This is a genomic window from Nonomuraea sp. NPDC005650 (assembly GCF_040605375.1).
GTDB lineage: Bacteria > Actinomycetota > Actinomycetes > Streptosporangiales > Streptosporangiaceae > Nonomuraea.
In genome coordinates this window covers 114,845-172,515 of record NZ_JBEXCR010000028.1, presented here as the reverse complement: position 1 = coordinate 172,515, position 57,671 = coordinate 114,845, and the positions used below count along the sequence as shown (strand labels likewise).

50 protein-coding genes and 1 pseudogene (2 of these 51 running past the window's edge) are annotated in these 57,671 nt (G+C 70.8%); 32 read left to right on the top strand and 19 right to left on the bottom strand.

Annotation, left to right across the window (positions count from 1 at the left end; translation table 11 throughout):
* Positions 1-3, bottom strand: partial view of an alpha-galactosidase gene (locus tag ABZS69_RS40915; RefSeq protein ID WP_355381801.1) — the 5' end (the start) only. The gene continues 2,145 nt to the left of window position 1, outside the view; 3 of the gene's 2,148 nt are visible here — the first part of the coding sequence; its start codon is at positions 1-3; the stop codon falls past the left edge of the window.
* 211 nt (positions 4-214) lie between these two features.
* Between ABZS69_RS40915 and ABZS69_RS40910 the strand changes: the two genes are divergently transcribed.
* From ABZS69_RS40910 to ABZS69_RS40845, 14 genes are all read left to right on the top strand, one after another.
* On the top strand, positions 215-949 hold the full coding sequence (locus ABZS69_RS40910) for a ThuA domain-containing protein (RefSeq protein WP_355381799.1): 735 nt from the start codon (positions 215-217) through the stop codon (positions 947-949).
* Positions 946-1,938, top strand: coding sequence for a Gfo/Idh/MocA family oxidoreductase (locus ABZS69_RS40905; RefSeq protein ID WP_355381797.1), 993 nt, complete (start codon positions 946-948; stop codon positions 1,936-1,938). The genes ABZS69_RS40910 and ABZS69_RS40905 overlap by 4 nt, the downstream gene beginning before the upstream one ends.
* Complete coding sequence (locus tag ABZS69_RS40900; RefSeq protein ID WP_355381795.1) at positions 1,932-2,870, top strand: sugar ABC transporter permease; 939 nt, start codon at positions 1,932-1,934, stop codon at positions 2,868-2,870. Before ABZS69_RS40905 ends, ABZS69_RS40900 begins: the two co-directional genes overlap by 7 nt.
* 64 nt (positions 2,871-2,934) lie before the next feature.
* On the top strand, positions 2,935-3,756 hold the full coding sequence (locus tag ABZS69_RS40895; RefSeq protein WP_355381793.1) for a carbohydrate ABC transporter permease: 822 nt from the start codon (positions 2,935-2,937) through the stop codon (positions 3,754-3,756).
* Positions 3,753-4,973: an extracellular solute-binding protein gene (locus tag ABZS69_RS40890; RefSeq protein ID WP_355381791.1), complete on the top strand. Its 1,221-nt coding sequence runs from the start codon at positions 3,753-3,755 to the stop codon at positions 4,971-4,973. The genes ABZS69_RS40895 and ABZS69_RS40890 overlap by 4 nt, the downstream gene beginning before the upstream one ends.
* Positions 4,974-5,002: 29 nt before the next feature.
* Entirely contained in the window at positions 5,003-7,909 is a 2,907-nt protein-coding gene (locus tag ABZS69_RS40885) for a CBM35 domain-containing protein (protein ID WP_355381789.1), read from the top strand.
* A 284-nt stretch (positions 7,910-8,193) separates the two neighbouring features.
* Positions 8,194-10,137 (top strand): S9 family peptidase, encoded by a 1,944-nt coding sequence (locus tag ABZS69_RS40880; protein ID WP_355381787.1) that lies wholly within the window; start codon positions 8,194-8,196, stop codon positions 10,135-10,137.
* On the top strand, positions 10,101-11,417 hold the full coding sequence (locus ABZS69_RS40875) for a serine hydrolase domain-containing protein (RefSeq protein WP_355381785.1): 1,317 nt from the start codon (positions 10,101-10,103) through the stop codon (positions 11,415-11,417). The genes ABZS69_RS40880 and ABZS69_RS40875 overlap by 37 nt, the downstream gene beginning before the upstream one ends.
* A 10-nt stretch (positions 11,418-11,427) precedes the next feature.
* Complete coding sequence (locus tag ABZS69_RS40870) at positions 11,428-12,741, top strand: serine hydrolase domain-containing protein (protein ID WP_355381783.1); 1,314 nt, start codon at positions 11,428-11,430, stop codon at positions 12,739-12,741.
* A 69-nt stretch (positions 12,742-12,810) separates the two neighbouring features.
* Positions 12,811-14,400 carry a helix-turn-helix domain-containing protein gene (locus ABZS69_RS40865; RefSeq protein WP_355381781.1) on the top strand — a complete coding sequence of 530 codons (1,590 nt, stop codon included), beginning with the start codon at positions 12,811-12,813 and terminating at the stop codon, positions 14,398-14,400.
* A 96-nt stretch (positions 14,401-14,496) separates the two neighbouring features.
* Positions 14,497-16,080 (top strand): ABC transporter substrate-binding protein, encoded by a 1,584-nt coding sequence (locus ABZS69_RS40860; RefSeq protein ID WP_355381779.1) that lies wholly within the window; start codon positions 14,497-14,499, stop codon positions 16,078-16,080.
* A complete protein-coding gene (locus ABZS69_RS40855) occupies positions 16,080-17,066 on the top strand; it encodes an ABC transporter permease (RefSeq protein ID WP_355381777.1) in 987 nt (328 codons plus the stop codon). Before ABZS69_RS40860 ends, ABZS69_RS40855 begins: the two co-directional genes overlap by 1 nt.
* A complete protein-coding gene (locus ABZS69_RS40850) occupies positions 17,066-18,910 on the top strand; it encodes a dipeptide/oligopeptide/nickel ABC transporter permease/ATP-binding protein (RefSeq protein ID WP_355381775.1) in 1,845 nt (614 codons plus the stop codon). The genes ABZS69_RS40855 and ABZS69_RS40850 overlap by 1 nt, the downstream gene beginning before the upstream one ends.
* The gene (locus tag ABZS69_RS40845) at positions 18,907-19,584 is read left to right on the top strand and encodes an ATP-binding cassette domain-containing protein (RefSeq protein ID WP_355381773.1); all 678 of its coding nucleotides are present in this window, start codon (positions 18,907-18,909) and stop codon (positions 19,582-19,584) included. The genes ABZS69_RS40850 and ABZS69_RS40845 overlap by 4 nt, the downstream gene beginning before the upstream one ends.
* Here the strand turns inward: ABZS69_RS40845 and menC are convergent.
* Both menC and ABZS69_RS40835 read right to left on the bottom strand, forming a co-directional pair.
* Complete coding sequence (menC, locus tag ABZS69_RS40840; RefSeq protein WP_355381771.1) at positions 19,574-20,674, bottom strand: o-succinylbenzoate synthase; 1,101 nt, start codon at positions 20,672-20,674, stop codon at positions 19,574-19,576. The genes ABZS69_RS40845 and menC overlap by 11 nt on opposite strands.
* Positions 20,671-21,435, bottom strand: a complete 765-nt coding sequence (locus tag ABZS69_RS40835) for a GNAT family N-acetyltransferase (RefSeq protein WP_355381769.1) — start codon at positions 21,433-21,435, stop codon at positions 20,671-20,673. Before ABZS69_RS40835 ends, menC begins: the two co-directional genes overlap by 4 nt.
* 416 nt (positions 21,436-21,851) lie before the next feature.
* On the opposite strand from ABZS69_RS40835, the gene ABZS69_RS40830 reads away from it, so the two are divergent.
* Positions 21,852-25,103, top strand: a complete 3,252-nt coding sequence (locus tag ABZS69_RS40830; protein ID WP_355381767.1) for a family 16 glycoside hydrolase — start codon at positions 21,852-21,854, stop codon at positions 25,101-25,103.
* Between the two features lie 183 nt (positions 25,104-25,286).
* On the top strand, positions 25,287-25,961 hold the full coding sequence (locus tag ABZS69_RS40825) for a methyltransferase domain-containing protein (RefSeq protein WP_355381765.1): 675 nt from the start codon (positions 25,287-25,289) through the stop codon (positions 25,959-25,961).
* On the opposite strand, the gene ABZS69_RS40820 is transcribed toward ABZS69_RS40825, so the two are convergent.
* Together ABZS69_RS40820 and ABZS69_RS40815 are read right to left on the bottom strand one after the other, a co-directional pair.
* Complete coding sequence (locus ABZS69_RS40820; RefSeq protein WP_355381763.1) at positions 25,918-27,333, bottom strand: glycoside hydrolase family 28 protein; 1,416 nt, start codon at positions 27,331-27,333, stop codon at positions 25,918-25,920. The genes ABZS69_RS40825 and ABZS69_RS40820 overlap by 44 nt on opposite strands.
* A gap of 217 nt (positions 27,334-27,550) precedes the next feature.
* The gene (locus tag ABZS69_RS40815) at positions 27,551-27,997 is read right to left on the bottom strand and encodes a MarR family transcriptional regulator (RefSeq protein ID WP_355381761.1); all 447 of its coding nucleotides are present in this window, start codon (positions 27,995-27,997) and stop codon (positions 27,551-27,553) included.
* Positions 27,998-28,087: 90 nt separating this feature from the next.
* Between ABZS69_RS40815 and ABZS69_RS40810 the strand changes: the two genes are divergently transcribed.
* The gene (locus ABZS69_RS40810; protein ID WP_355381759.1) at positions 28,088-29,119 is read left to right on the top strand and encodes an NADP-dependent oxidoreductase; all 1,032 of its coding nucleotides are present in this window, start codon (positions 28,088-28,090) and stop codon (positions 29,117-29,119) included.
* On the top strand, positions 29,116-29,970 hold the full coding sequence (locus ABZS69_RS40805; protein ID WP_355381757.1) for an NAD(P)H-binding protein: 855 nt from the start codon (positions 29,116-29,118) through the stop codon (positions 29,968-29,970). Before ABZS69_RS40810 ends, ABZS69_RS40805 begins: the two co-directional genes overlap by 4 nt.
* 50 nt (positions 29,971-30,020) lie before the next feature.
* On the opposite strand, the gene ABZS69_RS40800 is transcribed toward ABZS69_RS40805, so the two are convergent.
* The 3 genes from ABZS69_RS40800 to ABZS69_RS40790 form a co-directional block, all read right to left on the bottom strand.
* A complete protein-coding gene (locus ABZS69_RS40800) occupies positions 30,021-30,701 on the bottom strand; it encodes a peptidase (RefSeq protein ID WP_355381755.1) in 681 nt (226 codons plus the stop codon).
* A 117-nt stretch (positions 30,702-30,818) separates the two neighbouring features.
* On the bottom strand, positions 30,819-31,385 hold the full coding sequence (locus ABZS69_RS40795) for a peroxiredoxin (protein ID WP_355381753.1): 567 nt from the start codon (positions 31,383-31,385) through the stop codon (positions 30,819-30,821).
* A 59-nt stretch (positions 31,386-31,444) separates the two neighbouring features.
* A complete protein-coding gene (locus tag ABZS69_RS40790) occupies positions 31,445-32,830 on the bottom strand; it encodes an MFS transporter (protein ID WP_355381751.1) in 1,386 nt (461 codons plus the stop codon).
* A 124-nt stretch (positions 32,831-32,954) separates the two neighbouring features.
* Between ABZS69_RS40790 and ABZS69_RS40785 the strand changes: the two genes are divergently transcribed.
* On the top strand, positions 32,955-33,830 hold the full coding sequence (locus ABZS69_RS40785) for a helix-turn-helix transcriptional regulator (protein ID WP_355381749.1): 876 nt from the start codon (positions 32,955-32,957) through the stop codon (positions 33,828-33,830).
* A 64-nt stretch (positions 33,831-33,894) separates the two neighbouring features.
* On the opposite strand, the gene ABZS69_RS40780 is transcribed toward ABZS69_RS40785, so the two are convergent.
* Positions 33,895-34,509 carry a dihydrofolate reductase family protein gene (locus tag ABZS69_RS40780; RefSeq protein WP_355381747.1) on the bottom strand — a complete coding sequence of 205 codons (615 nt, stop codon included), beginning with the start codon at positions 34,507-34,509 and terminating at the stop codon, positions 33,895-33,897.
* Positions 34,510-34,539: 30 nt separating this feature from the next.
* Complete coding sequence (locus ABZS69_RS40775; protein WP_355381745.1) at positions 34,540-35,484, bottom strand: LysR family transcriptional regulator; 945 nt, start codon at positions 35,482-35,484, stop codon at positions 34,540-34,542.
* 108 nt (positions 35,485-35,592) lie between these two features.
* Here ABZS69_RS40775 and ABZS69_RS40770 point away from each other — a divergent pair, with 108 nt between their 5' ends.
* The 3 genes from ABZS69_RS40770 to ABZS69_RS40760 all read left to right on the top strand — a co-directional run bounded on the left by ABZS69_RS40770 (position 35,593) and on the right by ABZS69_RS40760 (position 37,824).
* Positions 35,593-36,291, top strand: a complete 699-nt coding sequence (locus ABZS69_RS40770; RefSeq protein WP_355381743.1) for an MBL fold metallo-hydrolase — start codon at positions 35,593-35,595, stop codon at positions 36,289-36,291.
* Between the two features lie 89 nt (positions 36,292-36,380).
* Positions 36,381-36,824: an SRPBCC family protein gene (locus ABZS69_RS40765; protein ID WP_355381741.1), complete on the top strand. Its 444-nt coding sequence runs from the start codon at positions 36,381-36,383 to the stop codon at positions 36,822-36,824.
* A gap of 133 nt (positions 36,825-36,957) precedes the next feature.
* Positions 36,958-37,824 (top strand): AraC family transcriptional regulator, encoded by an 867-nt coding sequence (locus tag ABZS69_RS40760; protein ID WP_355381739.1) that lies wholly within the window; start codon positions 36,958-36,960, stop codon positions 37,822-37,824.
* Positions 37,825-38,043: 219 nt separating this feature from the next.
* Here the strand turns inward: ABZS69_RS40760 and ABZS69_RS40755 are convergent, their stop codons facing one another.
* Positions 38,044-39,366, bottom strand: a complete 1,323-nt coding sequence (locus ABZS69_RS40755; protein WP_355381737.1) for an alpha/beta hydrolase — start codon at positions 39,364-39,366, stop codon at positions 38,044-38,046.
* Between the two features lie 69 nt (positions 39,367-39,435).
* On the opposite strand from ABZS69_RS40755, the gene ABZS69_RS40750 reads away from it, so the two are divergent.
* The 3 genes from ABZS69_RS40750 to ABZS69_RS40740 all read left to right on the top strand — a co-directional run bounded on the left by ABZS69_RS40750 (position 39,436) and on the right by ABZS69_RS40740 (position 41,991).
* Complete coding sequence (locus ABZS69_RS40750; RefSeq protein ID WP_355381735.1) at positions 39,436-40,020, top strand: TetR/AcrR family transcriptional regulator; 585 nt, start codon at positions 39,436-39,438, stop codon at positions 40,018-40,020.
* Between the two features lie 219 nt (positions 40,021-40,239).
* Positions 40,240-40,761 (top strand): hypothetical protein, encoded by a 522-nt coding sequence (locus ABZS69_RS40745; RefSeq protein WP_355381734.1) that lies wholly within the window; start codon positions 40,240-40,242, stop codon positions 40,759-40,761.
* 387 nt (positions 40,762-41,148) lie between these two features.
* Positions 41,149-41,991 carry an SDR family NAD(P)-dependent oxidoreductase gene (locus ABZS69_RS40740; protein ID WP_355381732.1) on the top strand — a complete coding sequence of 281 codons (843 nt, stop codon included), beginning with the start codon at positions 41,149-41,151 and terminating at the stop codon, positions 41,989-41,991.
* Between the two features lie 134 nt (positions 41,992-42,125).
* Here ABZS69_RS40740 and ABZS69_RS40735 read toward each other — a convergent pair whose 3' ends face one another.
* Positions 42,126-42,992 (bottom strand): GNAT family N-acetyltransferase, encoded by an 867-nt coding sequence (locus tag ABZS69_RS40735; RefSeq protein WP_355381730.1) that lies wholly within the window; start codon positions 42,990-42,992, stop codon positions 42,126-42,128.
* A gap of 708 nt (positions 42,993-43,700) precedes the next feature.
* Between ABZS69_RS40735 and ABZS69_RS40730 the strand changes: the two genes are divergently transcribed.
* The 5 genes from ABZS69_RS40730 (at position 43,701) to ABZS69_RS40710 (ending at position 49,250) form a co-directional block, all read left to right on the top strand.
* Positions 43,701-44,792, top strand: a complete 1,092-nt coding sequence (locus ABZS69_RS40730) for a histidine kinase (protein ID WP_355381728.1) — start codon at positions 43,701-43,703, stop codon at positions 44,790-44,792.
* Between the two features lie 4 nt (positions 44,793-44,796).
* The gene (locus tag ABZS69_RS40725; RefSeq protein WP_355381726.1) at positions 44,797-45,456 is read left to right on the top strand and encodes a response regulator transcription factor; all 660 of its coding nucleotides are present in this window, start codon (positions 44,797-44,799) and stop codon (positions 45,454-45,456) included.
* A gap of 74 nt (positions 45,457-45,530) precedes the next feature.
* Complete coding sequence (locus ABZS69_RS40720) at positions 45,531-47,009, top strand: nitrilase-related carbon-nitrogen hydrolase (RefSeq protein WP_355381724.1); 1,479 nt, start codon at positions 45,531-45,533, stop codon at positions 47,007-47,009.
* A gap of 404 nt (positions 47,010-47,413) precedes the next feature.
* Positions 47,414-48,250: a methyltransferase domain-containing protein gene (locus ABZS69_RS40715; RefSeq protein ID WP_355381722.1), complete on the top strand. Its 837-nt coding sequence runs from the start codon at positions 47,414-47,416 to the stop codon at positions 48,248-48,250.
* 460 nt (positions 48,251-48,710) lie between these two features.
* A complete protein-coding gene (locus ABZS69_RS40710) occupies positions 48,711-49,250 on the top strand; it encodes a DUF1062 domain-containing protein (protein WP_355381720.1) in 540 nt (179 codons plus the stop codon).
* Between the two features lie 547 nt (positions 49,251-49,797).
* Here the strand turns inward: ABZS69_RS40710 and ABZS69_RS40705 are convergent.
* The 4 genes and pseudogenes from ABZS69_RS40705 to ABZS69_RS40690 form a co-directional block, all read right to left on the bottom strand.
* The gene (locus ABZS69_RS40705) at positions 49,798-50,211 is read right to left on the bottom strand and encodes a MerR family transcriptional regulator (RefSeq protein WP_355381718.1); all 414 of its coding nucleotides are present in this window, start codon (positions 50,209-50,211) and stop codon (positions 49,798-49,800) included.
* A 15-nt stretch (positions 50,212-50,226) separates the two neighbouring features.
* Positions 50,227-50,994, bottom strand: coding sequence for an SDR family oxidoreductase (locus ABZS69_RS40700; protein ID WP_355381716.1), 768 nt, complete (start codon positions 50,992-50,994; stop codon positions 50,227-50,229).
* Between the two features lie 510 nt (positions 50,995-51,504).
* Complete coding sequence (locus ABZS69_RS40695; protein ID WP_355381714.1) at positions 51,505-51,975, bottom strand: hypothetical protein; 471 nt, start codon at positions 51,973-51,975, stop codon at positions 51,505-51,507.
* A 285-nt stretch (positions 51,976-52,260) separates the two neighbouring features.
* Positions 52,261-53,660 (bottom strand): annotated as a pseudogene (locus tag ABZS69_RS40690) (CocE/NonD family hydrolase); the annotation flags it as partial.
* A 464-nt stretch (positions 53,661-54,124) separates the two neighbouring features.
* On the opposite strand from ABZS69_RS40690, the gene ABZS69_RS40685 reads away from it, so the two are divergent.
* Complete coding sequence (locus tag ABZS69_RS40685; RefSeq protein WP_355381712.1) at positions 54,125-54,565, top strand: helix-turn-helix domain-containing protein; 441 nt, start codon at positions 54,125-54,127, stop codon at positions 54,563-54,565.
* Between the two features lie 17 nt (positions 54,566-54,582).
* Here ABZS69_RS40685 and ABZS69_RS40680 read toward each other — a convergent pair whose 3' ends face one another.
* Positions 54,583-54,939, bottom strand: coding sequence for a helix-turn-helix domain-containing protein (locus tag ABZS69_RS40680; RefSeq protein WP_355381710.1), 357 nt, complete (start codon positions 54,937-54,939; stop codon positions 54,583-54,585).
* Positions 54,940-55,008: 69 nt separating this feature from the next.
* A complete protein-coding gene (locus ABZS69_RS40675) occupies positions 55,009-56,004 on the bottom strand; it encodes a zinc-dependent alcohol dehydrogenase family protein (RefSeq protein ID WP_355381709.1) in 996 nt (331 codons plus the stop codon).
* Positions 56,005-56,128: 124 nt separating this feature from the next.
* Between ABZS69_RS40675 and ABZS69_RS40670 the strand changes: the two genes are divergently transcribed.
* Positions 56,129-56,965, top strand: coding sequence for an LLM class F420-dependent oxidoreductase (locus tag ABZS69_RS40670; protein ID WP_355381707.1), 837 nt, complete (start codon positions 56,129-56,131; stop codon positions 56,963-56,965).
* Between the two features lie 200 nt (positions 56,966-57,165).
* On the opposite strand, the gene ABZS69_RS40665 is transcribed toward ABZS69_RS40670, so the two are convergent.
* A protein-coding gene (locus ABZS69_RS40665) for a class I SAM-dependent methyltransferase (RefSeq protein ID WP_355381705.1) crosses the window boundary here: on the bottom strand, positions 57,166-57,671 show its final stretch. 568 nt of this gene lie beyond the right edge of the window; the window shows 506 of its 1,074 coding nt (coding positions 569-1,074); its start codon lies off the right edge, out of view; it ends in the stop codon at positions 57,166-57,168.

The window sequence follows — 57,671 nt, the reverse complement described above, 5'->3', positions numbered from 1 at the left end:
CATCCTGACCTCTCTTCGTTATGACATCCGATGTCTCACGTAAAGATCATCTCCCAGTGAGAGGTGGCCCAACCGGCACAGATCTCAGATTGTGAGACGTTTTCCCTTGCTGGAATCCAGGCGTTGTCCCTAGAGTCACTCCATCCTATTATGCAGAAGTCTTGCGTAATAGAGGCGACTTCTTAGGGATACATCGGATGGATGCGAGTAGCGGATGAAAGTGACCGTGTGGAACGAGTTCTATGAGGAGCGGAAGTTCCCCAGCGTCTCGTCGGTGTATCCCGACGGGCTGCACGTCGTGCTCGGCCAGGCGCTGGCCGAGCACCTCGGCCCCGAGCTGGACTTACGCGTCGCGCTGCAGGAGGAGCCCGAGCACGGTCTCGGCCCGGAGGTGCTGGACGGCACCGACGTGCTGCTCTGGTGGAGTCATCTCAAGGACGACGAGGTCTCCGACGAGGTGGTCGAACGGGTCAGGCGGCGCGTCCTGGACGGCATGGGCCTGCTCATCCTGCATTCCGCCATCGGATCGAAGATCGCCAAGGCCCTGCTCGGCACGTCCTGCGAGATGACCGGCTGGCGGCACGGCGACAGCGAACTGCTCTGGACGATCCTGCCCGGCCACGAGATCGTCCGCGGCGTCCCCAACCCCGTCGTCATCCCCAGCGGAGAGATGTACGGCGAGCCGCTGGACATCCCCGCGCCGGACGAGCTCGTCTTCATCAGCTCCTACGAGGGCGGCGAAGTGCTGCGCAGCGGCTGCGCCTGGCATCGGGGCAGAGGCCGGATCTTCTTCTTCGCCCCCGGACACGAGGAGGCCCCCATCTACTTCCAGCCCGAGATCCGCCGCATCCTGGCCAACGCCGTACGGTGGGCCGCCCCGCCCCCGCAGCCCCAGCCGAAACCCGCCAGATCGGGGGAGTTTCCGAAGAACTGGTGGGCCGAGGCATGACCGACCTGATCCAGATCGGCCTCGGCCCCTGGGGGACCGACTGGGCCGCGAAGATCATCCCGCAGCTCGCCGACGCCAGAGTGACCGGCTGGGTGGACGCCTCGCCTGAGGCGCGGGCGGCGTTCGCCGCCGCGACCGGCGCCGACCCGGACACCATGTTCGCCACCGTACGGGAGGCGCTGGAGGCGACCGGGGCCGTGGCCGCGATCGCCCCGGTCGCCATCGGCGCGCACGCCGCCGTCGCCAGGCAGGTGCTGGAGGCCGGCGCGCACCTGCTGCTGGAGAAACCGTTCGCGCTGGACGCGGCCACCGCCCGGGAGCTCGCCGGCCTCGCCGAGGAGCGCGGCCTGGTCTTCGGCATCGACCAGAACTACCGGATCTTCCCCGGCGCCCCCGTCGTCCGGGACCTGCTGGAACGGCAGGCGGTCGGGACGGTTCGCCGCGTCTCGCTCGAATGGCATCGCGACCACCGGGGTGTCAGGGACTCCAACTCGCTGGTCGAGCTGGCCATCCACCACTTCGACCTGATGCGGTACCTGTTCGGGCGGGAAGGGGCGGCGATCACGTGCGTGCCGGTCTCGCCGGTGCGTTCCGCGCAGGACCGTACGCCGGGGGCGAGCCTCATCGTCGAGCTGGACGGCGGGATCACGGTCGACTACGTGCTGTCGAGCCAGGGGATCGACGCGCAGACGCCGTGGCCCGGCGTGTGGCGGATCTCCGGTGACGAGGGGCTCATCAGGTGGGGCGCCGCACCGGACGACCACCGGGCCGTGTCGATCACCGACGCGGCCGGGAACGTGAGCGCGGTCGAGGTGCCCGAGCTGCCGCTGTTCGAGCGCGCCGGGGTGCTGCGGGCATTCATCGACGCGGTCGAGGGCTCGGGCGCGCCGACCTCGCCCGCCGCCGACAACGCGCACAGCGTCGCGATGCTGGAGGCCGCGCTCACCTCGGCCCGCACAGGGGAACGGACGAGGGTCGAACGATGGTGACGGCCGAGGCCGGCACGGCCGGGCGGATCGCGACGCGCGAACGGCGGCGGAGCGGCGGCAGCACGATCTTCGGTCGTCGGACGATGCTGTTCCTGCTGCCGGGGGCCGCCTACCTCGCCGTGCTGTCGGTCTACCCGCTCATCGACCTGTTGCGCACGGCGTTCTCCGACGTGACCGCCGAGAACCTGCTGGGCGAGCGGCCGTTCAACGGGCTCGACAACATGTGGCGGGTGGTCGAGGACCCGTCGTTCGGCCGCGTGGTGCTGCAAACGCTGGCCATCGTCGCGATCGTGCTCGTGGTCGGGCTGGCCGGCGGGTTCGCCGCCGCGCTGATGCTGCGCCCGCGGACCCGGCTGAGCGGCGTGACGCTCGGCGTGATGGTGTTCGTCTGGACGCTGCCGGCCGTGGTCGCCGGGAATCTATGGAAATTTCTGCTTGAGTCGGGCGGGCCGGTCAACTCCGTGCTGCTCTGGCTGCACGTGATCCCGCAGCCGGTCCCCTGGCTGGCCGACGGCACCCTGGCGATCGTCGTGCTCGGGCTGGTCAACGCCTGGATGGTGGTGCCGTTCTGCGCACTCGTGCTGCGCGCGGCGCTGCTCGACGTCTCCAAGGAACTGCTGGAGGCCGCCGCGCTCGACGGCGCGTCCGGCTGGAAGGCGACCAGGTACGTCGTGCTGCCGCTGCTGCGCCCGGTCATCTCCATCCTCGGCGTGCTCGTCGTGATCAACGCGTTCCGCTCGTTCGACCTCATCTTCGTGATGACCAGCGGCGGGCCCGGCACCGCCACGACCACGCTGCCGTACCTGGGCTACCAGCAGGCGTTCAAGTTCTACGAGTTCGGCCGGGGCTCGTTCACCGCGACGTTGTCGCTGGTCATCGTGCTCTTCCTGAGCGCCGTCTACCTGCGGATGAACCGGGGGGAGGAGGCATGACCGAGCTTGTCGAGGTCATCAATGGGCACAGCACCTTGGTCATGAGACCGACGGAGGAGGGCTCATGACCGATGGCAGACGCAACACGGTCGTCACCGTCCTCGGCTGCGTCGTCCTCCTGGCGATCTATGCCCTGCCGCTGTACTGGCTGGTGGCCACCTCGTTCAAGAGCATGAAGGACGTGTTCGCCGGGTCGGCGGCCGTGCTCTTCACACCCACCGCGCAGGCGTACGTCGACGTCTGGAACGGCGGCTTCGCCACCTCGGCGGTCAACTCGCTGATCATCGCCGTGGCCACCACGGTCATCGTGCTCGTCATCGCCGTGCCCACCTCCTACGGCCTGGCCCGGCTCAACGGCGCCGTGGTGACCGGCGGCCTGGCCGTGCTGATCATCCTGCAGATGGTGCCGACGACCTCGACCCTCATCCCGCTGAACCGGCTGCTGGCCCAGTGGGGGCTCACCGGCAACCTGTACGGCGTGGCGATCGCGATCGCCGCGGCCAACCTGCCGTTCAGCATGCTGCTGCTGCGGCCGTTCTTCACCGGGGTGCCGATCGCCATCGAGGAGGCCGCGGCCAGCGACGGCGCGAGCAGGTGGCAGAGGTTCGTGAAGATCGTGCTGCCCATCACCCGCAACGGGATCGCCACCGTGGCGACCCTCACCTTCATCGGCGCGTGGGGCGAGTTCCTGTACGCGATCACCTTTCTCAGCGACCCGGGCCAGTACCCGGTCAGCGCGCTGCTCGCGCAGCAAATGTCCTCCTACGGGGTCAACTGGCCGGGCCTCATGGCGGTCTCCGTCCTGGTCTCGGTCCCGACCGTACTGATCTACCTGTTCGGGCAGCGCCTGCTGGTCGGCGGCATCACGATGGGAAGCGTCCGTTGATTTCTGCGAAACTCCGCGGCGTCGCCGTCGCGGCGGCTCTCTGCGCCCTCACCGCCTGCGGAACGTCCGGGTCCGGCGGCGGCAACTCCGGCCAGGTCACCTTCTGGCACTACTACGCCCAGGGCATCCCCGCCACCGCGAAGTTCACCAAGGACCTGGGCGACATCTACGCCAAGGCCAAGCTGTCCAAGCCGCTGAACAGCGTGTACGTGCCCGCCGAGCAGCTCACCCAGAAGGTCGTCGCCTCGGCTGCCACCAAACAGGGCCCCGACGTCTTCGTCCAGGGCGGCGCCGACCTGCTCCAGCTCATCAAGGCCGGCGCCATCGCCGACTTCACCGCGCAGTACGAGAAGTTCAAGGACAAGGCCCAGATCCCCGACGCGAACGTCATCAAGCACGACGGCAAGGTGTACGGGGTGCAGGGCTTCAGCAACACGACCGCCCTCTGGTACAACAAGACGATCCTCGACGAGCTGGGCATCACGCCGCCCACCACGATGGACGAGCTGAACGCCGCCCTGGAGAAGATCGGCAAGAAGTACGTCGGCATCGGCCTGGCCGGCCAGGGCGAGCAGGACGTCAACTCCTTCTCCTTCACCAGCGCGTACGGCTTCGACTACACCAAGCCCGACGCCGCCGCCCTGGAGAACGCCTTCAAGCTGGTCGGCGGCTGGGCCGAGAAGGGCTACGTGCCCAGGGACGCCGCCACCTGGACCCCCGATGTCGCCTTCCAGAAGTTCGCGGCCGGCGGCATGGCCTTCGTGGTCGGCGGCAACTGGCAGTACGGCAACGCCAAGAAGACCGCGTCGTTCACGTACGGCGTGGTTCCCGTGCCCGACGCCACCGCCCCGGCCAAGGTCTACCAGTTCGGCGACAACGTCCACATCAGCGCGTTCACCAAGGACAAGGACGCCGCCTTCAACGCCGTCGCCGCCATGTTCCTCAGCCAGGACGGCGAGCTCGCCGCCCTGGAGGCCGGCAGCATGCCGGTGCGCAAGGACCTGGCCGGCACCAAGGGCATGCAGGACCCGATCTACAGCCAGTTCAACAAGGCCCTGGAGAACGGCGTGCCGTACCTGCTGCCGGGGTTCGGCACCGAGCTGACGCAGATGCGCAAGCCGGTGGCCGAGGCGTGGAGCGCCGTGCTCGCGGGACAGTCCTCCCCGCGCGACGCCGCCGCCACCGCGGTCGCGGCCATCCAGCGCGCCGCCAAGTAGTCCCAGCCACTTTCGAGGGAGCAATCCGCATGCGCCTGCGTGCCACCCCCGTCCTCGCCCCTGTCCTCGTACTCGTCCTCGCGATGGTGGCCGGCCTGCTCACGGCCCCGCCGGCCCGGGCCGAGGTCGATCACCCACGCCAGCAGTGGTTACGCGACTCCACGGCGGGCCTGTTCCTGCACTGGGGCATGTTCACCGCCCCCCGGCACCTGGACTGCGCGGCCTGGGAGCGCGACGTCACCGAAGGCGGCTGGACCCCTGACTACTGGGTCGACCAGGCCCGCGACCTCGGCGCCTCGTACATCGTCCTGGCCACCTTCCACAGCGCGCTGGGCTACGCCCGCCCCTGGCCCTCCGCGATCCCGGGGAGCTGCGCCACCCGCCGCGACCTCCTCGGCGAGCTGGTGGCCGCCGGGAAGGCGAAGGGCGTACGGATCATGCTCTACATGACCGACGATCCCCAGTGGCACGACCAGCAGGGAGTCGAGACGCTCGACTCGGCCGCGTACTCGGCGTACAAGGGGCGGCAGGTCGACCTGACCACCCGTGCCGGGTTCGGCAGGTTCAGCTACGACCTGTTCCTCGAGGTCATGGAGAAGTACCAGGACCTCGCGGGCTTCTGGATCGACAACGAGAACGAGTACTGGCAGCAGAACGGCCTCTACGAGGAGGTCAGGAAGCGCCGTCCGTCCTGGTTGCTGAGCAACAACAACACCGACACCCCGATCATGGACACGGTCAGCAACGAGCAGAAGACCGGCATGACCCCGGCCTACGACTACCCGCAGGCCGCGTGGACCCCGATGCCGCGCCTGGTCGAGGCCGACTACAAGCTGCCCACCACCGGCGACTGGTGGTATAACGGCGGCGACCACCCGGTCGACGCGCGCCTGTCCACCGGCCGCTACATCACCAACGCGGGCTCGTCGATGAAGTCGCTCATGGCCGAGACCCCGATGGTGAACGGCCGCTTCCCGCCCCAGCAGGAGGCCTTCAACGCCTTCATGTCCACGTGGGTCCCGCCGATCCAGGAGTCCCTGCGGGGCACCGAGGGCGGCGGGTACATGTACGGCGGCATGCAACCGGGCTTCTGGAACGACGGCGCCCACGGCGTGATCACCGTCAGCCGTGACGGCGCTCGGACCCAGTATGTCCACGTGGTGACCAGGCCCAGCACCGATCTGGTGCGGCTGCGTGACAACGGTTACCGGGTGACGGGGGTGAGCGACCTGCGTACGGGCGGGCGGATGCGCTTCAGCCAGTCCGGCGGTTACCTGACGATTCTCGGCGTCACACGATGGGACGACTACGACACGGTGTTCAAGGTCGAGACGGCCGGCCGCCAGGGTTTCTACGACGGGCTCAAGGCCACCGCGACTTCGGAAAAGGCGGAGCATCCCGCCGCCGCGCTCGTGGACGGCAGCTTCGAGAACTACTGGGACTCCGACGACCGCCTGCCGGTGTCGCTGACACTGGATCTCGGCAGGCCGAAGAAGGTCGCGTACCTGGCGGTCAACCAGCGCGAATGGTCGCCCACCTACGCCAGGGCGACCTTCGGCCGGCCAGAGGACTCGGCCCGGATCAAGGACTACCGCGTCTACGTCAGCGACGACGGCCGCCGCTGGGGCACGCCCGTACGGGCCGGCGCGATGCGCAGCGCGCGCGGCACGCAGATCCTCGATCTGGGCGAGCAGCACGCCCGTTACGTGAAGCTGGAGGTGCTCGACACCTGGGCGGGGGCCCAGGCGCCGCGCTTCCACCGCAAGCTCCAGATCGACGAGATCCAGGTCGCCGGCTCCTACCCGGTCTCGCGCGACGGCCTGCCGCTCGAGGCCGAGCGGCAGCAGCGGACGGGCACGGCCCGCGTCGAACGCTGTCCCGCCTGCTCGGGCGCTGCCCAGGTGACCGGCCTGCGGAACGGCACGCTCACCTACCGCGACGTCACGGCCCCGGCGCAGGGCGAGTACCGCCTGCGGATCGACCACGCCTCCGCCACGCCCGCGACCCTGTCGCTCACCGTCAACGGCGCGCCCCCGATCCAGGTACGCGTGCCCGGCGACAACCAGGCGGTCCCCGCCTCCACCGCCCTGCCCGTCACCCTGAACGCGGGCGCCAACACGATCACACTGTCCGGCACCCTGTCCGGGGACGCCGGCGTGGACCGCCTCGCCGTCGCTCCGATGCCGCCCACCTCGTACGTCCCCAGGACCACCATGACCGTCGACCCGTCGGGCCTGCAATGGGTCGGGGCCGGGCAGCAGACGCTGCGGGTCTCGGCGACTTTGCGCCTGGACAGCGACGACGTGCTCGACCAGCTCGCCCTGGCCCCTGTTGTCCCGGAGGGCTGGACGGTCCAGGGCGAGACGGTCACGGCGGACACCGTACGGCTCGGGCAGACGCTGACCGGCTCGTGGACGCTCGACTCGCCGCCGGGAAAGGACGTGACCGCCACCGACCTCCCGATCACGGCCTCCTTCCGGTCCCTCGGGCGCCGGCACACGGTCACGAGCCCGTTGGGGGTCCGCCCGCGACGGGCCGACCGGGTGTTCACGCGGGAGGCCGAGGACTCGCGTAACAAGATCGGCGACGCGGGGATCACCAACTGCACGGCCTGCTCGGGCGGCCAGAAGGTACGCAACATCGGCGGCGGCCCGGACCAGGGCAGCACGCCGGACGCGTACGTGCTGTTCGAGGACGTCACGGTTCCGGAGACGCGGACGTACACGCTGTACATCGACTTCACCGTCAACGGCAACCGGTCGTACTCCGTGACCGTCAACGGCGGGACGCCGATCGAGGTGAAGGTGAGCGGCGTGGGCAACAACACCCCCTACACCGTCAGCGTCCCTGTCCCGCTGAAGGCCGGCGCCAACACCATCAAGTTCCACAACGACACCACCCCGGCCCCCGACCTCGACCGCATCTCCCTCGGCTGAGGGAGGTACGCCTCGATCCTCGTCGTCTGCTGTTCGTACTGGCCGGCGACCAGCGGCAGGCGGTCGAGGACGGGGCGGCGCGCCGCCCTCGCCGCAGGGCTGACGGCAAACGGGCTGGTGGAGCAGCGGATACGACGCCCCGCGCCGGCTCGACAGGCAGCTGGGCGGCAGGCCGAACAGAGCGGCCGGGAGGGGCCGGGTGTTGGACTGCCGCACAAGCCAGGCGGCGTCGGTTCGTCGGGTGCGCCGAAGATGCCCGGACGGCGGAGGCTTACGGTTCGTTCATGCCGCATCTCGCGCTCGACGATCTCTACCGCCTCGCCGTCCCTTCCGATCCCCAGGTGCGTCCCGACGGGGGAGCCGTCGCGTACACGCTGACGACCGCCGTCCGGGACTCCGACGAGAATCGCACCGAGATCTGGCTGGCCGCTCCCGGCGCCGAGCCCCGCCGGCTCGCCGCCGGCAGCGCCGCGCGGTGGTCGCCGGACGGCCGGACACTGGCGTTCCTGCGGGCGGTGGACGGCGCGCCGCAGATCCACCTGCTGCCGATGGACGGCGGCGAGCCCGCCCGGGTGACCTCCGCGAAGCTCGGCGCCGGCACGCCCGTCTGGTCTCCGGACGGCTCCGGGATCGCGTTCGCCGCACCCGTCGGAACGGGCGAGGACGGCGGGCTGCCCGACCTGAACGCCCCCGTGGTGACCCGCCGCCTCGACCACAAGGCCGACGGCGCCGGGCTGCTGCGCGGCCTGACCAGGCACCTGTTCGTCACGGACGTCGCCACCGGCGAGACGGTCCAGGTCACGCGGGGAGACTTCCACGCGAGCGAGCCGTCGTGGTCGCCCGACGGCTTGCGCCTCGCGTTCGCCGCCGCCATGGATACGGACCGCGACCTGGAGGCGGGCGGAGCCGGGTACGCCGTCGACGCGGCCAAGGGTGGCGTGCCGGAGCGGCTGACGGATCCCGACCTGATGTGCGTCGGCGTCTGGTGGCTCGGCGACCGGCTGTTCGCCGCGGGGCTGAAGGGCGTGGTCGGGCACGTACGGCTGTTCGCGCTCGGTCTCGGCGGGTGGACCGAGCTGGCGACGGGCCTCGACCGGAACGTCATGACCGGCGCTCCCGGCTACCCCGGCGGCACTCCGGCGCTGCTCGGCGAGGACCTGCTGTTCTGCGCGCGCGACGGCGGCTCGACGCACCTCTACCGCCTCGCCGACCGAGCCCCCGCCGACCGAGCTTTCGCCGAGCGGCTGGTGCCTGGCGAGGTCAGCATTTCGGGGATCAGCACCGCGGCGGGGGTGGTCGCGTACGTGGCGGCGACGCCGTACAGTGCGGGCGACGTCTACCTGATGACCTCACACCCGAAAAAAGTAACGTCAGGCGAAATGTCGGATATATCTGGCGCGTCAGCGCCGGATATATCCCGACTCACCACCTACGACCTCGACGACGTCGAGCTGTTCACCGCCCGCCGCCGCACCTTCACCGCCCCCGACGGCACCCAGGTCGAGGGTTTCGTCCTGCGCGACGAGACCGCTCCGACGCCCGGCCCGCTGCTGCTCGACGTGCACGGCGGCCCGCACAACGCCTGGTCGCCCGTCTTCGACGGCGTCCACCTCTACCACCAGATCCTCGCCGCCCGCGGCTGGACCGTCCTCACCGTCAACCCGCGCGCCAGCGACGGCTACGGCGAGGACTTCTACACCGCCTCGATCGGCGCCTGGGGCCTGGCCGATGCCCAGGACCTGCTCGCCCCCGTCGACGCCCTGATCGCCGACGGCGTCGCCGACCCCGACCGGCTGGCCGTCGCCGGCTACAGCTATGGCGGTTACATGAGCTGCTGGCTCTCGGCGACGGACGGCAGGTTCAAGGCCGCGATCCCCGGCGGCTGCGTGAGCGACCTGACGAGCCTGAGCGGCACCTCCGACCTCGGCCAGCTGATGAAGGTGCACGAGTACGCCGGTGACCTGGCCGTGCAGTCCCCCATCACCCACGTCGCGGACGTCACCGCCCCGACGCTCATCCTGCACGGCCAGGACGACGACCGCTGTCCCGTCGGCCAGGCCGAGCAGTGGTTCACCGCCCTGCGCGAACGCCGCGTGCCCGTCGAGCTGGTGCGCTATCCGGGCGCGAGCCATCTGTTCATCCTGAGCGGGCGCCCCTCGCACAGGTACGACTACAACGAAAGGATCATCGCGTGGCTGGAGCAATGGGTCAGCGCCTCGCCGAGCTGATCGCCGAGTACGAGGTTCCCGGCTCGGCGCTGGCGTACTGGCACCAGGGCGAGCTGCACGAGTTCGCGGCCGGCACGCTGAACGTCGACACCGGCGTCGAGGCGACCACGGACGCGCTCTACCAGATCGGCTCGGTCACCAAGGTGTGGACCGCGACGCTGATCATGCAGCAGGTCGAGCAGGGCCGGCTCACGCTGGACACGCCGGTCATCGAGGTGCTGCCCGAGTTCAGGGTGGCCGACCCCGAGGTCACCAAGAACGTCACGATCAGGCATCTGCTCTCCCACACCAGCGGCATCGACGGCGACCAGTTCGTCGACACGGGCCGCGGCGACGACTGCGTGGAGAAGTACGTGGCCGGCTGCGCGACCCTGCCGCAGAACCACCCGCTCGGCGTCACCCAGTCCTACTGCAACTCCGGGTTCGTCATCGCGGGCCGGGTGCTGGAGCGGCTGACCGGCAAGCGCTGGGACGACGTCCTGCGCGAGGGCATCTGCGAGCCGCTCGGCCTCACCCACACCTGGACGCTGCCGGAGGACGTGCTGCGCTTCCGCGCCGCGATGGGCCACGAGGAGGGCAGGACCACCCCGGTGTGGGGCCTCATGCGGTCGATGGGCCCGGCCGGGCTGATCTGCGCCCGCCCGGCCGACGTGGTCGCCTTCGGCCGCGCCCACCTGGAGGGCGGCCTGCTGGAGAACCCGAGCGCCATGTGGGAGCCGCAGGTCGACATCCCCAACCCGTACACGCTGGGCAGGCAGTGGGGCATCGGCTGGATCCTCGACGAGTGGAGCGGGCACCAGGTCATCTCCCACGCCGGCAACACCATCGGCCAGCACGCCGTGCTGTGGGCCGTGCCCGGCACCGGGACCGTCGTCTGCGTGACCGCCAACGGCGGCCGCAGCGGCGAGTTCACCCGGGCCGTCGCCACCGAGCTGTTCGCCGAGCTCGACGGCCTGACCGTGCCGGACCCCACGCCGTCCCTGCCGGAGCCGCCGGCCGAGGTGGACGTCGCGCCGTACGCGGGCGTCTACGAGCGGGTCGGCGTCCGGATCACGGTCAGCGTGCTCGACGACGGCAGCGCCCGGCTGCGCATTGAGGCCACCGGCGAGCTGGCCGCCCTGCAGGAGCCCGAGGAGTCCGACTTCGTCCCGGTCGATGAGAACCTGTTCCTCTTCCAGGCGCCGGGCACCCGCCAGTGGATGGCGGCCGTGTTCTTCGAGCTGGCCGACGGCACCCGATACATGCACATGGGCGCCCGCGCCACGCCGAAGGTCAGCTGAGGAGACCGACATGGACCTGCGGGATCGCATCACCGAGGCGGCGCGCGAGCACGGCGTGCCCGGCGCGGCCGTCGCGGTGTGGCACGACGGCGAGCTGCACGAGGCCGCCACCGGCGTGGTCAACACGGCCACCGGCGTCGAGACCACGACGGACAGCGTGTTCCAGGTCGGCTCCACCACGAAGGTGTGGACGGCGGCGCTGGTCATGCAGCTCGTGGAGGACGGCCTGGCCGAGCTCGACACGCCGGTGGGGGAGTACCTGCCAGGCTTCGCGTTCGGCGAGGTCACCGTCCGCCGGCTGCTCACGCACACGGCCGGCTTCGACGGCGACGTGTTCGAGGACACCGGGCGCGGTGACGATTGCCTGGAGAAGTTCCTCGACCACCTGCGCACCGCCGGGCGCGTGCACGAGCCCGGCGAGCTGTTCTCCTACTGCAACGCCGGCTACTGCGTGCTCGGCGCGCTGGTGGGCAGGCTCCGGGGCGGCACCTGGGAGCAGGTGATGCGCGAGCGGCTGCTCACCCCGCTGGGCGCCACGCACGCGGCGCTGTTCGGCGAGGAGGCCGTGCTCTTCCGCGCGTCGGCGGGCCACGTCGGGCCGGACGCCGCCGTCTACCCCGGCTGGCAGATGCCCCGCTCCAACGCCCCGGCCGGCTCCACCATGTGCCTGGCGCCGCGCGAGCTGGTCGCGTTCGGCCGCGCGCTGGCGGCCGGCGGCCTGGCGCCGAACGGCACCCGGCTGCTGTCGGAGCAGTCGGTGGCCGCGATGCTCACGCCGCAGGTCCACGTGCCCGGGGGCGGGGGCGCGCGGGCCGACCGCTGGGGGCTCGGGGTGGAGCTGTTCGGCTGGGGCGCGTTCGGCCACGACGGCGGCACACCCGGGCAGAGCACGTTCTGGCGCGTCGTCCCCGAGTCGGGCTTCGTCATCGCGATGAGCGGGAACGGCGGCTCGTTCTCCGGCCTCATCGCCGACGTGGCGCGGCCGGTCATCGAGGAGGCGACCGGCCTGACCGTGCCCGCGCCGCCCCTGCCGCCGCAGGCGCCGAACCCCGTCGACGGCACCCCGTACGCGGGCCGCTACACCGGACCGCAGCTCGGCTACGAGGTCGCCGCCGCCGCAGACGGCCTGGACGTCACGCTCATCCCCGGCCCCTTCATGGAGAGCATGGGCGCCACCCGCACGACCGCCCGCTACGTGCACCTCGACGGCGAGTCGTTCATCGCCGTCGAGGCCGAGGGCGGCCGACACGATGTGGTCACGTTCGTGCTGCGGGACGGGAGAGCCGCCTACCTGCACAACGGCCGGGCGGTGGCCCGTGCCTGATCGGCGCGAGGCGTCCGCCGCCGTCGGCCGGTCGCGCTGACGCCGGTTTCCGTGGATTATCGTGAGCCCGTGAGGAGCCGCCCCCGAGCCAGCCTGGGACGGATCCTGCAGGACCTCGGCACCACCGTCCTCGACGTGGCGGCCTCACCCGGTGACCTCGACACCGAGGTCACCGGCGTGCACATCTACGACCCGCTCGACGAGCTGATCGTCCCCCCGGGCGGGATCGTGCTCGCGGTCGGCGTGCGGGGCGTCGCGGAGATCTGCTCGGTCATCGAACGTGCACGCGCCGCCGCGGGCGTGGTCGTGAAGCTGCCGGTGGACGTCGACGAGCAGGTCCGCGCCACCGTGCTGGAGACCGGCGTCGCCGTGCTCGGCCTCACCCGGGCCGCCTCGTGGGCGCAGGTCGCCGCGCTGCTGCGGTCCCTGCTGGCCGAGGCCGACCTGGCCGAGCCCGGCCAGGGGCCGCAGGGGGACCTGTTCTCGCTGGCCAACGCCGTCTGCGCGCTCCTCGACGCGCCCGTCACCATCGAGGACAGGTCGTCGCGGGTGCTCGCCTTCTCCGGCCGGCAGGAGGAGGCCGACCCGGGCCGCGTGGAGACCGTCCTCGGCCGCCAGGTGCCCGATCGCTACCTGCGGATGCTCGACGAGCTGGGCTTCTTCAAGCAGCTCTACCAGAGCCGCGAGCCCGTCTACATGGAGCTCTCGGACGAGGGCGTGATCAACCGGGCCGCCGTGGCGGTGCGCAGCGGCGACGAGATCCTCGGCTCCATCTGGGTGGCCGTGCGCGAGCCGCTCAGCGAGCAGCGGCAGCGCGCGCTCGCCGACGCCGCCAAGATCGTCGCACTGCAGTTGCTGCGCGAGCGGGCCGGGGCCGACACCCAGCGGCGCCTGCGTGCCGACCTGCTGTCCACCGTGCTGGCCGGCGGCGGCGACGCGCCCGAGGCGGCCGGGCGGCTGGGCATCGCCACCGCCCGGCTCTGCGTGCTGGCCGCCCAGCTCGTCTCCGACGACGCCGCCGCGGACCCCGCCCGCGGCGAGAGCGACCGGCAGCGGTTCTGCGACGCGCTGGCCCTGCACGTCGCCGCCATCCATCCCAAGGCCGCCGCCGCGCTCATCGGCTCCGTCGCGTACGCCGTGCTGCCGCTGCACTCGATGGGCGACGAGGAGGCGCGGGCCGTACGGGTGGCGGAGAGCTTCCTGGCCAGGGTCGGGCCCCGCCACGCCGCCAACATCGGCGTGGGCCGGCTGGCCGCCAGCCTCTCCCAGGTGGCCAGATCGCGCGCCGACGCCGACCGGGCCCTGCGCGTGCTGCGCGCCCGCGGCACCGCCGGTCGGGTCGCCGGCTACACGGCCGTGCACTTCGAGTCGCTGCTGCTGCAGGTCGCCGACGTGGCGGCGGCGGAGGAGCAGACGCCCACCGGGCCCTACCAGCGGCTGCTCGACCACGACGCCGAGCACGGCACCGAGCTGGCCCCCACCCTGCGGGCCTATCTGGACGCGTTCGGCGACGTCAACGTGGCCAGCGCCAGGGTGCACGTGCACGCCAACACCTTCCGCTACCGGCTCAAGCGCCTGGTCGAGATCAGCGGCCTCGACCTGTCCGACCCCGACGCCCGGCTCACCGTGATGCTGCAGATGCGGATCTTCGGCCGCTAGCACGAGCCGCCCCGGCTTTTTCGTGTGCGGGCACATGGTACGAGATCTGCGCAGGCAGGAAGGTTGTGGCCATCCCCCCGGTCGTCTGGAGTCCCCATGACCAAACCCGCAGTCGCGGCCCTCGCCGGGCTCGCTCTGCTCACGGCCGCGTGCGGCGGCACGACGAGCGGCCCCGAGCAGCAGGGCAGGCCTGCCACGGGCGGCACCTTCACCTTCGCGATCCCGGCCGACCCCGGCGCCCTCGACCCCGCCATGGGGGTGCTGTCGGTCACCAACAACGTGCTCGCCCTCGCCTACGACACGCTCGTCTCCGTCGACGAATCAGGGAAGATCGTCCCCGCGCTGGCCGAGAAGTGGGACATCAAGCCCGAATCAGTCACCTTCACCCTGCGCAAGGGCGTCACCTGCTCGGACGGCTCCCCGGTGACCCCCTCGAACGTGGCCGACAACGTCAACCACATCGCCGACCCCGCCGCCAAGTCGCCCATCTACGGCGTGCTGGTGCCCGTGGGCATGAAGGCGGCGGCCGACGACGCCGCCGGCACCGTGACGCTGTCCATGCCCGAGCCGTTCAGCTTCATCCTGGAGAGCACGCGGATGATGTACATCGTCTGCGGCAAGGGGGTGAAGGACCGCGCCTCCATCGCTCGGGCCACCTCCGGCAGCGGGCCGTACCAGCTCGCCGAGGCGGTCCCCAGCGACCACTACACGTTCAAGGTCCGCCGCGACTACACGTGGGGTCCCGCCGGAGCCACCGCCGGGGACCTGCCGCAGACGGTGGTGATGAAGGTCGTGCCGAACGAGCAGACCGCCGCCAACCTGCTCATCGCCGGCTCGCTCAACGGCTCCGTCTTCCTGGGCGCCGACCGGTCCCGCGTCGAGGCGTCCCCGGGCGTGAACAAGCGGTCGGTCTCCGCCAGCAACGGCCAGTTCTTCTACCACCAGGGCGAAGACCGGCCCGCCCGGGACCCGGAGGTCCGCAAGGCCCTCACCCGGGCGCTCAACCTCCAGGAGCTGGCCGGCATCGCCTCCGGCGGCACCGGCAAACCGTCCACCGGCCTGGTGCTGGAGCCGCGTCCCTGCCCGGGCGACTCCGTCGCGGGCCACGTGCCCGGTTACGACCCCGCGGCCGCGGCGGCCGCGCTCGACGCGGCCGGTTGGAAGCTCGGCGCCGACGGGTTCAGGGCCAAGGAGGGCAAGCGGCTGAGCCTGCGCCACATGTACGCCACCACCCGAGGTCCCGGCTACCAGGCCGCCGCCGAGTACATGGCCGCGGCGTGGAAGAAGCTCGGCGTCGAGGTGAAGCTGAACGGAGTGATCGACACCAAGCTGTCGGAGTCGCTCAACGCCACCCAGGACTGGGACGTCGTATGGCTGCCGATCGGCGTCACCCTGCCCAGCCAGCTCGTCGGCTTCCTGTCGGGACCCGCCGCACCCAAGGGCGCCAACTTCGCCCACCTGGCCAACAAGCGCTACGAGGAGCTCGTCGCCAAGGCGAGCAAGCTCCCCGCCGCCGAGGCCTGCCCGACGTGGCTGGAGTCGGAGTCGGCCCTGTTCGAAAGCGCCGACCTGGTGCCCGTGGTGGACAACACGGCGCTGCTGGCCGGGAAGGGGGCCACGTTCCGCGCGATCGCCGGAAGCCTGGTGCCCACCTCCATCCGCCTCACGCAAGGAGACTAGTGAGCGATCCCCGGACCCCGGGCAGCCCGCCGGGGAGCAGGGCGCTGCGGGTGGCCGTACGCCGGATCGTGCGGTTCGCCGTGTCGCTGGCGGTGCTGCTGGTGGCGTCGTTCGCGATGATCCACCTCATCCCTGGCGACCCGGTGCGTGCCTCGCTCGGACCGGCCGCCCCGGTCGAGCTGGTCCAGGCGCGTACGGCCGCGCTCGGCCTTGACCGGCCCCTGCCCGAGCAGTTCGTCACGTACGCCGGTGACGTTCTGACCGGCGACTTCGGCACCTCCTTCCTGACGGGGGAGGCGGTGGGCGACGTCATCGCGGCCCGCCTGCCGAACACCCTGGCCCTGGCCCTGCTGGCCACCGCCGTGGCGCTGCTCGTGGCGGTGCCGCTCGGCATGTGGGCGGCCGTACGCACCGAGAACGGCCGCAACCGCGGCACCGAGCTGGCCTTCGGCACGGTCACCGGCACCGCCGTGGCCGTGCCCGAGTTCCTGTACTCGATCGCGCTGGTGGCCGTGCTGGCCGTCGGCCTCGGCTGGTTCCCGCCCGCCGGCAAGGCCGGGCCGCTCACGTACGTGCTGCCCGTCGTGGCCCTGGCGGCCGGGCCGATCGCCATGATCGCCCGGATCACCCGCGTCGAGACCCTGCGCGAGCTGGGCACCGACTACGTGCGCCTGGCCCGCGCCAAGAGGCTGCCCGCGGCCCGGCTGCACCTGCGGCACGTGCTGCCCAACACGCTCACCGCCACCCTGACCGTCGGCGGCCTGCTGCTGACCTCGCTGATCGCCGGCAGCGTCCTGGTGGAGTACGTCTTCGCCTGGCCCGGACTCGGCCTGAAGATCGTCGAGTCGATCACGCAGAAGGACTACCCGGTCGCGCAGGCCGTGATCCTCGTGTACGGCGCCATCGTGCTGATCGTGAACCTCGTCGTGGACCTGGTGCTCGGCGCGCTCGATCCCACCTCGGAGATCAAGGAGGTCTCGGCCTGATGCGGGCCACTACGACCGAGGCGAGGTCCCGGGGCGGCGTGTGGCGCAGCGCCCCGGCGCTGATCGGCGGCGCGCTGGTGCTGCTCATGGCGGTGCTGGCCGTGGCCGGTCCCATCATCTGGGGCGAGGCCGCGGAACGCATCGACGCCGGCGCCATCCTCCAGGGCGCCTCCGCAGAACACCCGCTCGGCACCGACAACCTGGGCCGCGACCTGCTCGCCCGGGTCCTGGTGGCGGGCCGTTACTCGCTGGCCCTGGCGCTGGCGGCCACGCTCATCGGCGCCGTCGGCGGGGTCCTGCTCGGCGTGCTCCCGTCGGTGCTGCCCCGGCGGGCGGCCCGGACGGTCTCAGACGCGGTCAACGCCCTGGTGGCCTTCCCCGGCCTGCTGCTGGCCATGTTCACGGCGACGGTCACCGGGCTCGGCGCGCGCGGCGCGGTGCTCGGCATCGGTGTGGCCATCGCGCCCGGATTCGCGCGGCTCACCCAGACCCTGGCCGCCTCGGTCGCCGGCGCCGACTACGTGGCCGCGGCCCGCATGCTCGGCGTGCCCCGCCGGCGCATCCTCGCCCGGCACATCCTGCCCAACATCGCCGAACCGCTCATCCTCAACCTCGCCCAGTCGCTCGGCGGCGCGCTGCTCGGCCTGGCCGGCATGTCGTTCCTGGGCCTCGGCGTGCAGCCGCCGGACTTCGACTGGGGGCGCCTGCTGTTCGACGGATTCGCGCGGATCTACCTCACCCCCGAGGTCGCCCTCGGCCCCGCGGCGGCCGTCGCCCTGGCCGGCATCGGCTTCAACCTGCTGGGCGACACCCTGGCCAGGGCCGCCGCCCGCTCCCCGGCCGGGCAGCGCGACACCGTCCGCACCGAGCCGCCGCAGCCCGACGGGGAGCCGGACCCGGACGCCGTCCTCGAGGTCCGCGACCTGACCGTCGCGTTCCCGGGCGGCTCGGCCCCCGTACGCGGGCTGTCCCTGACCGTGGCACCGGGGGAGATCGTCGGACTGGTGGGCGAGTCCGGCAGCGGGAAGAGCCTGACCGCCGCCGCCATCGGCGGCCTCGTTCCCTATCCCGGCACGGTGACATACGGCCGGCTGCGCATCGGCGGGGCCGGCGTCGCCACCATGTCCGGCAAGGAGCTGGGCACCGCGCTCGCCATGGTGTTCCAGGACCCGATGGCCTCGCTCAACCCCGCGCTGAGAGTCGGCGGGCAGCTCGCCGAGGTGGCCGTCGTCCACCAGGGCGCGAGCCGCGCGGACGCCCGCCGCCGCGCCGTCGACCGGCTCGGCCACGTCCGGCTGCCCGACCCCGCCAGGCACGCCGCCCAGCATCCGCACGAGCTGTCCGGCGGCATGCGCCAGCGCGCGGTCATCGCCATGGGCCTCATGGGCACGCCACGCCTGCTGGTCGCCGACGAGCCCACGACCGCCCTCGACGTGACCGTGCAGCGGCAGATCCTGCGGCTGCTGCGCGAGGTCGTCGAGGAGACGGGCGCGGCCCTGCTGTTCATCTCCCACGACATCGCCGTCGTCGGCGAGCTGTGCGACCGGGTCGTCGTCATGTACGCGGGCCGGGTGGTCGAGGAGCTGCCCGCCGACCGGCTGGCCGACGGCGCCGCGCACCCCTACACCAAGGCGCTCATCGCGTCCCTGCCCGACCTCGACACCGACCGGAGCCGCCCGCTGGCCGGCATCCCCGGCACCCAGCCGGCCCCGGCGCAGGTCGGCGTGGGCTGCGCGTTCGCCGGCCGGTGCGCGCTCGCCACCGAACGATGCCGGACGCGACGTCCCGAACTCGTCGTCCACGGCCCGCGGCAGCGGGTCTCCTGCTGGGAGGTCACCTCGTGAGGATCGAAGGGCTGACCGTGCGCTACGGCGGCTTCACCGCGGTCGACGACGTCACCCTGGAGATCCCCGACGGCCACGTCGTCGGCCTGGTCGGCGAGTCGGGATCAGGCAAGTCGTCGCTGGCCAGGGCCGTGAGCGGGCTCGTGCCCTACACGGGCCGGATCGAGGGCGCGCCGCGGATCCAGCTGGTCTTCCAGGATCCGTACGCGTCGCTGGACCCGCGCATGACGATCGGCGAGACGGTCGGGGAGGGCATCGAGAGGCGCCGCCGCGCCACGGAGGTGCCGCGCCTGCTCGGCCTCGTCCGGCTGCCCGCCGAGCTGGCCGGGCGCTACCCGCGCGAGCTGTCGGGCGGCCAGCGGCAGCGGGTGGCGATCGCCCGCGCCCTGGGCGGGAATCCCGCCCTGCTGGTCGCCGACGAGATCACCGGCTCGCTCGACGTGTCGGTCCAGGGAGCGGTGCTCAACCTGGTCCGCGGGCTGCGCGACGAGCTCGGGCTGTCCATGTTGTTCATCTCGCACAACCTGGCCGTCGTCCGGTACGTCGCCGACACGATAGCCGTGATGCACCGCGGCCGGATCGTCGAGCACGGGCCCGCCGAGCAGGTCGTCGGCGAGCCCGCGCACGACTACACGCGCGCGCTGCTGGCGGCGGTCCCACGGCTCAGAGGGTGATCCACTCGGTGGAGGTGGTCACCTCGTCGAGCACCTCCGGGATCGGCGCGACGCCGAGCCCGGGGCCGGTCGGCACCTCCAGGTGCCCGTCCGCCAGCTCGAACGGCTCGGTGAGGTCGGTGGCGTAGTAGCGGCGCGATCCCGAGGTGTCGCCCGGCAGGGTGAAGCCGGGCAGCGCCGCGAGCGCCACGTTCGCGGCCCGGCCGAGCCCGGTCTCCAGCATGCCGCCGCACCAGACGGCGATCCCGCCGGCCCGGCACAGGTCGTGGACGCGGCGCGCCTCGAGGTAGCCGCCGAGCCGGCCCGGTTTGATGTTGATGATGGAGCAGGAGCCGAGGGCGATCGCCGCCGCGGCGTGCTCGGCCGACTCGATCGACTCGTCCAGGCAGACCGGCGTCCTGATCCGCCGGGCGAGCTCGGCGTGCTGGACGAGGTCGTCATTGGCCAGCGGCTGCTCGATGAGCAGCAGGTCGAACGCGTCGAGGCGGGCCAGCCGCCGGGCGTCCGCCAGCGTGTACGCGGCGTTCGCGTCGACCTGGAGCAGCAGGTCGTCGCCGAACCGCTCGCGTACGGCGCGCACCGGCTCGACGTCCCAGCCGGGCTCGATCTTGAGCTTGATGCGGACGTAGCCCTCGTCGAGGTAACCCGCGACGGCGTCGAGAAGCTGCGGGACGGAGTCCATGATGCCGACCGACACCCCGCACGGCACCCGGGTCCTCGCCGCACCGAGGAACCGCCCGAACGACTCGCCGGACGCCCGCAACCGCGCGTCGAGGACGGCCGTCTCCAGGGCGGCCTTGGCCATGCGGTGACCCTTGATCGGCTCCAGCGCGCGGCCGACGTCGTGGACGCCGAGCGTCCTGGGCAGGGCGGGCAGCAGGAAGCGGCGGATGACGTCGGCCGCGCCGTCGGCGTACTCGGAGGAGTAGCGGGGCTCGGACATGGCCACGCATTCGCCCCACCCCTCGCCGTCCGGTGTCACGACCCGGACCAGCAGGACGTCGCGGGCGGTCTCCGTGCCGAACGAGGTGCGGAACGGCGCCACGAGCGGCATCGCGATCCGCCGCAGCTCTACTCCGGTGATCTTCACGCTCTCTCCACTACATAGAACGACTTCTCGCAGAACCCGGTCACCCGGCCGCCCTCGGACATCAGGCCGCCCAGCACGTCGCGGACGGCGTGCCGCCACGCCTTGGCCGCGCCCGGATCGGCCCGCCGCAACGCCTCGATGTCGGCGGGCAGGCCGACCAGCACCGTCGGCGCGTCGGCGCGCCCGGCGACGGGCCGCCCGCCCTCGTCCGCGAGCGCCACCACGGCGTGCTCGGGCACCGGGGTGACGGCCGGCTCCCGGCGGGCGAGGGCCTCGACGTGGGGTGCGGTGAGCGGCCAGACGGCGAGCAGGCGGTCGGACTCGTCGCCCTGGTTGATGGCGTCGTCCATGACGCCGTAGAAGCAGGGCAGGTACTCCTTGGGGCGGGCGCCGAGTTTGGCCAGGTTGAAGTGGGCGTTGCGGCGTACTAGGGGGTCGTAGGTCCAGGTGATGCGCTCCGAACCGCGTTCGAGGGCCCAGCGCCGCTGGTGCAGCTTCAGCTCCAGCCCGACGCCCCGCCGCACCGTCGTGCCGGTGATGTGGGAGTGGAACGTGTCGTCCGGGGCGAAGAACCCGACCGAACCGCCGACGAGCCGGTCACCGTCGAAGGCTCCCGCCACGTAGTTGCCGCTGTGCGAGAAGGCGCACATCAGCTCCAGCGTGACGGGCGGGTCGCCGCGTTCGAAGTGCCAGATCTCGTTGTACAGCCCGAGAAGCCGCTCGAACTCCACGATCCCATGAAGCTCCCTGACCGCGATCAACTTGCCGCCTTTCCTCCTGGATGTTCACTGGCGACGGTATGCGAGCGTGCGGTCGGCGTAATCGTGCCGGACAACCAAGAGCGGGCGCGCAATTCGTCGAAGCGCACGGGACGCTCGGCCTTCCGCCCCGACATGTCAGGGCTTTCTTCGATTTTTGGCGAAAGGGTATGGGCAAGTCGAAGATCTCGCTTTATATTACGGCGCAGAGCGGCGTTAACCCATGCATGTTCCAGCGAATGAGACCCGTCATCCGCCGATGGACCACAGATGTCCCCGGCGGAGTCGTACCCCCACGCCACGCCGGACGTGGCACCCTCACCGAGATGGGATGGGCCATGCGGAAATTACCCCTTTTATCCGTCTTACTGCTCACCGCACTCTCATGCCTCGCCGTACCGGTTCAAGCGCGTGCCGCGGTGCCACCGCAGGAGCCGGGCATCACCCTGCGCACCTACGACGTCCAGGTCGAACTGTCCAAGCTCTGCACGCTCAAGGCCGGTCAGACACCCAACGTGGACAAGCTGATGCCCACGATCGACTGGACCTCCGACGCCGACTTCGGCCTGGTCGACATGTTCGTGACCGAGGCCGTCGGCAACATCGCGATCCCCGCCGCGGGCTCGTACGAATTCCGGCTCACCAGCGACGACGGCTCCCGGCTGCGCATCGACGACACCGTCGTGATCACCAATGACGGGCGGCACGCGCCGATCGCCGTGGACGGCATGATCACCTTGACCGCCGGCTACCACGCGCTGCGCATCGACCACTTCGAGCACCTGTACGGCCAGCAGCTCAAGCTGGAGTGGAAGCCGCCCGGCGCCTCGGGGTTCGTCCTCGTGCCGAACTCGGTGCTGAGCACGGACGCGGACGTCGTGCGGGTCACCGCCCCCGGGCGCAAGGAGTGCGAGAGCGGCGCCGACTCTCCCGGCGACGGGCTGCCGCTGAACGCGGTACACCCTGACTTCACCCTCACCGACCTGCGGCCGGAGGGTTTCCAGCCGCAGGTGACCGCGATGGACTGGCTGCCCGACGACCGGTTGGCGATCGCCACGTGGGGCGGCTCGGAAACCAAACTCGGCGAGGTCTACCTGCTCGACAACGTCACAGGCAAGACCTCGCCCGCGCGGGTGACCGCCAAGAAGATCGCCGGCGGGCTGCAGGAGCCCATGGGCATCAAGTACGTGGACGGCAAACTCTACGTGTCGGAGAAGTCCCGGCTGGTGGAGCTGAACGACACCGACGGCGACGAGGTCGCCGACAACCTCAGGACCGTGGCGACCTGGCCGTTCGGCGGCAACTTCCACGAGTTCGCGTTCGGGCTGCTCTACCGTGGCGGCAACTTCTACCTCAACCTCTCCGTCGCCATCAACTACGGCGGCGCCACCACCGACCCGCAGCCGGCGCGGGACAGGGGCACGACCATCAAGGTCAACAAGGCCACCGGCAAGGTCGAGTACATCGCCGGAGGTCTGCGCACGCCCAACGGGCTCGGCTGGGGCCCGGAGGACGACCTGTTCGTCACGGACAACCAGGGCGGCTGGCTGCCGGCCTCGAAACTGGTGCACATCAAGAAGGACCGGTTCTTCAACCACTACACCAACCCCGACGGCCCGTTCGACGACAACCCGGTGAGCTCGCCGGTGCTCTGGCTGCCGCACAACGAGATCGCCAACTCTCCCAGCACCCCGCTGGTCATGAGGCGTGGCAGGTTCGCGGGGCAGCTGCTGTTCGGCGACGTCACCTACGGCGGGATCCAGCGGGCCTACCTCGAGAAGGTCAACGGCGAGTACCAGGGCGCGGTCTTCCGCCTCACGCAGGGACTCGAAGCCGGGGTCAACCGGATCAGCCTGGGGCCTGACGGCGCCATCTACGCCGGAGGTCTCGGCGCGGGCGGAAACTGGGGCCAGCCGGGCAAGCTCACCTACGGCCTGCAGAAGCTGACGCCCGGCGATGACAAGGCGTTCGACATCCTGAAGATGCGCGCGATCGAGGGCGGCTTCGAGCTGGAGTACACCCAGCCGCTGTCGGCGGAGACCGCCGCGTCCCTGGCGGCCAGGTACCAGGCCACCCAATGGCGGTACGCCGCATCCTCCACCTACGGCGGCCCCAAGGTCGATGAGGAGCCGCTGACCGTCACCTCTGCCAAGCTGACCTCCGGCGGGAAGAAGGTCACCCTCAAGATCGCCGGTCTCAAGGCGGGGCGCGTGGTGCACCTGCGGTCACCGCGCCCGTTCAGCTCGGCCTCGGGGCAGCCGCTGTGGAGCACCGAAGCCTGGTACACGCTCAACTCGCTGGTCGGCGGGCCGGCGACCGACACCACGTACGAGGCGGAGAGCGCCTCACACAGCGGCGGCGCGAAGCTGAACACCGACCATCGCAGCTATTCGGGCAGCGGCTTCGTCGACAGCTACCAGACCGCGGGAGCGACCACGCAGTTCGCCGTGCGGGCGGCCGAGGCCGGCACGTACCACGTGGGCCTGCGCTACTCCAACGGCCCGAACCCCGCGCCCGGCACCAAGTCGCTGAGCGTCTACGTCAACGGGACCAAGATCAGGCAGGTGCCGCTGCCCTCTACGGAAACGTGGGACCTGTGGGCCACGCGGGTCGAACCGCTCGCGTTGAAGGCGGGCGCCAACACCATCGCCTACATCTACGACAGCGGCGACACGGGCCACGTCAACCTGGACTCCATCACCGTGGCCGCGCGACCGGTGCTCGAGGCGGAGGACGCCGCGCTGCGCGGTGGCGCGAAGGTGAGCACGAACCGTCAGGGCTACACCGGCAAGGGCTTCGTCGACGGCTACACGACCGCGGGCGCGAGCACGTCGTTCACCGTGCGGACGGACTCACCCGGCCCGCACAACGTCGGGCTCCGCTACGCGGCCGACACCGGCACGTCGGTGAGCGTGTACGTCAACGGCGACAAGGTCAGGCAGGTGCGGCTGGCCGCCACCGACGGCTGGGCCGTCCAGACCGAGCCGCTCGACCTGAAGCGGGGCTCGAACAGAATCGCCTACAGGTACGACTCCGGCGACGCGGGACAGCTCAGCCTCGACCACATCACCGTGTCGAAGGCGCAGCGGATCACGCTGTTCGACGGGTCCAGCCTGGCGGCGTGGGAGAAACGGGCCGGCGGGGCGGCGACCTGGCCGATCGCGAACGGCTCCGTGGAGTCCTACGGCGGCGACATCCGCACCCGGCAGACGTTCGGCGACTTCAAGCTCCACGTCGAGTGGTACGAGCCGGACTACCCGCCGGACGTGACCGGGCAGCAGCGCGGCAACAGCGGCGTCTTCCTCCAGGAACGCTACGAGGTGCAGGTCCTGGAGTCGTTCGGTGACACCACACCGGCGGCCAACGAGGCGGGCGCGATCTACTCCAAGCGCGCGCCCGACCGCAACATGGCCACCGCCTCGGGGACGTGGCAGACCTACGAGATCACCTTCCGCGCGGCCCGCTACACCGGCGCGGGAGTGAAGACCGACAACGCGCGGGTGACGGTCGTCTGGAACGGCGTGGTGGTGCACGACGACGTGGCCATCGACGGCGGCACGGGTGACAACATCCCGGAGAGCGCGGCATCGGGCGGGATCCGCCTCCAGGACCACGGGGACGCGGGCGAGAATCCCCGCTTCCGCAACGTGTGGATCGAACCCGTCTCCTGACCCATACCGCCCGGCTGATCGGGGCGGACCGCCGCCCGCGCGGGAGTGCCCGCGCGAGCGGCGGTCGCCCTTGAGGAGGAGGTCGCTCGGCTCATGGGCCGGTGCGGTCCGGCCGGCGGCAGGAGGGCGAAGATCGGCGTCAGGCAGGATCCGACGGCCGCATCTCGTTTCTAGATTATGATCATGAAAGCAGATCTGTGTGCCTTCCTGAAGGCGGCCGTGCGCAGGCCCGCGGTGATCGGCGCGTTCGCGCCCACGTCCGAGATGCTGGCCGCGCAGCTGGCCGAGGTGGTTCCGAGGAGGGGCGCGCCGACCGTGCTGGAGCTGGGGCCCGGGACCGGCGCGGTGAGCGGCCTCATCAGGTCGCGCCTGCCGCGGGACGCGCGGTACGTCGCCGTCGAGGTCGACCGGGAGATGGTCGATCACCTGGTGGCGACCAGGCCGTGGCTGGAGGTGCTGCACCTGGACGCCGCCGAGCTGGACTCGCGGATCGGCGCGGGGCAGGTGGACGCGGTGGTGAGCGCGTTGCCGTGGACGCTCATCCCCGAACGGACGCAGGGGCGGATCATCGAGGCGGTCGCCAGAGTGCTGGCGCCGGGCGGGAGCTTCACCACGATCGCGTACCTGACCGGGACCCCGTTCGGGCCGGGCAAGCGGTTCCGGCGGCGGCTCGGCGCGTCCTTCGACGAGGTGCTGACGACCAGGACCGTCTGGCGGAATCTGCCGCCCGCGCGGACGTACGTCTGCCGGCGTCCCATCACACCCGGGCCGGACGGGCAGGGGGTCCCCCTTGGGCGGCTGAGAACCTGGCCGGTCAGGACAGGATCAGGGGTTCGCCGTTGGCGAGGACGTTCTTGAGTACCAGGTTCTCGACGTGCTCGACCACGCTCGGCGTCGCGGCGGCGCCGAAGTCCACGTCGCTCAGCGTGACCCCGCGGATCGGCGCGTCGGCGTACCCGCGCAGGTTGAGGGGCCGTTTCGCGGTCACCACGGTCATGTCCCGCACGTCGATCGTGCCCACGGTGGGGTTGAACCCGTGCCCCGGCCCCTCCTCGTAGTAGAAGTTGATGTCGATGACCGAGCCGCCGACCTGGCCGATCTCGATGTCCCTGGCGTAGAAGCCCTCGATGAAGCCGCCGCGCACGGAGTTCGTCTTGAACCGCAGCGCGATGTCGAGGTTGGGGCTGGACATCGCGCAGTCCCTGATGAAGACCTCGCGCACGCCGCCGGACATCTCGCTGCCGATCGTCATGCCGCCGTGCCCGTCGCGGAACGTGCAGCCCTCGACGAGGATGTGCTCGCTGGGGACGTTCACCCGGCGGCCGTCGGCGTTGCGTCCCGACTTGATCGCGACGCAGTCGTCGCCGGTGTCGAACGTGCAGCCGCGGATCACCACCATCCGGCTGGACTCGGGGTTGCAGCCGTCGTTGTTCGGGCCGTGCGTGTCGACCGTGACGTTCTGGACCAGTACGTTCTGCGACAGTACGGGGTGGATCTCCCACATCGGCGAGTTGACGACCGTGACGCCCTCGATCAGCACGTTGCGGCACCGATATGGCTGGATGAAGGACGGCCGCAGGTAGCCGCCCTCGCCGTACACCCGCTGCTTGACCGGCACCCCCTGCTCGGCCTGGGCGAACAGCGCGGCCCTCGCCTCGGCCTGGTGCGGCTCGCCCGGCTCCCAGCCGTAGCTGCCCGATCCCTTCCACGGCCACCAGTGATCGTTGTCCGCCTGCCCGTCGAGCACGCCGGACCCGGTCACGGCGATGTCGCGCTGGCCGTAGGCGTAGATCAGAGGGGAGTAGTTGAGCAGCTCGACACCCTCGAACCTGGTCGGCACCAGCGGGAGGTACGCCTTCGGGTCGGTGCTGAACAGCAGCCTGGCACCGGCGCCGACGTGCAGGTCGACGTTGCTCAGCAGGTGGACGGCGCCGGTCGTGAACCGCCCCTCCGGCACGTCCACATGCCCGCCGCCCACCTCGTGACACGCCCTGATCGCGGAGCGGATGGCCGCCGTGCAGTCCGTGACCCCGTCCCCGGCCGCGCCGAAGTCCCGGATGTCGAAGCGGCGACGCGGGAACTTCGGCCCGCGCACCCGCGCCGCGATGCGATCGGCCCGCTTCCACGGGTCGCCCGTTGAGATCGGAGCTGAAGTCGGAGCTGAGGTGAGGACCGGGGCGGCGAAGGTGGAGAGGGTCATGGCGCGCATGGCGTCGCGGCGGCTCAACACGGGCGGCTCCCTACCGGCTTGGAGGCACCCGGATCGTATGCCAGACCCGTTGCAGTGATCTAGACCAAACTCAGGGCGGCCCGCTGCGTCTCGCCGGAGGAACGGCCGCTGATGCTGGTCATCAGTTACCACCCTCGACTTCGATCAGCGTCGGATACACGACGCCCGATTCGGCGAAGATGAGTGCCTTCCTGGGATTGCTCGCCCCCGAGAAGGGTCAGCCGTTCGGTCCCCGTGTCCCGTTGTCGAGGGCCTTGCGGAGCAGGGCGGCCAGTTGGTCCTGTTCGCGGGCGCTCAGGTTGGCGATGGCGGCGCGGGCGAACTCGAAGGACTTCTCGAAGGCGGCGTAGAGGGCGGTGCCGTCGGGGGTCCGGACGATCTGCCGGGAGCGGCGGTCGTCGGGGTGGAGGTGGCGGCGGACGAGATCGCGCGCCTCGAGCCTGCGGATGATCTGGGTGATGTTGGACGCGTCGCAGCCGATCTCGTCGGCCAGCTCCCGCATCCCGATCTGCCGGGTGAGCCGTCCGAGCACACAGGCCTGCGCCACGCTCAGCCCGTGCTCCAGGGCGGCGGTCTCGTACGCGCGGTCGTAGGCGTCGACGAAGTCGAACATCGCCCGTTCGGCATCGGTCGACGCGGTGACGGGCCCCGAGGGTGCGGCCATGGGACCACTCTACCAAGAACTTGATGCACTCAAGTATGTGTGCCAAGGTAGGTACTTGATTGACTCAAGTATCTATGGAAAGGCGTTCCGATGACGGTCACCAGCAAGGGACGGGCGCGGGAGTGGCACCTGACGCGACGACCGCGAGCACAGGCGTCGGCCGGCGACTTCGCGCTGGTCGAAGCCCAGATTCCCGAATTGCGGCCCGGCCAGGTCCTGGTTCGTAACACACACCTGTCGGTCGACCCGTACATGCGTGGCCGGATGGACGACCGCCCGTCCTACATCCCGCCGTTCCCGTTGAACGCGCCGCTGGAGGGGGGAGCGGTCGGCGTGGTCGTCGAGTCCCGCGCGGACGGCGTCAAGCCGGGCCAGGTGGTCGAGCACTTCCTGGGGCTGCGCGAGGCCACCGTAATCGATGCCGCCTCGGTCGTCCCGATCGACACCGGCGATCTGTCCGCCGAAGCCCATCTCGGCGTGCTCGGCGTGACGGGCCTGACCGCATGGCTGGGCATCACCCAGGTGGCGTCGGTACGACCCGGCGACACGGTGTTCGTCACCGGGGCGGCCGGGGCGGTCGGAAGCATCGCCGGGCAGATCGCCAGGCTGCGGGGAGCCGGGCGGGTGATCGGCAGCGCGGGCTCGCCCGCCAAGGTGCGCCATCTGGTGGACGACCTCGGTTTCGACACCGCCTTCGACTATCACGGCGGCGCGGTCGGCGAGCACCTCGCACAGGCCGCGCCGGACGGCATCGACGTGGTCTTCGACAACGTCGGCGGCGAGCAGTTGGAGGCCGCGATCGACCGGCTGCGGGTCGGCGCCCGGCTGGCGCTGTGCGGGATGGCCAGTCAGTACGACGGCCGGGAGCCGTACGGCGTGCGGAGCCTGTACCAGCTGGTCACCAAGCGGGCGACCGCTCGCGGTTTCCTGGTCACCGACCACCAGGACCAGCTGCCCGCCTTCCGCGCCGAGGTGGGGTCCTGGGTGCGTTCGGCCGAGATCGTCCACCGGCAGACGGTGCTGGACGGCATCGAGCGGGTGCCCGAAGCCCTGCTGGGCCTGCTGCACAGCGGAGCGCCCACGATCGGCAAGGCCGTCGTCCGGCTCAAGGAGCAGGCATGACCCGCACGGTGCTGGTGACCGGAGCCCGGGGCAAGACGGGACGCGAGGTGGCCGCCCGGCTGCGCCGCTCGGGGGTCCTCGTCCGCGCCGGGTCGTCCCAACCTGCTGGTACGACGACCGCCGGGACCGCTCAGGTCCGGTTCGACTGGCATGACCCGGCGACCTGGCGCGAGGCGGTCGCCGGCGTGGACGCGATCTACCTGATGCGCCCCGACCTTCCCGCCGCCCCCGAACTCGTCGCCGGCGCGGTCGAGGCGAACCCGGACGCGCAGGTCGTCCTGCTGTCCGAGCAGGGCGCAGAAACCCTCTCGCCGGACCACTGGGTGCGCCGGGTGGAGGACGCGGTCGTCACCCGGGCCGCTTCCTGGACGCTGCTCCGTCCGTCCTGGTTCCACCAGGTCCTGACCGATCCCCGGTTCTACCGCGACGCCATCCGGGACGACCGCGTCCTGAGCCTGCCCTCGGGCGGTGCCCCGATCGCGTGGGTGGACGCGCGCGACATCGCCGACGTCGCCGTGGCCGTGCTCCGCGCGCCGGAGGATCACCACGGCCGGGCCTACACGATCACTGGTCCTGAGCCGGTTCCGGTCGCGTCCGTCGCGCGGGAGCTCTCCGCGCGCCTCGGCCACCGGGTCCGCGCCGAGGACCCGGCCCCGGAGGACACTCTCCACGGCCTCGACCCCTGGACCGCGGACCTTCTCGACGATCTCTACCGACGCGTCCGGCACGGTGGCTTCGGCGAGCTCTCCCCGGCGGTGAAGCAGATCACCGGACGCGAGCCCACGTCGATGGGCGAGTTCATCGGTGCCCACCTCGACCGATGGAGGGCAAACCCGATGCCCGCCCCGTAGCCTCGACGAACCTCGGCCGTACGTCGACCCGGGCCGCCACGGTGATCCATCTAGCGCATGCGCAGGGCGATGCCGCGGCCGGCGAAGAACGACTCGAACACGTCCATGGGCAGGCTGGCGCGGCGGGCCCCGGGGGTGTGGCCGGAGGGGTTGTGCAGGTGGATCAGGCCGTGTTCGTGGCCGGTGATGAGGACCAGGTGCCCGCCCCGGCCGGGTGCCGGCAGGTCGGGCCGGCGGATCTCCCAATGGACCGAGGCCATCACCAGGTGCCCGTCGGCGAGCAGGCCGGGGAGTTCGGCGGCGGCCAGGTGCGGGTGCACGTCCGCGTGCAGGCGGTGCTCGGCGCGCACGTAGTCGGCGAACGGGGCGTAGTACAGGCCCTTGATCTGGCCATCGGCGTTTTCGACGTAGCCGCCGTAGGCGCGGCAGCCGTGCAGGAGCTCCAGCAGAGGCGGGGCGTGCCCGTCGCGGTGGTCGAGAACCATCTGCAGACAGGCCATGCCACAGCAGTGCCGGCACCACAGGGCGTACTCGGCCCGGGTACGTGCTCCCGACAGTCGCCATTGCGGGTCATCGGCGGGATCGGCGCCGTCGTAGGCGATGGCGCCGATCCGCTCCGCGCTCATGTACTGGGTGAACAGGGCGACACCGTCATGCAGAGCCTGTCGGCCGCTGCCCGCTCCAGGCGTGCAGGCCTGACACCCCATGATCTCCCCCAGCAGTCTCGGCACGGCTGTGCCCCCGGACAGGACCACCTCGATTGTGCCGGAAACGATCTCGATCCGCCCGCGCATCGCCGCCGGCCTCGACCATCTCGGCTTCGGCCACCGCCTGATCCACGCCGACCGCTACAGAGGGTTGCCGCGCAGCCAGGCCAGGACCTCACCGGCATGCTCGCCCGGCGGGAAGATCGGATAGAAGACGTGCTCGATCACACCGTCGCGGATGATCAGAGTCAGCCGCTTGTACAGCGTCAGCCCGCCGGTCTCGAACGTGGGCAGCTCCAGTGCCCGGGCCAGGCTCCGCGCAGGGTCGGAGAGCATCTGAAACGGCAGGTGAAGCCGCTCGACGGCCTCCCGCTGATAGTCAGGGTCCTGGCTCGACAGGCCGAACACGCCGACCGCGCCGGCGGCGAGCAGGTCCTGATAGTGGTCGCGGAAGCCGCATGACTCGGGGGTGCAGCCGCGTGCGCCGGGGATCGAGTCCCAGGCGTCGGGCAGGTCGGTGCCGGGGCGGCCGGTGAGCGGGTAGATGTAGATCACCGTCCGGCCCGCGCCGAGCGCGTCGAGGTGGGCTGTCGTGCCGCCGCTGTCGCGCAGTTCCAGATGCGGCATCTCCGTGCCGGGCAGGTGGGTGGCCGCGCCGTCGTCCTCGGGGACGGGCAGTCCGGCGGGCAGGCTCGTGTAATCGGTCATCAGGCACTCTCCTTGAAGAACCCTAAACCTTGCCCTTCAGGGCAAGGTCAAGCCCCCCGTCAGCCGCGGCCGCGCGGCAGCGTGAGGGCCGCGGCCGTCGTGGCCGCCAGCATCACGGCCGCGACGCACAACGCGACCCGCAGATCGACGATGAACTCACCCCGGTCCGCGACCAAGGCTCCGCAGACGGCCACGGCGAGCGCGCCGCCCGTCTGCCGGAAGGAGTTCAGGACCCCGGCGGCCATTCCGGCCCGGTGCGCGGCGATGTCGTTCAGCAGGACGGCGGTCAGGGACGGCACGGCGAAACCCAGGCCGAGGCCGATCGGGATGAGCATCGCCGCGATCACCGCTCTGCCGGTCCCCGCGTCCATCCAGAGCAGGCCGAACAGCGCCAGCGCGAAGACCGCCTGCCCCACGGCGATCGGCACCCGCGGCCCGAAGCGTGCCGCGGCCCTGGCCGAGGCCAGGTTGGCCACGGCGATCACGGCCATCATCGGCAGGAACGTCAGCCCCGCGGCCATGACGGACAGGTTCAGAACGTCCTGGAAGAACAGGCTCAGCACGAACACCAGCCCGTAGAACGCGGCATTGACGACGAAGCCGATCACGACCGAGACCTTCACCGTACGCGAACGGAAGAGGTCGAGCGGGACCATCGGCGCGGCGGTACGCGCCTCGATCATGATGAACGCGGCCGCCGCCACCGCGGCGAGCCCCAGGCAGCCCAGCACCACGGGCTCGCCGAAGCCGTGCTCCCCTCCGTCGATCACCCCGAAGGTGAGCGCCGCGAGCGCGACGATCGCCGTGAGCTGGCCGTACGGATCGAGCGGCGTGGCACGGCGCGGCGAGCGCTCCGCGCGGGTCAGTACGGCGAGGGTGGCGATGCCGACGGGCAGGTTGACGACGAAGATCGCCCGCCAGCTCAGTGTGCTGGACAGCACCCCGCCGACCACCGGGCCGGCGGCGATCGCGACGGCTCCGCTGACCGTCCACAGCGCGATGGCCCGGGCCCGTTCGGCCGCGTCCGGGAAGGCCTGCCGGACGAGGGCCAGCGAGGAGGGCAGCATGATCGCCGCCGCGCTCCCTTGTACCAGGCGGGCGGCGATCAGCTCGCCCAGCCCCGGCGCCAGCGCGCAGGCCGCCGAGGCGAGCGTGAAGGCCGCGACGCCGGTGCCGAACGCGCGGCTCGCCCCGATGCGGTCGGAGAGCGCACCCGCGGAAAGCAGGAGCGCGGCGAACATCAGCGTGTAGGCGTCCACGATCCATTGCAGTCCCGCCGTGCCGGCGCCGAAGGCCCGCCCGATCCCGGGCAGCGCGACGTTCATCGCCATGGCGTCGAGGTTGAGGAGAAAGATGCCCATGAACGTGGTCGCGAGGATCAGCTTCGGCGTGGCCGGGCGTCGCCGGGCGTCCTGCGGCGCGCGGGCCGGTGCGGGAGTGGTCATGCGTCCAGGCTGGTGAGGAACGCGACGGCCAGGCAGACCGTGGTCTCCCGGGGTGCGCCACAGGGGGTGTGACAGGGCCTGGCTACGGGCCGGACCGGTGATAACCCGCTGGCACAATGACGACATGACCGAGTTCGGGAAGTTTCTACGGGCTCGCCGTGGCGGCATCCGCCCGGCGGACGTCGGGCTGCCCGCCGGGACCGGCACGCGCCGCACACCGGGTCTGCGCCGCGAGGAGCTGGCGGCGCTGGCCGGTGTGAGCATCGACTACTACGTACGTCTGGAACGCGGCAAGGAGACCCGTCCGAGCCCCTCCGTGGTCGAGGCGCTGGCCGACGCGCTCCGCCTCAACGAGGACGAGCGCGGCTTCCTGCGCGAGCTGGCGGCTCGGGCGGCGCGGCGCGCGCCCGAGCCCCGCCCCCTGCCGTCGCAGCGGGTCCGTCCGACCGTCAGGCAGCTTCTGGAGACGCTCCGGCCCAACCCGGCGTACGTCGTGAGCCGCACCAACGACCTGCTGGCGGCCAATCCCGGCGGGTTGCGGCTGCTCCACGGCATCACCGACTGGCCGGAGCGACAGCGGAACACTGTCCGCTACACCTTCCTGCACCCGGCCGCCCGCGAGCTGTGGACGGACTGGGAACGGAAGGCCAAGGGATGCGTCGCCCAGCTCCGGGCGATCGCCGGTACCGACCCGGATGCCCCGGATCTCGCCTCACTCGTGGGTGAGCTGATCGTCAAGAGCCCCGACTTCAACCGGCTCTGGGAGCGGTACGAGGTACGCACGATCGGCGACGGCGAGAAGACGCTCCGGCACCCGGAGGTCGGCACGATGACGCTCTCGCACGAGGGCCTGTCCCTGAACCGCGCACAGGGCCAGCGCCTCATCGTCTACATGGCGCCGCCCGGCAGCCCTGACCACGACGCGATGACCCTCCTCGACCTCGCCGCCTCCACCTCGTCGGGCGGGCCCGGCGCGACGGCACCCGTCTCACCCTCCTGAGCCCACTCCCGTGGTGAGCCGGACCGGACCCGGACGCTCGATGTGAACTTCCGTGACGCCGCCGTCAGCGGACGTCGTAGGTCAGGTGTGTCGCGGTCGAGGTCGGGGTCACGCTCCGCTGCACCAGCGTGCGCGGCGTTCCGCCGGTGAACAGCGGCGTTCCGGCGCCCAGCACGACGGGCGAGAGGTGCAGCGTCAGCTCGTCGACCAGCCCGGCGGCGAGCGCGGAGCCGATCGTGGCGCCGCCGCCCATGAGGACGACGTCGAGGTCCTTGCCGCTGCGCGACGAGGCCGCCTCGGCGCGCTCGCGTGCGGCGGAGACGGCGTCGGGCAGGCCGGTGGTGACGAAGGTCCAGTCGAGGTCGGTGAGCCGCACCGACTCCGGCGGCGAGCTCGTCACGACGACGAACGCGGGCTTGGCGACCTCGCCGGCGCCGTAGCCGGACGTGTCGTCCCAGCCGTGCGGCCCGTCGACCACGTCGAAGAGCCGGCGGCCGAGCACGACGGCGCCCGAGCGGGCGGTCGCCTCGCGCAGGATCCGGCGGTCGTCGGGGTCGTCGGAGAACGCCCAGGTGTGCAGGGCCTCCCCGCCGGTGCCCAGGCCGTTGTCCGGGCCGGGGCCGGGCCCGGTGACGAAGCCGTCGAGGGAGACCGAGATGTCGGCGATGATGCGAGTCATGCCGGGGTAGACCCGATCCGCCGCCCGAACTCATCGGCCCAAAGGGGTCAGGTCGATCTCGGGCACCCATGCCCCAGGGTCGGAGGGGGCGGGAAGCGGGCACGGCCGCAGGTGCCGCAGGAGCGCCCGCAGCAGCGGCCGGGGGTTGCGCCGATGCCAGACGATCGACCAGGGCATCAGCGGCGTCGGCTCGACGATCGGGATGCGCCGCAGGCCGCTCCCGGCCGGGTCGATGCTCATCTCGCCCAGCCCCACCGCGTTCTTCTCCGCCAGGAACTGCTCCACGAGATGCCGCTGGCCGATGGCCGGAGCGTTGAAGCGCAACGGCACGCCCAACCGGTCAGCCAGCCGTACGAGATAGCCACGCCACTCCGCCGCGCCCGCCGGGTCGGGCATCGCGATGCCCGCCTCGCGCAGGTCGGCCGGGCGCAGCACGTCCCTGGCGGCCAGGCGGTGATCCTCGGGCACGAACGCGTGCAGCGGCTCCAGCCGCACCAGCCGGTACGCCAGCTCGGCCGGCCAGGGCGCGGGCGTGTCGTGCACGCGCCCGAACGCGGCGTCGAGCTCCTGCCGCCGCAGGGCCGGCAGCGCCACGGACAGCCCCTGCCGCATGCTCAGCTCGATCCGTACGCGAGAGTCGCGCTCACTCGCCTGGCGCACCATCCGCAGCGGGGTGAACCGCTCGTCGTACACGTCCACCCGCAGCGGCTCGTTCGCCGGGCGGACCGCCTGGATCGCCCGGTCGAACGCGGAGACCGCCTCACGTGCCCGGGGCAGCAGCCGCTCACCCGCCTCGGTCAGCTCCACGGCGCGGGTGGTCCGCTCGAACAACGGCACCGTCAGCGCCTCTTCCAACCGGCGAATGCGCTTCGACAGCGCCTGCTGGCTGATGAACAGCCTCGCGCCGGCCCGGCCGAAGTGCAGCTCCTCCGCGGTGACGACGAACGCGCGCAGGCCCTCGATGTCAGCCTCCACGCCTCGAGGGTGGATTGAAAACCGTTGGTTGTCAATCCACCGCAGATCGATGTTGGACACCACGGGCCGCCTGCGAGTTTGCTGGTCTCTCACCGAAGGGGGCATGAGATGAAGATCGTGGAAGTTCGTCCTGAGTTGCAGCTGATCCTGCTGGAGTTCGGCCAGGCGTACCTCTGGAACGACGCGGGCGCGCTCACGCTGGTCGACACCGGCGTCGCCACCTCCGGCAGGGACCTCGCGGCGGCGATCGAGCGACTGGGCCACCGCAAGAGCGACGTCAGGCACGTCGTGCTCACCCATTTCCACGAGGACCACAGCGGCGGGGCCGCCGAGATCAGCGGATGGGGAGACGTCACCGTACTGGCCCACCGGCTGGAAGCGCCCGTCATCCGCGGCGAGAAGCCCGCACCTTCGCCCTGCTTCACCGACGAGGAGCGCATCCTGCACCGCGACCTCGGGGCCCACCTGCTGCCCGCCGCGCCCTCGTGCCGCGTGGACCGTGAGCTGGAGGACGGTGACATGATCGATTTCGGTGGTGGCGCGCATGTGATCCACACTCCCGGGCACACCGACGGCAGCATCGCGGTTCACCTGCCGCGGTTCGGGGTGCTCTTCACCGGAGACACGGTCGCGCACGTCAACGGGCAGGTCATGCCCGGGGTGTTCAACCTGGACCGCGCGGAGTTGCTCGCCTCCTTCCGCAGGCTCGCCGGGGTCGACGTACAGCTGGCCTGCGTCGGTCACGGCGAACCCCTCCCTGACGCCCACGCGGCCCTCACCGCGGCCGCGGCGGCCCTGCCCGCCTGAACACACACCCCGCCGCACCGCCACACGCCGGCCGGCAGCGGACTCGGCGTCATACTCGGTTGCAGCTCTCAACGACTGTGAGGTCAACCATGCCGGGCACCACGCTCCGCCACGCTTTTCACGTCCCCGCTCCGCCGTCCGCGGTGCTCGCGCACCTCGGCGAGCCGTCGAACTACGTGGGTTTGTCGCCGCTCGTGGTAGCGGTGCGCGACGTGCGCCGAGAGCCCGGCGAGACCCGGTTCGTGGCCGTGGAGCGGTTCCGCTTCCTCGGCTTCGTGACGTACGACAACCTGATCGAGGTGACGTTACGCGCCACCGAGGAGGGCATCGAGGGCGAGGTGGACAGCCCCGGCGGGGTGCGACTCGGCTACCGGTTCGGGCTGGCCGAAGACGGCGTGGGGACCGCGGTCGAGGACGTGCTGACGGTGCACGCGACGCTGGGCCCGGTGCTGCGGTACGCCGCCCGCAAGGCCCGCCAGGTGCAACTCGCCCGCGCGGACATCCTCGCCGGGCGAGCTCCAACGCTGACCTGAACTGCTGCGTAGAGGGCCGGGGCGAAAGCCGAGCGCGAGCTCGCACCTGACCGGATCGGGCATGAATTGTCGGGTACGGCACCATGGTTCGTTCCTACGGTGGTGAGGCAAGCAAGGAAGGAAGGTTGGAAGCGTGCTGGAAGGGCTCAACGCGGCCTTGGAGTACATCGAGCGCAACCTCGACCGCCAGATCGAGGGCGCCGAGCTGGCGCGGGTCGCGGTCACGTCGGAGTACCACTTCCGGCGGCTGTTCTCCGCGCTGGCCGGGATGCCGCTCTCGGAGTACATCCGGCGCCGGCGGCTCACCATCGCGGGCGCGGAGGTGATCGGCGGCTCGGAATCGCTGCTCGACATCGCGATCCGGCACGGTTACGGCTCCGGCGAGGCGTTCGCGCGCGCGTTCCGCGCCGTTCACGGCGTGGGGCCGGGCGAGGCCCGGCGCTCCGGCACGGCGCTGCGCTCCCAGCCACGCATGTCCTTCCGCCTCATTGTCGAAGGGAACAGCACTATGCGATATCGGATCGTGGAGAAGCAGGCATTCACCCTGGCGGGGCGTAAGGCGCGGGTGTCATTGGTGCACGAGGGGATGAACCCGGCCATCGTCGCCTTCGTCCGCAGCGTCGGCCAAGAGACGCTCGACCGCATCGAGCGACTGTCGGACCAGGAGCCGCGCGGCATCGTCAACGTGAGCGACAACCTGCCGGACAGCCGCGAGGAAGGGGTGGAGCTCGACTACTGGGTCGGCGTGGTGACGGGCGGAGAGACCTCCCACGACCTGGACACGCTCGCCGTCCCGGCGGGTACGTGGGCCGTGTTCGAGATCTCCGGCGCCTTCCCGCAGGCGCTGCAGCACCTGTGGCGGGACGTGTACACCCAGTGGTTTCCCGCCAACCCCTACCGCAGCCGACCGGGTCCGGAGATCTCCGCCACCCGGTTGTCCGACGACGGGACCCAGGCCGAGGCCGAGCTGTGGATCCCGGTGGAGCGAGTGCCGGCGTAACCGGTGCGGGCTCCCGGTCCCGATCGGGAGCCCGGCTTCGGCAGGCCGTTCGCCGGGCGCATCAACCCCGGTTGCCTGCCGCGCTGCCACTCCACCTGCCCTGGATCCATGGCGACGGCCTCCCGATCTGCGCCTGCCCGGTGGTGGCCGGAGGCCGTGGCACCGACGTTCGCCTTGGCCTTGGACCTGCTCGCCTGCCAGAACGGCCGCGGCCGAGCGTCACTTGTGCTCAGAGAGGAACGTGGGGATGTCGGCGCGGGTCGGGTAGTCGCGCAGGGGCGCCGGCCTGCCCTGCAGGAACGCGGTGATGACGGCGGCGGCTCGTTCGTTGTTGTCGTCGAGGCCGTTCCACATGCGGTGTCCTACGCCGGCCATGTACTGGGTGCGCTGGATGGCGGGATCGTCGGCCAGGATGGCGGTGGCCCATTGACGGACCTGTGACGAGCACTCGGCGATCATCAGCATCGCGGGGGTCCGGGAGCGCTTCAGCTGGGGGGCGATGGAGGCTGAGTCCTTGATCGTCTGCTGGATGCGCAGGCTCGCGGCGGGGCTGAAGGAGAAGTTCCGCGCGGTGTCCTCGGTGGGGATGCGGTGTGCGTCCCGCGCGCAGTAGGCGGAGGCGGTGTCGCCGCCGAGATCGGCGGCCTTGAAGGCGTTCACGCCTTCGGCCTGGCTGATCAGGCCGGTGTCGGGGGCGAGGAGCCCGAGCTGGATGAGGCCGAGGGCGACTGCGTAGCGGGGGATGCGCGTCGCGCGTGGCCCGGTCATGGCCGGTGCGAGGCCGCGTGCCGAGGCTCGTCCCTGGTGGCCGCCGACCTGCGCGGTGGGGCCGTCCATCGGGCCGGGCTCGGCGATGATCGCCCGGTGCACGCGGGCGGCGACGCGCGGGGCGGCCAGGGCCCGGGTGAGCACGACCGCGCCGGCGGAGAAGCCGAGGACGTCGACCGGGCCCTGGTCCAGGCGGTCGACGAAGGCGGCGAGGTCGCTGACGGATCGGGAGATCGTGTACTGGCTCATCGGGAGCAGTCCGCTTCGTCCGGCGCCGGCGTGTTCGTAGGCGTACACGTCGTGGCCCTGTCGTGCCAGGAGCTGCAGGAACCGATGATCGAGCACGGAGATGCCGCGGACGGGCCCGCCGTGCAGGTACACGAGGGGCCTGGGGTGCCGGGCGGCGCCGGGGGCGGGCGGGTAGTGGTAGACCGCGACCCGGCTTCCCGTGGCCAGGTCCCATCGTTGAGTCGCCACGAACGGCAGATCGGGCGGATACCGCCGCTCGGTGGGCACGCTGGGAACGCAGACCGACGCCGTCAGCGCGGCGGCGACGACCACCGGCAGGAACGCTTTGAGCCGGGCGGACCAGGCACGACGGCGGCCCCGCCACAGCGCGGCGGCGGTTCCGGCGGCGAGGGTGACCAGCCACGCGGCGATCCCCGAGCGCGCCCCGTCGGTCAGGACGACCAGTACGAGAAACCCGCCGGCCAATCCCGCGACGGCAGCCGCGGCCAGGATCAGGCGCCCGGTGAAGCGGAGAAGATTCGGCATCACAGTCCTTGCGATAGTTTCCAAACGCTGTTTCAAAACAACGTTAGCAGTTGGACTAAGCTGGTCGTCATGGGAAGGCCGAGGACCAACGACGACACCGTGAAGGACCGGCTCATCGTGTCCGCGACGGAGATGTTCGCCACCCGTCCACGGGAGTTGATCACCATCCGCGGCCTGGCCGCCGCCGCCGGGACCTCGACCGCGGCGGTGTACTCACTGTTCGACGGCAAGGACGCGCTGATCGCCGAGGTGCGCGGCAGGGCGGTCGCCGGGCTGTTCCTGAACCTGTCGGCGGTGCCGTCCTCCGACGACCCCCTCACCGACCTCTACGCGCTCGCCGTCGCCTACCGGCGATGGGGACGCGAGCACAGCCACCTCTACACGGTGCTGTTCGGTGGCGTGCAACGCTTCGACCCGTCCGGCGAGGTGGGCGCCGCCGACCCCGTCCGGCCGCTCATCGAGGCGATCGATCGCGCCCTGTCGGCGTCCGTGCTCACCGGCGACGCGACCTCCATCGCCCTGTCGCTCTGGGCGACCCTGCACGGACTCGTGACCCTCGAACTGGCCGGGGCGCTCGACACCGCCACGGCCGAGAGCACCTTCCGACCGGCAATCCTCGCCACGCTGCGCGGCTGGACCACCCATCCGGCCTGACCCGGTCGCCCGTCCCTCTGCCTTGACGGTGGCGGGCGCGGACCCGCTCAGAGCCCACGGCGCTCGACAGTTCGTAAGGTTGTTGACGTCGTCGGTGCGTGTACGGACTTGTACGGATGATTCGGCAGGGCTTCACCGGTCACGGGGTTCTCGTCAGCGTGGTTCCAGGAGCGACCCGTCGCGGAGCGCACGGCTTCGCGCGAGCAGAGAGGAATCCCGTTGCCCAGACTCATCAAGGCCGCGTTCGCCGCGGCGCTGTGCGGCGCCATCGTGCTGACGGTCACGGCCGCCGACGCCGTGTCCAGCTCCCAGACCGGCACGCAGACCAGCGCGCAGTCTTTCACCGGGGAGAGCAGCCCCTGGACCGCCCAGACGTTCGGGAGCTGGGGGAACATCCCGACGGCGTCTGTCAACGTCACCGTGCCCTCGGGCACGACGCGATTCGTCGACGCCCGTTTCACCGCCGAGTCCATCTGCGTCGGCGACGCCAGTGCGTGGTGCTCCGTACGCATCGTCGTGATCAACTCCGCGGGGACGACCACTGAGCTGCAGCCGGTCACGAGCACGGACTACAGGTTCGACAGCCCCGGTGGCGCCGAGGAGGCGCACGCCCTCGAGCGTTTCTCCCCCTCCCTGGGCGCGGGCACCTACACCGTCCGGGTGCAGGCCCTGCGGATCACGGGCATCACTCAGTTCACCCTGGACGACTACTCGTTCGCGGTCGGCCTCGTCGAGCCCTGAGGCGTGACGAGATAGTGCCAGGTCATCAATAGGTCCCTGCGGACGTCTCCGCAGGGACCTATTGAGGCGTAGCAGGTTGGCCGACGGCGACGGCGTGCTCCGCCTGATTCGGTGCGGGCACGTCCAAGGTCGTTGCCCAATCGAAGCCTCCTGTGATGCCGGCCGGCCTCCACCCGCGGGCCCCTGTTGCCCAAGCTGACGCATTGGGAACCGGCAGTCGACCATGTCGGCCAACGGCGATCGGGTTGTGAACGAGCACCGCTGCTCCGGCCGTAACCGACGCGGCCTCCCGCCCTGCCGCGGCAGGCCCCGGCATCCCCGCCCGATCGCTCTGCTAATAGCACCGTCATTGCCCCGCGTGGTGCGTACTCAAGTGCGGAGCCGCCGGTGAGGCTCGATCTCGCGACGGCGGGTCGTGGTCCGAGCAGGCCATTTCTGGGCACGACCTCGGCAAGCGGCAGGCAGCCCCGACCACTTCGCCGCACCCATAACCGCGCAGACGGAAAGATGACTGACATGGCACTGATTCTGGTCACCGGGGCATCCACCGGGCTCGGGTACAACACGGCGAACGCGTTGGCCGATGACGGGCACGACGTGGTCGTCCATGTCCGCAACCAGGCCCGTCTCGCCGCCGCAGGTGACGCCGCCCGTTGGAAAGGCGTCGTCATGGGGGATTTTGCCGAGCTGGACGAGATCCGCGGCGTTGCCCGGCAAACGTCCAGGTTCGGCCGCTTCGACGCCGTCATCCACAACGCCGGCACCATGAACTCTCCCGAAGCGATCACCGTCAACACCGTCGCGCCCTACATCCTGACTGCCCTGCTGGAAAAACCGGCCAGGCTCATCTACCTCAGCAGCTCCATGCACCGAGCCGGCTCCACCGACCTGCGACGGCTGACCGCCGGCACCGGCTCCTACAGCGACAGCAAACTGTGGGTCACCACCCTCGCGCTCGCGGTCGCGTCCCGGTGGGCAGGAACCTCCAGCCATGCCGTCGACCCCGGGTGGGTCGCCACGCGGATGGGCGGCGCCGGAGCACCGGATGACCTGACCGCCGGGCACCAGACCCAAGTGTGGCTGGTCACCCACCGCGACGTGACCCCGGGCACCGGCGGCTACTGGTACCACCAGCAGGCGCAGACACCACACCCCGCAGCGCAGGACGAAGAGTTCCAGGCTCACCTCATCGAAGTCCTGGAGAGCCACACAGGCGTCCCGCTCGACTGACCATGACCCCGCCGCCCCGCAGCTCGACCGCCTCGGCGGCCTGCTCCGGTGCCGGCGAACGGCGACCTGGGCGAACGCGCTCCTCCAACGGCCGGACGCGGGCCTCGCGGAACCACTCGCGGCCATCGTTACCTTTAGGCGTCCCGGTACAGGTCCCGGATCTCGGGGAGCTGTCGGAAGCCGGCTGACTTGTAGGTGGCGACGGCGCCGACATTGGAGCTCGGGGTGCAGACGATCGCGCTCGACGAGCCCAGCTCCTGGAGTGCGGCCGCCGCGGCGACGGTGATCGCCCCGCCGTAGCCGCGACCGCGATGTTCCCGGTGCACGCCCATCGGCTCGAGCAACCCGGGCTTACCCGGACCGGCCGACCACACCGTCACCGCCGCCACCGCGTTGCCCTGGTCGTCGTACGCGACCAGACACCGGGCGTCGGCGTACGGCGATCCAGCCGCCATCGCGTGCCAGCGCTCGTCCGCGAACGTCGACCCGTCGAACGACGCCCGCTGTAAGGCGGTCCGCACGTGCGCCTGCTCCGGCCCGATCACCTCGATCCGCACGCCTGGCTCCTTCACCGGCTCCGTGAGGTCGCGGCGCAGCGGCGTCCACGGCTCGTCGGTGTTCCAGCCGTCCTTGAACAGCAGATCTTGGACCAGTGCGCCCGCCGGCGCCTCGACGTACACCTTCTTCGCGATCAGTACGCCGCGCTCCGGGTCGGTCATGTCCTCGACCAGTTGCCGCGCCAGCTCCTCGTCCTGCTGAGCGTCTCGCGCGATCGTCAGCCGCAACAACTCGGGACGGTCCAGCAGCCCGACGGCGAGAATCTGTCCGTCCCGGCTCCACGTCCGGACCGCCGCAGCCGTCGCCTTCGCACCGAACCGCCAGAACCAGCCCAGGTCCCCCGGATGCAGTTGCATCGGCGCCCCGTCGTACTGCCACTCCCGCAGCACGCTCACAACCTTGCTCAGCCCGTCGACTCCCGGCTCACGCAACACAATCGCCATGCTCCCGATCACACATCACCCCACCGACGGTCCGCACCGGGTTTTCGGCCGGCCGGCGTGGTGGGGAATCGGGAACGGGACACGAGGCGGGCTCAGTGATGTCGAAAGGCCCTGTAGCGCGGTGATTTTGAGTGGGCCTTCCAGGGTCTGGCTGCTGAGCTCGCGACGAGCCGCCCGCAGGCGCTTCGCGAGCCGGGGCACCTTTGGCGAACCGGCCGGTGAGGTAAGTCCTGGGCGGTCCGGCTGCAAACGCGGGCATGCCCCGCGAGTTTGCGGAGCAACGAAAGGGGTGTTCAGCAGACCCCGAGGACGGTTGCCCTGCACCTGGGGGTGGACCGGTGTCTTCGCGGTCGACTCACGAGGGGCTTCGGGTGCGAGCCCTTTGCCCGCGCTACTTCAGATCGGCGAGATCGAGGCCTTGGCGCCTGCGGGGCGCCTCCTTCTAGGAGATCTACATTGTAAAGGGCGCGGGTTGGAGCAAAACCCCACCAAAGACCCAAACGCAAGACCCGCCCCAGGGCCAAGTGCAACCGAACAGCTTCCAGATTGGCAGGGGCCTCGACAGGGACGGCGTTTGCGGAGGCGGCTGCCGTCTCGGGTCCTGGCGATGAGGTTGACCGCGGCATCCCGCATCAGTCCTGGGACTGACCTGCACAATCACCCGTCAGTCTGATGTGCGGAAGCGAAGTCGAATCTACACTCGGCGAAATGGTCACCCTTGCGTCTTCCTGGCTGCGCGACCTGTCGCCCCGCCGGGTCGATCTGGCCGTCACCGTCGCCGTCACGGCGGCCACCGTGGTGCCCCTGCTGCTGCCCAGCCCTCGCGAATGGTGGCTGGTCGCGCTGGCGTTGCTGGCGTCCGTGCCGGTCTACTGGCGGCGGGCCGCGCCGATGACGACGGGCATCGTGGTCGGGCTCTCCATGAGCACGATGGTGATGTGGGTGAAGCCGCTGCTGCCGTACGGGCCGCTGGTGTCCGTGTACACCGTGGCCTCACTGGCGACCAGGACTCAGCGCCTGGTGGCCGCGCCGATCATCGCCGTGACGGCGCTGGGCTCGCTGGCCTTGCCGCACGAAGAACCGCAGGTCTACCGCTACCTGGCCACGGCGCTGGTCTCCGCGTACGCGCTCGGCACCGGCGCGCGGGCCCGCCGTGCCCAGGCCGCCGAGGCGGAGGAGCGCGCCCGCAGACTGGCGCGGGAGCGCGACGCCGCGGCCGTCCACGAGCGCGCCCGCATCGCCCGCGACGTGCACGACATCGTGACCCACTCGGTGGGGCTCATGGTGGTGCAGGCCGAGGCCGGGCCCGTCGTTCTCAGGTCCGATCCCGCGCGGGCCGAGAGCGCGTTCAACGCCATCGGCGACATCGGGCGCGGGGCTCTGGCGCAGTTACGCGGCCTGCTCGGCACGTTGCGTTCCGGCGACGAGGAGCCAGGGCTCGACACGCTGCCCCAACTGGTCGAACGGATCAGGCGAACCGGGCTGGACGTCCTGCTCCTTCACGAGGGCGCCCCCCGTCCCGTCCTCGACGAGGTCGGCGTGGTGGTCTACCGCGTGGTGCAGGAGGCGCTGACGAACGTGCTGCGTCATTCGCGGGCGCAGCACGTGACGGTGCGCCTGGCCTGGCGTGACGACGATCTGTCGGTGGAGGTCGCCGACGACGGCGGCTCCGCGCCGCGCGGTGGGGAGGGGTACGGGCTGGTCGGCATGCGCGAGAGGGTCACCGCCTGCGGCGGCACGCTGCGGGTCGGGCCGGGGCCGGGTGGGTTCGTGGTGTCCGCCGAGCTTCCGGTTGGATGAGCACATGGTGCGCGTGCTCATCGTCGACGACCAGGACCTGTTCCGCGCGGGTTTCACCATGATTCTCGACGCGCAGCCCGACATCACGGTCGTCGGGGAGGCAGGCGATGGCGACGCGGCCGTGGCGGCAGCGGTCGCGCTCAATCCTGATGTGGTGCTGATGGACATGCGGATGCCCGGAATGGGCGGCGTGGAGGCGACCGAGCGGATCTGCGCGGCGACGTCGGCGAAGGTGCTGATACTGACGATGTTCGACGTCGACGAGTATGTGTATGGCGCGCTGCGGGCAGGAGCGAGCGGCTTCATACTGAAGGACATCCGCCGCGACGAACTGGCCCACGCCGTGCGCGTGGTGGCGGCGGGGGAGTCGCTGCTGGCCCCGGCGATCACCAGGCGTCTCGTGGAGGATCTGGTCAGGCGTCCCGGCCACGGCGTCGCCCCTCGGCTGGCGGCACGGCTCGACCTGCTGACCGATCGTGAGGCCGAGACCTTGCGGCTGGTCGCGCGCGGCAGTTCCAATGCCGAGATCGCGGCCCAACTCGTTGTCAGCGAGCACACCGTCAAAACGCACGTCAGCCGCATTCTGGCCAAGCTCGGGCTGCGTGACCGGGTGCAGGCCGTGGTGTTCGCGTACGAGTCGGGGCTGGTCGTGGCCGGAGAGTAGTCCTCTGGGCTGACGCCGAAGTTCGCTCCCAGGTCCGACGACTCGAGGGCACTCCCGGGGCCAGGATCGTCGCCATGAAGATCTGGAAAGCCATGGCGGCCGTGACGTTGTCGGCGGCGCTGTTTCACCTTGGCACGGGGCTGCACCCGATCGCGTGGTTCACCTGGCTCGCGCCGCTTCCCGTGCTTCTGCTGGCGCCGAGGGCCGACGCGCGCACGGCGCCGATCGCGGGCTTCTTCGCCTGGGCAGTGGGTCAGGCGGCCATGTGGCCGTACTTCCTGGACGTCGTCGAGATGCCACTGCCCGTCGTCGCGGCCAGCCAACTGGGCACGGCGCTGGTCTTCGGCCTGACGGTCGCGGCCTTCCGCGCTCTCCTCCTGCGCGGCCGCCCGCTGTCGGCGGCCGCGGTCGTGCCGGCCGCCTGGGTGGTCACGGAATACGCCGTCTCGCTCGCGTTACCGCATGGCGCTTGGTGGAGCCTGGCCTACACGCAGGCGGACGTCCTGCCCGTGCTGCAGACCGCGTCGGCGACCGGCGTCTGGGGCATGACGTTCCTGCTGATGGCGGTCCCATCGGCCATCGCCGCCGTCCTGCGCCCGGCCGCTCGGTCTGCCGGGGGCGAGGCGTCCGGGGCGCGCCCACGCTCGGACGGCGTCCGGGTGGCGGCGGTCTTCGGCGCCGTGGTCCTGCTGGCCCTCGGTTACGGCGGGTGGCGGCTGCGCACCGCACCCGCCCCTCGGGGCGAGAAGGTGGCGCTGGTCTCCACCGACCACCCGAACGACGTCACCGAGCTGGACTCCCCGCAGGGCCGCGACCTCGTCACCCGGTACGCCTCCCACATCGAGCAACTCGCCTCGAACGGCGCGCGGGTGGTGGTGCTTCCCGAGAAGACGTTCCTCGCCGACGACGACTCGCTGCCCGCGCTCACCCGGCCCCTCACCAGGATCGCCCGCACCTACCGGGTCGACGTGGTGGCCGGGCTGGTCAGGTCCAGGGGCGACGTCCTCTACAACGTGGCTCTCGACTTTCCCGCGGGCGGTGGCGAGCCCGTCGAATACACCAAGCATCACCTGATCCCCGGCCTGGAAGGCGATCTGCGCCCGGGCAAGGATCTGGTCTTCGCACCGGACACACGATGGGGCTTGATCATCTGCAAGGACCTCGACTATCCGGACCTCGTCCGTTCCTACCGGGCCGCGGGCGCGACCGCACTGTACGCCCCCGCCTGGGACTTCGGCGACGACGGCTGGCTGCACAGCCGGATCGCCGTCGTGCGGGGCGTGGAGAACGGGCTCCCGATCGCCCGCGTCCCGCGCGCCGGGCAGGTGACCGTCAGTGATCCCAACGGCCGCATCGTGGCGGAGGCGGCCACCACGGACGCCGAGTTCGTCACCGTCACGAGCGCCCTTCCCGCGCCCGCCGGGGTCACCCTGTACACGCGGCTCGGCGACTGGTTCGCCTGGCTCTGCATCGCCCTGCTCGCCCTCACCCTGGGCGCGCCATTATTTCGGCCACGACGGGCCGAGCAGGCCGCCCGGCCGAAGCAGATCTGAGCACGCGGTGCTCCACCGCCTCCCACTGGTGTGACAACTCTGGTATGAGCCCCTGGTCGTTCAGGCATGGCTGGCCGGCCATCAGCCATCCTCGGTTCATCCGCACCCCAGACGCCGACCAGCACCTCCTGGCTGAATCAGGGTGGAGGAATCGAACTGCCCGTCGTCGGAGAGCACGAGGTCGGTTCGGGCTGGGTGCCCGGCGGGTGGCGAGGGAAGCAGCGGGATGGCGTGCGCCAGGGTCGGCCGGAGCGGGTGCGCGGTCGCGGGGCGTCTCGGTCCTTGGTCGGGCGGGGCGGGTGCGGGGTCGCGGGGCGTCTCGGTCCTTGGGTGGCGGGCGGGCAAGGTCTGGTCCGGCTGAAGGACGGTGGTGGACTTGCCCCAACGGTGATGCGATCGTGCCGATGCTCATCGACTCGGATGGTTCGCTTGACTTCAAGCGGACTTTAAGCCGCAGGATCTCAGGCATGGACAAGACTCAGACGACAGGCCGTACCAGCGATGACACCGATGCGCTCATCACCCTGCTCGACATCGGGGACAACGTTCCCGGGGCGGGCGAGCTGCGTGCGCGTTCCTACGAGTTGCTCGGCATCGCGCCGGATGTGGCGGTGGTCGACGTCGGGTGCGGGTCCGGCCGCGCGGTCGCGGAGATGGCCGAGCGGGGCGCGCGGGCGGTCGGCGTCGACCTTGACGAACGGATGGTGACGGTGGCTGGCGGGCGCTGGCCTGCTGCGGACTTCCGGGTGGCGAACGCCTTTGAGTTGCCCTTCGCCGACGGTGAATTGCGTGGCTATCGGGCGGAGAAGGTGTACCACGTTCTGGACGACTCCGCCCGCGCGGCCGGTGAGGCGCGGCGTGTGCTCGCCCCTGGCGGGCGCATCGTGCTGATCGGGCAGGACTGGGACACGTTCGTCATCGACGCCGACGATGCCGCGCTCACCCGCACCATCGTGCAGGCTCGCGCCGACCTGGTCACCGACCCGCGCGTCGCTCGCCGCTATCGCAACCTTCTCCTCGACGCGGGTTTCGCCGACGTCACCGTTGAGGTACACACGTGGATCTTCACCGACGCGACGAGCGTGCCCGTGCTGGCCGACCTCGCCGAGGGGGCGCGCTCGGCTGGAGCGATCAGCGACGCGCAGGCCGAAGCCTGGGTCGCCGAGCAGCGTGAACGGGGTCGGTGCGGGCGGTTGTTCCTCGCGGTCCCGCTGTTCGTAGCTGCGGCCACGCGCCGATGACCGCCCGGAGCGCGGGGCGGAGCTGGTCGGGGCCCCGTTGGTACGGGCACAGTATCCAACGAAACGGAAGCCGACGCCGCGGCGTAGGTCGTCGGGCCATCCGGTGGCGGACCTGCTGGGGTGAACTCGAGCGACAGGGACCCGCGGGTCGCCGTCACCCGAGCAGCGGGCGCACGCCCACTCGGAAGGCGCCGGCCCTGCGCCACCGGAAATCCGTTTGAGCCTTCCTTCCCCGTTCCCGTAGGTTGCCTGCAGCCCCGTCGCCGTGAGGACAGAGGACAAAACCCGCGTGACCCCGCCTGCTCTTTAGACCTGACACCTTCTTCAGCTCACCTTCAAGCCGACGCTCCCGTCGGCTCTGCCGGGCTGCCCGTGTGCGCCCGGTCATACAGCGTTTGAGGCCGCGCGAAATCGGCCTCGTGTCAGGTCTAGAGAGATCATGTCTTCACAACCTCATATCGTGCTGCCCTGGGTCGTTCGTCGGACCAGGCTGCCTCTGCTGTCGTTGCGGTGCGTGGACTGCCGGTCGGAGTCGGCCACCACCGGCGAGGGCAGGTTCCGCGTCAACGCCAACGGCAAGCTGTTGGACGTGTGGCTGCTGGTCCGCTGCGTGTTCTGCGATCGGACGAGCAAGCTCACCGTGCACGAGCGGGCGCCGGTCGGATCCTTCGACCCGACCGAGCTGGAGCGTTACCACGACAACGATCCGGAGCTGGTGGCGTCCACGCTGTTGGATCCGCTGCTCGCCCGGCGCAACCGCTTCACGCTGGACTGGAAGGGGGCTTGGCGGCTGGATGCCTCGTCGGAATGGCTCGACGAGGCGTGGCCGGTCCGGGTAGAGGTCGTCTTCGAGGATCCGGTGCCGGTGCGCCCGGAGCGGCTCATCGCGCAGGGGCTCGGCCTCAGCAGGAACGAGGTGCTGCGCCGGATCAAGTGCGACATTTCGTTGCGCCGTTCGACGAGCTCCGGGTTCACCTTCACCGTGATGGCAGGGGACTAGCGGGGACGTAGGCGCGGCGCGCGATCCCCGCAAGCGTCCGTACGAAATCCGCTTCGTCCAGCGGCGGCTCCGGTGGCACGGAGTCGCCGCTGGACGGCCATGGTGTGCGCCGAATGGGTCGGCGGAGGTTAACCTTCGCCGGCACAACTCTGGCGAACCCCGGGTGCGCAGTTCGATCGACCGAGGTCACCCGTACGTCCCAAGGCCGCCACCGGCGCGCATGCCGCGTCGATGTCGAACTGCTCGGCAACGAACTCCAGCACCTCCTCCGGCACGTGCCGAGCATCCGCGCGGTGCCCCACTGCACCGCCCACCCCGGCTTCGTCGCCGGATGGCGCTTGCTCGCCGGCGCCTTCATCGACGCCGAGCCGTCTTGTGGAGCCGAAGTCTTCAAACCGATCAGAATCAGTGAGCGGCCTGAGTCGGAGAGCGTGCGCCCTGGTCAGTTCGCGAATCGCGGTTTCCGCAGCCCAGACTTTTGCGATGGGCTTTCGGCGAGGTGGTGGCTGGGGTTTGCCGACGCGGCAGACTCGGCCGGGCCGCTCCTCTAGTGCTGAGCGGGGCGGGTGTAGGCGGGGTGGCGAGCGATGGTGCCGGGTTGTTGCGGCGTCGCGTTGCCGGCCAGGGCCTCCACGAGCCGGTCTCGTACGGCGCTCAGCTCGGCGATCCGCTCCTCCAGCGCCGCGACCTTTCTGCTCACCGCTTCCACACTGGGCGGGCAAGCCGGCCCAAGCGAGACTTCCCCGTTGTCCAGGCAGGGCAGGAAGCCCCTTACGTCCTGGGCGGTGAACCCGTTCGACAGCAGGAGCTGGATGTTGCGGACCTTGGTCGCTGCGTTGCTGTCGTACCGTCGATACCCGTTGGGGGCCCGTTCGGACTGGAGCAGACCCTGCTGCTCGTAGTAGCGCAGGGCCCGGACGGTGACGCCGCTCGCTCGCGCCAGCTCCCCGATCAGCACCATCCCAGTTTATCTCCGTTACCCCGCCGCCACGGAGAGGCCGCCGTCGACGCGAACCACCGTGCCGGTGAGGTAGCCGGCCTCGGGCCGTGCCACGTTCACGATCCACCAGGCGATCTCGCTGGGCTGGGCGATGCGGCCGAGGGGGATGCGTTCGATGAGTCCCTCGCCCAAGGCGGCGATCTGCTCCTGGGTGAACCCGGCGTGCGTCAGCACGGGTGTGGCGGTGATGCCGGGCGCCACGGACACGACACGTACGCCCTTGGGCGCGAGCTCGACCGCCCAGGTGGCCGTCAGGAAGTCGAGGGCCACCTTGGTCGAACCGTAGATCGAGTTGTCCGGCCAGCCGTACGAGGGCGGATTGGAGGACACGTTCACGATCGTCCCCTTCGCGGCGGTCAGGTGCGGCAGGGCTGCTTGAGCAAGGAAGACAGGCGTGAGGAGGTTGGTGGCGAGCTGCTCTTCGGCGGTACGGCGATCGATCGTCCCGAGCGCGGCGGGGCGGGTGATCGCGGCATTGTTGACCAGGACATCGATGCGGCCCAGCTGCTGCAGCGCCGCCTCGACGATCCGCTCGGGTCCATCGGCTGCTGCGCCGTCCGCCGCAAAGGCGCTGATCGAGGGATGCACGACAGCGGTCTCCTCCAGGCGGGCCGCGGTGCGACCGACCACGAGCACCTGCGCGCCTTCGGCGGCAAACTGATGAGCCGTGGCGCGGCCGATCCCCGTGCCGCCTCCGGTGATGACCACGCCCTTGCCGTCCAGGCTGCCCGGAATGTCGCCCATGGGAGTCCTCTCTGTCTTGCGGGTGAATGAACGTGACGCTAAAGGCTGACCTGGGGGTCAAGGTCAAAACGCAAGGCTCTGTGCATGTGCCTGGACTTCGTGATTGGTGACGTCCCTCGCCAGGGCCGCCGGGTTCGCCGGGTGCCAGGCGGCTGTCATGAAGAGGTGGCACCACCCGCGTTCACGACCGGTGCCCGTTGCGCTGCACCACACGCGTGGAGGGTGCGCTCGTTCGGGAACGCACCCTAAGCACCCTCACGGTGACCGCACTTGTCGGCACCAGGCTCGTGGCAAAGCTCCGGATACAGACCTTCCCCGACCGGCGGTTAGGCCCGGCCGCGGTCCCATTGCTTTGCGGATTCGGGCCTCACTCCGTCCCCGACGACCTCGAACAGTACCGGCCATCAGCTCGGTCTTCGTCGACGCCGCGCTACCGGCCCGGAACTCGGGCGCCGTCGGTTCCGACTGGTCGACGAGGCGTTTCTGCCCATGATGCGGCTCTGATCGGCCTCAATCGAGTAAGGCGCGGTCAAAGTCCACGTCGCCCGCGTCCTGGCCTGGTTCGGAGTGCGTACCCACATGCACGCGGTGATCTACGCCCTCGTCCAGAGCCAGCGCCGCGTCGGGCGTGCCGCTGACGGCGGTGCCGAGCGCCGCCGTCAGCGCGTTCTGCAGCCCGGCCAGGTCGTGGCCCAGCACCGCGGCCAGCGCACGGACGCCCTCGGGGTGGTCCGCGGCGCTCCTGGCCAGGGCGACCATGGCGCGCCAGGCTCGCCGGTCCGACAGCTTGCTCAGCAGGCGGGCGGCCGGCTCGACCGCCAGTCGCGTCTTGCCGGTCCCGGCCGGGCCGGAGACCAGGCGCACCGAGGTGGGGCCGGGCGCGGTCGCCCAGGTCACCAGGTCGTCCAGGACGTCCGTGCCGCCCGCGTACGGGACCGCGCGGAGCTCGGGAACGAGCAGGGTCAGTGGTGCGAGCGCCATGGGTGCCCTCCGCCGGGCCGGGTGCCGATTCGAGCATGCCAGCCCGCGTCCCGCCGCGGTAGGCCGCCCGCCGACGACGCCATGCACGTGCTCGCCGCCCTCGATCTGGCCATCGGCAAAGTCTGCTTCGGGCGGCTTGGGAGGTCACCGGTGTTGCCCGGTTCGATCCCGCACGGGGAGGTGGAGCCGAGACCGGGTGAGGTCGATGGTGCGGTGGGAGGGCGCGAGCCGGGTGGATGTGGCCGGGTCCTCACCCGTGCCGAGGCTGCGCTCCCAGCGGGGGTGCGATCCGCCTGCCACCAGCAGCCGGATGCGACGGCCGGCGCGGAAACGGTGCGCGATGGGGTCCAGCTCGATCCGGACTACGCCGTCCGTCTGGCGTGGGTCGATCCGGACGAATCCGTCGCTGACGTTGCGTGACCGCCCCTTGGGGTCCACCTCGCTGAGGCGGATGAAGACATCGGCGTGCGGCGTGTCGGAGTTGTGCGCCAGTTCGAGCCAGGGCGTGCCGATGACCTCGATCGCGTCCGTCAAGGGAGCGCCGGTGAAGGCGAGCACGTCCGCACGCTCAGCCAGGGCGCTGTCGTTCCGGTACCCCCCGGAAGGGGCGAGCAGGCGCCCGCCCACGGTCGGGGTGGGGTCGGCCGGGTCGTAGGTGAAGTGGGCCGGCGGCGTGTCGTCGGGCGGGCGACGCTCGCTGAGCGCGCCCCCTGGCGCCAGATACAGGATCGGTGCAAGGGGTATTCGGGCCAGTCGGGTAGTTCGCGCCAGGTGTCGGCGCCGGTGACGAACATCCGCACCGGAGCCTGCCGGACGTCGCGCCGGACACCCGCTACGTGCCGGTCGAGCCAGTCCATGGTCTCCCGGGCGAGCATCGACATGCCTTGCGTGCCGGCTTGCCGGTGGGTCCAGGGCCCCATGGTCAGCGCCACCTCCACCCCGCGTTCGCGCAGGCGCGCGTACTGCTGCCGGGTCTGCGGCAGGAAGATGTCCTGCCAGCCAGACTGCAGCAGTACGGGCACCCGCACGCGGTCAAGGGCCTCGTCCAGGCGCATCGGCGCCCAGAAGGGGTCGGACAGGTCGCGGGCGCTCGCCCAGTTCTCGAACCACGGCGCCTTTCCGTCGCACAGCTCGTCCGCCGCCCGCGCCAGTGGCAGCGATGACATCGCAGGCGCCTGCCGCCGCCCGGCGGTGGCCATGCGCACGACGGCCCGTACGGCACTGAGGCGTTCCTGATACACCAGTTGCTCGCTCCAGCCGAGCCAGTCGCTGAGATTGAAGGCCCCGCCGAAGTAGGCGGCCTCGGCGAAGTCGTGCGGTGCGGTCTGGATCACTGCGGCGGCCGGCTCGGGCGGCGGGTCCATCAGCAGCGCCCACTGCGTCCATCCCAGGTAGGAGTTGCCGATGGTCGCCAGCCTGCCGGTGAACCATGGCCGGGCCCGCAGCCAGGCCAGCGTGTCCGCCCCGTCGTCGATCTCGTGCACCCACGGATTCCACACTCCGCCTGACCCGAACGTGCCCCGGCAGCGCACCAGCAGCAGGTGGTAGCCACGGCTGGGGAACTGGGCCCGGTACATGGCCGCGGTCACCCCCTCCCAGCCGTAGGGCGAGCGGATCATCACTGTGCCCAGCGAGTCCCCGACCGGGGCGTAGTGGTCGGCGAGCAACTCGACGCCGTCACGCATGGGGATGCGTACGCGCCGGTTGATCGTGTACTCGCTGGTCGCCGCGCGCAGCCCGAGACGACGGGCGATCATCCGGTTGACGGCCCGTTCGCGCCGGCCTGGCCGCACGTCCGGCCCTTGTACGTCCTGCACGCTCATGGAGTGTCATCACCACCGAGGTTCGTTCACTACAGCGGAAAGCTACGAGTCGCGTTCTTGCGATCGTTGCACTGGCATGAGGGCTGTCCGCTTCCTCCGGTTCCTCGCCGAGGATCTGGCGGAGGTCTTGTGCCGTTTCGGTCGAGGAAGACGCTAAGGCCGTGTTCCGGTGCGAAACAACTTGCAGAACCCGTATGCCCAGGTAAAACGCCATGTTTTGGTGTAATGAGCTTGTATCTGAGTGCAACAACGCAATCGGTGCACCGCGTCCGGCATGCGTCGGCGCTCGTTCGTCCAAAGGAGGGGAGCACATATCAGGAGGCCGGTTGACCGCCGAGGATCGCCGCCGCATCGCCGACGGGCTGACCGCCGGCCTGACCTACGCGGACATCGCCCGCCGGCTGGGACGGTCCCGGTCGACCGTCACCCGTGAGATCGCCAGGAACGGCGGCCCGCACGGCTACCGGGCGGTCCGTGCCCAGCACGCGACGAGCTGGCGCGCCCGCCGCCGCAGGCGCACGCCCCACAACGACGTCCCGCGCACCACCGACAGCCGTGACGCCCGCACGGCGCGGGAATTCGAGCGGGTGGCAGTCGTGCCTCCTGACGCCAGGGCGCCGCTGCAGCGGTGCGCGTGTTCGCGCACCTCCGTGGATGCCCTGCCGCTCGCGCCGCAGCCCAGGCTCGGACCTGTTGGGCCGGTGTCGGTGATCGTGACGGTCAGCCTCACTGAGCGGCCGTCGGAGCGGAGACTTCGCCGAGCATGAGCACCGGGCGCGGTCGCCTAGCGGGCTTCGGCGACCTGGCCGGATTCGCGGACGCACGAGTCGATGATGGCCCGTATGAGACCGGGGAAGCGGGCGTCGAGGTCGTCGGAGCGCAGGGAGTTCATCTTGGTGGTGCCCCGGTAGTGCTGGCGGATGACGCCGGCCTCGCGCAGCACGTTGAAGTGGTGGGTGGCGGTCGAGCGGGAGACGGGCAGGTCGAAGGCGCCGCAGCTGATGTCCTGGCCCGCGGTGGCGAGCTGGGCGATCACCGAGCGGCGAACGGGGTCGGCGACGGCTTCGAGCAGCTGCTGGAGGGTGACTCCGGCGACGGAGGGGTTGTCCACGGTGCGGGAGGTGGTCTTCGGGCGGGTCACGTGGCTCTCCTCCTCCGGCGATTGCGCTGACCCGTCATACTACGACGGGCGTCGAAGGAGCGGGCGGGCTCAGTGCCGGACGGTGACGACGATCTTGCCGACTTGAGTGTTGGACTCCATGTGCCGGTGGGCGGCGACGATGTCCTCCAGGTCGAAGACGCGGTCGATGACAGGGTTCAGCGCCCCGGAGGCGAGTCCGGTGTTGACGAACGCGACACCGCGGGCGAGGCGCTGCGGGTCGCTGGTGACCTCGAACAGCGTGTAGGTGCTGGTGGACAGCGCCGGGAAGCCCTGCGCGTTGGGCAGCGGGGTCGGGCGCGGGTCGAGCGCGCCGTAGACGACCAGGCGGCCGCCGGGTGCCATGCTCCGGGCGATCTCCTCTACGCCCGGCCCGGCGATCGGGTCGAACGCGAGCCGGACCCCGGCCCCGCCCGTGTGCTCCTTGACCGCGAGGGTGAGGTCTTCGTCGTCGGTGACGACGACGTGCGCGGCCCCGGCGTCCACGAGCTGCTGCTTCTTGGCCGCGGTACGGGTGGTGGCGATCGGGATCGCGCCGATGCGGTTGGCGGTCTGGATCGCGGCGATGCCGACACTGGACGACGCGGCGGTGATCAGGACATGGTCGCCGGGCCGGACGAAGCCGTCCTCCGCGAGCGCGCCGTACACGGTGATGTAGGCCATCCACACCGCGGCGGCCTTCTCCACCGGGACCGATGCGGGCCGGTGCACGGTCGCGGCGGCCGGGACGAGCACATGGTCGCCGTACGTTCCGTACTGCGACTGATGGAACGCCGGGACGACGCCGACCGGGTCGCCGGCGGCGAACCCGGTCACCTCCGGCCCGACGGCCTCCACCACCCCGGCGGCCTCGTAGCCCAGGCCGGAGCCGGGGAATCTCGGCTTGTCAGGGTAGGCGTCGGTCCGGAACATGATCTCGGCCCGGTTCAGGCCGATCGCGTCGACACGGATCCGCAGCTCGCCGGGGCCGGGATCGCCGACTTCGACCTCGCGCACCTGGAGCACCTCGGGGCCGCCGAACTCATCGAACCGCACTGCCTTGGACATGTCTCCTCAACTTCCTTCCCGGGTGTGACCGTTTCCGGCTCCATAGACAACCCCGAATTTCGACGGTTGTCAAACTACGATGGAAATCGAAATATACTGGTCGAACCCGTGAAGGAGGGCAGCCTTGAAGTTCGGATTCATCATGTTCCCCACCCGCGACGCGATCCCGCCCGGCGCCTTCGGCCGACTGCTGGAGGAGCGCGGGTTCGAGTCGCTGTTCATGCCCGACCACACCCACATCCCCGCCGTCACCCCCGAGCGCTACGACGTGCTCGGTCTCGCGCCGGAGTTCAAGAACGGCATGGACGCCTTCGTCGCGCTCGGCGCGATCGCCGAGGCCACCACTACGCTCCAGATCGGCACGGCCGTCCTGCTGGTCACCGAGCGGGACCCGATCGTCACGGCCAAGGAGGTCGCCTCCGTCGACGTCCTGTCGGGCGGCCGGATGAACTTCGGGGTCGGCCCCGGCTGGATCAACCAGGAGATGCGCAACCACGGCACCGAGCCAGCCACCCGGTGGAAGGTCATGCGCGAACGCGTCGAGGCCATGAAGGAGATCTGGACCGGCGACATCGCCGCCTACCACGGTGACTTCGTGAACTTCGAGCACGTCACCTCATGGCCGAAACCCGTCCGGCGCCCCCACCCGCCGATCCTCGTCGCGGGCAACGGACCCACCGTCGCCCGCCGGGTCGTCGCCTATGGCGACGAGTGGATTCCCATGGTGCGGCCCGGCGTCCTGGACCACATTGCCGAGTTCAAGCGGACTGTCCGCAAACCCGGCTCCGACGAGCCGATCCCCGTGACGCTGTTCGGCGGCGACATCGACGACGTCGCCGCGTACGCGGCCGCGGGCGTCGATCGTGTCCTGTTCTGGGTCCGTCCCCTCGGCACCGCCGCCATGACCAAGACCGTCGACGAGATGGCCCGAATCCTCGGGCCTCGGCTTCCCACGCTCTAGCGCCGCGACCGGCAACGTTCGCCCTCTTCCGCCGCGACCGATACGGCTCTGGGCCGACGCCCGATCCGCCGTTCGGTGCGGCTACCGTCCTGCTCAGGAAGGGTGGCGAAGCCGCGCGGGATCATCTTGCTGTGCTGGTGACCGGTCGTGTTTGTCACCGGAAGGTCCGCAGACTCGCGCGTTCTCCGATCGCGCAGCGGTTATGGCTTGATGGCCCGGGTGGCGAAGTAACCAGGCATGTACCGGGCGGTGGCATCCGCGTGGTGCGGGGCTTCGTCCAAGTGGGTCAGGGTGAAGCCTGCCGCGAGCTGGCCGCCGATCTGCCCGATGAGTGAGTGGCTGTATTCGATCGGCCCGGTCCCGTACGAGCGCTGCCGCTCGGCGTCTGGGAGATCAAGGCTGCTGAACGGGAGCTGATGGCGCACTATGAGCTCACCCCGCTCCTCCAGCGCCGTGATGTCGAAAATGAAGATGTCAGGGTTCAGGAACCCGGCCATCAAGATTCCGCCCGGACGCAGCACGCGGAATGACTCCCGCCAGACCGGTGCAAGATCGGGGCAGAACACGTTGGACACCGGGTTGAAGACGACATCGAAGCTGGCATCGGGGAACACGCTCAGGTCGCGCATGTCGCCGAGCACAGTACGGACGGCCAGTCCCTCGCGGGCGGCGACCTCCCGGTCGCGGCCCAGTTGCCGCGGCGAGT

Excerpts from the sequence above, each read along its gene's own strand:
- ABZS69_RS40870 (WP_355381783.1), top strand. The coding sequence starts at position 11,428 with ATGGACCTGCGGGATCGCATCACCGAGGCGGCGCGCGAGCACGGCGTG.
- ABZS69_RS40900 (WP_355381795.1), top strand. The coding sequence starts at position 1,932 with ATGGTGACGGCCGAGGCCGGCACGGCCGGGCGGATCGCGACGCGCGAA.
- ABZS69_RS40805 (WP_355381757.1), top strand. The coding sequence starts at position 29,116 with ATGACCCGCACGGTGCTGGTGACCGGAGCCCGGGGCAAGACGGGACGC.
- ABZS69_RS40715 (WP_355381722.1), top strand. The coding sequence starts at position 47,414 with ATGCTCATCGACTCGGATGGTTCGCTTGACTTCAAGCGGACTTTAAGC.
- ABZS69_RS40910 (WP_355381799.1), top strand. The coding sequence starts at position 215 with ATGAAAGTGACCGTGTGGAACGAGTTCTATGAGGAGCGGAAGTTCCCC.
- ABZS69_RS40725 (WP_355381726.1), top strand. The coding sequence starts at position 44,797 with ATGGTGCGCGTGCTCATCGTCGACGACCAGGACCTGTTCCGCGCGGGT.
- ABZS69_RS40850 (WP_355381775.1), top strand. The coding sequence starts at position 17,066 with ATGCGGGCCACTACGACCGAGGCGAGGTCCCGGGGCGGCGTGTGGCGC.
- ABZS69_RS40905 (WP_355381797.1), top strand. The coding sequence starts at position 946 with ATGACCGACCTGATCCAGATCGGCCTCGGCCCCTGGGGGACCGACTGG.
- ABZS69_RS40765 (WP_355381741.1), top strand. The coding sequence starts at position 36,381 with ATGCCGGGCACCACGCTCCGCCACGCTTTTCACGTCCCCGCTCCGCCG.
- ABZS69_RS40770 (WP_355381743.1), top strand. The coding sequence starts at position 35,593 with ATGAAGATCGTGGAAGTTCGTCCTGAGTTGCAGCTGATCCTGCTGGAG.
- ABZS69_RS40860 (WP_355381779.1), top strand. The coding sequence starts at position 14,497 with ATGACCAAACCCGCAGTCGCGGCCCTCGCCGGGCTCGCTCTGCTCACG.
- ABZS69_RS40730 (WP_355381728.1), top strand. The coding sequence starts at position 43,701 with ATGGTCACCCTTGCGTCTTCCTGGCTGCGCGACCTGTCGCCCCGCCGG.
- ABZS69_RS40695 (WP_355381714.1), bottom strand. The coding sequence starts at position 51,975 with ATGGCGCTCGCACCACTGACCCTGCTCGTTCCCGAGCTCCGCGCGGTC.
- ABZS69_RS40785 (WP_355381749.1), top strand. The coding sequence starts at position 32,955 with ATGACCGAGTTCGGGAAGTTTCTACGGGCTCGCCGTGGCGGCATCCGC.
- ABZS69_RS40795 (WP_355381753.1), bottom strand. The coding sequence starts at position 31,385 with ATGACCGATTACACGAGCCTGCCCGCCGGACTGCCCGTCCCCGAGGAC.
- ABZS69_RS40675 (WP_355381709.1), bottom strand. The coding sequence starts at position 56,004 with ATGTCCAAGGCAGTGCGGTTCGATGAGTTCGGCGGCCCCGAGGTGCTC.
- ABZS69_RS40825 (WP_355381765.1), top strand. The coding sequence starts at position 25,287 with ATGAAAGCAGATCTGTGTGCCTTCCTGAAGGCGGCCGTGCGCAGGCCC.
- ABZS69_RS40880 (WP_355381787.1), top strand. The coding sequence starts at position 8,194 with ATGCCGCATCTCGCGCTCGACGATCTCTACCGCCTCGCCGTCCCTTCC.
- ABZS69_RS40720 (WP_355381724.1), top strand. The coding sequence starts at position 45,531 with ATGAAGATCTGGAAAGCCATGGCGGCCGTGACGTTGTCGGCGGCGCTG.
- ABZS69_RS40700 (WP_355381716.1), bottom strand. The coding sequence starts at position 50,994 with ATGGGCGACATTCCGGGCAGCCTGGACGGCAAGGGCGTGGTCATCACC.
- ABZS69_RS40815 (WP_355381761.1), bottom strand. The coding sequence starts at position 27,997 with ATGGCCGCACCCTCGGGGCCCGTCACCGCGTCGACCGATGCCGAACGG.
- ABZS69_RS40810 (WP_355381759.1), top strand. The coding sequence starts at position 28,088 with ATGACGGTCACCAGCAAGGGACGGGCGCGGGAGTGGCACCTGACGCGA.
- ABZS69_RS40895 (WP_355381793.1), top strand. The coding sequence starts at position 2,935 with ATGACCGATGGCAGACGCAACACGGTCGTCACCGTCCTCGGCTGCGTC.
- ABZS69_RS40755 (WP_355381737.1), bottom strand. The coding sequence starts at position 39,366 with ATGCCGAATCTTCTCCGCTTCACCGGGCGCCTGATCCTGGCCGCGGCT.
- ABZS69_RS40780 (WP_355381747.1), bottom strand. The coding sequence starts at position 34,509 with ATGACTCGCATCATCGCCGACATCTCGGTCTCCCTCGACGGCTTCGTC.
- ABZS69_RS40705 (WP_355381718.1), bottom strand. The coding sequence starts at position 50,211 with ATGGTGCTGATCGGGGAGCTGGCGCGAGCGAGCGGCGTCACCGTCCGG.
- ABZS69_RS40750 (WP_355381735.1), top strand. The coding sequence starts at position 39,436 with ATGGGAAGGCCGAGGACCAACGACGACACCGTGAAGGACCGGCTCATC.
- ABZS69_RS40735 (WP_355381730.1), bottom strand. The coding sequence starts at position 42,992 with ATGGCGATTGTGTTGCGTGAGCCGGGAGTCGACGGGCTGAGCAAGGTT.
- ABZS69_RS40790 (WP_355381751.1), bottom strand. The coding sequence starts at position 32,830 with ATGACCACTCCCGCACCGGCCCGCGCGCCGCAGGACGCCCGGCGACGC.
- ABZS69_RS40885 (WP_355381789.1), top strand. The coding sequence starts at position 5,003 with ATGCGCCTGCGTGCCACCCCCGTCCTCGCCCCTGTCCTCGTACTCGTC.